The sequence below is a fragment of the Gillisella vitis genome, from assembly GCF_001541345.2.
GTDB lineage: Bacteria > Pseudomonadota > Alphaproteobacteria > Rhizobiales > Rhizobiaceae > Allorhizobium > Allorhizobium vitis.
In genome coordinates this window covers 571,798-629,468 of record NZ_LMVL02000003.1, presented here as the reverse complement: position 1 = coordinate 629,468, position 57,671 = coordinate 571,798, and the positions used below count along the sequence as shown (strand labels likewise).

The 57,671-nt window shown below is 58.1% G+C and carries 52 protein-coding genes and 1 tRNA gene (2 of these 53 only partly in view); 21 read left to right on the top strand and 32 right to left on the bottom strand.

The genetic code is table 11. The annotated features are described in order from the left end of the window. The 8 genes from ASB66_RS13100 to ASB66_RS13065 form a co-directional block, all read left to right on the top strand. Nucleotides 1–1,538 carry the 3' portion of an acid phosphatase gene (locus ASB66_RS13100; protein WP_060715534.1) on the top strand. 388 nt of this gene lie to the left of the window's left edge, so the window shows 1,538 of its 1,926 coding nt (coding positions 389–1,926); its start codon lies off the left edge, out of view; it ends in the stop codon at nucleotides 1,536–1,538. Between the two features lie 210 nt (nucleotides 1,539–1,748). Then, nucleotides 1,749–2,360, top strand: coding sequence for a PilZ domain-containing protein (locus tag ASB66_RS13095; protein WP_060715535.1), 612 nt, complete (start codon nucleotides 1,749–1,751; stop codon nucleotides 2,358–2,360). A 570-nt stretch (nucleotides 2,361–2,930) separates the two neighbouring features. Next, nucleotides 2,931–3,545 carry a transglutaminase-like cysteine peptidase gene (locus ASB66_RS13090; protein WP_060715536.1) on the top strand — a complete coding sequence of 205 codons (615 nt, stop codon included), beginning with the start codon at nucleotides 2,931–2,933 and terminating at the stop codon, nucleotides 3,543–3,545. 288 nt (nucleotides 3,546–3,833) lie between these two features. Beyond that, nucleotides 3,834–4,589: a hypothetical protein gene (locus tag ASB66_RS13085; protein WP_060715537.1), complete on the top strand. Its 756-nt coding sequence runs from the start codon at nucleotides 3,834–3,836 to the stop codon at nucleotides 4,587–4,589. 279 nt (nucleotides 4,590–4,868) lie between these two features. Continuing rightward, entirely contained in the window at nucleotides 4,869–6,293 is a 1,425-nt protein-coding gene (locus ASB66_RS13080; RefSeq protein WP_234613874.1) for a D-alanyl-D-alanine carboxypeptidase, read from the top strand. A gap of 87 nt (nucleotides 6,294–6,380) precedes the next feature. Next, complete coding sequence (locus ASB66_RS13075) at nucleotides 6,381–6,680, top strand: hypothetical protein (protein ID WP_156545163.1); 300 nt, start codon at nucleotides 6,381–6,383, stop codon at nucleotides 6,678–6,680. Between the two features lie 183 nt (nucleotides 6,681–6,863). After that, nucleotides 6,864–7,232 (top strand): hypothetical protein, encoded by a 369-nt coding sequence (locus ASB66_RS13070; protein WP_060715538.1) that lies wholly within the window; start codon nucleotides 6,864–6,866, stop codon nucleotides 7,230–7,232. Between the two features lie 118 nt (nucleotides 7,233–7,350). Further along, entirely contained in the window at nucleotides 7,351–7,896 is a 546-nt protein-coding gene (locus ASB66_RS13065) for a gamma carbonic anhydrase family protein (protein ID WP_060715539.1), read from the top strand. A gap of 93 nt (nucleotides 7,897–7,989) precedes the next feature. On the opposite strand, the gene ASB66_RS13060 is transcribed toward ASB66_RS13065, so the two are convergent. Genes ASB66_RS13060 through ASB66_RS13050 form a run of 3 tightly spaced genes read right to left on the bottom strand, consistent with a single transcriptional unit; the run spans nucleotide 7,990 to nucleotide 10,151 of the window. Beyond that, nucleotides 7,990–8,388, bottom strand: coding sequence for a Fur family transcriptional regulator (locus ASB66_RS13060; protein WP_060715540.1), 399 nt, complete (start codon nucleotides 8,386–8,388; stop codon nucleotides 7,990–7,992). Between the two features lie 7 nt (nucleotides 8,389–8,395). Beyond that, nucleotides 8,396–9,208, bottom strand: a complete 813-nt coding sequence (gene znuB / locus ASB66_RS13055) for a zinc ABC transporter permease subunit ZnuB (protein WP_060715541.1) — start codon at nucleotides 9,206–9,208, stop codon at nucleotides 8,396–8,398. Then, nucleotides 9,198–10,151: an ATP-binding cassette domain-containing protein gene (locus ASB66_RS13050; RefSeq protein WP_188352317.1), complete on the bottom strand. Its 954-nt coding sequence runs from the start codon at nucleotides 10,149–10,151 to the stop codon at nucleotides 9,198–9,200. Before ASB66_RS13050 ends, znuB begins: the two co-directional genes overlap by 11 nt. A gap of 176 nt (nucleotides 10,152–10,327) precedes the next feature. Between ASB66_RS13050 and znuA the strand changes: the two genes are divergently transcribed. Both znuA and zigA read left to right on the top strand, forming a co-directional pair. Further along, the gene (gene znuA, locus ASB66_RS13045) at nucleotides 10,328–11,242 is read left to right on the top strand and encodes a zinc ABC transporter substrate-binding protein ZnuA (RefSeq protein WP_272940004.1); all 915 of its coding nucleotides are present in this window, start codon (nucleotides 10,328–10,330) and stop codon (nucleotides 11,240–11,242) included. Nucleotides 11,243–11,326: 84 nt separating this feature from the next. Beyond that, on the top strand, nucleotides 11,327–12,541 hold the full coding sequence (gene zigA, locus ASB66_RS13040) for a zinc metallochaperone GTPase ZigA (protein ID WP_060715543.1): 1,215 nt from the start codon (nucleotides 11,327–11,329) through the stop codon (nucleotides 12,539–12,541). A 24-nt stretch (nucleotides 12,542–12,565) separates the two neighbouring features. Here zigA and ASB66_RS13035 read toward each other — a convergent pair whose 3' ends face one another. Then, a complete protein-coding gene (locus tag ASB66_RS13035) occupies nucleotides 12,566–13,714 on the bottom strand; it encodes an ROK family transcriptional regulator (protein WP_060715544.1) in 1,149 nt (382 codons plus the stop codon). Between the two features lie 139 nt (nucleotides 13,715–13,853). Between ASB66_RS13035 and ASB66_RS13030 the strand changes: the two genes are divergently transcribed. From ASB66_RS13030 to ASB66_RS13010, 5 genes are all read left to right on the top strand, one after another. After that, nucleotides 13,854–15,083, top strand: coding sequence for an extracellular solute-binding protein (locus ASB66_RS13030; protein WP_114386592.1), 1,230 nt, complete (start codon nucleotides 13,854–13,856; stop codon nucleotides 15,081–15,083). A 40-nt stretch (nucleotides 15,084–15,123) separates the two neighbouring features. Then, entirely contained in the window at nucleotides 15,124–16,164 is a 1,041-nt protein-coding gene (locus ASB66_RS13025) for an ABC transporter ATP-binding protein (RefSeq protein ID WP_060715546.1), read from the top strand. Then, a complete protein-coding gene (locus ASB66_RS13020; protein WP_060715547.1) occupies nucleotides 16,164–17,018 on the top strand; it encodes an ABC transporter permease in 855 nt (284 codons plus the stop codon). Before ASB66_RS13025 ends, ASB66_RS13020 begins: the two co-directional genes overlap by 1 nt. Beyond that, a complete protein-coding gene (locus ASB66_RS13015; protein ID WP_060715548.1) occupies nucleotides 17,018–17,881 on the top strand; it encodes an ABC transporter permease in 864 nt (287 codons plus the stop codon). The genes ASB66_RS13020 and ASB66_RS13015 overlap by 1 nt, the downstream gene beginning before the upstream one ends. A 102-nt stretch (nucleotides 17,882–17,983) precedes the next feature. Beyond that, a complete protein-coding gene (locus tag ASB66_RS13010) occupies nucleotides 17,984–18,799 on the top strand; it encodes a glycerophosphodiester phosphodiesterase family protein (protein ID WP_171431027.1) in 816 nt (271 codons plus the stop codon). 71 nt (nucleotides 18,800–18,870) lie between these two features. Here ASB66_RS13010 and ASB66_RS13005 read toward each other — a convergent pair whose 3' ends face one another. From ASB66_RS13005 to pcsA, 9 genes are all read right to left on the bottom strand, one after another. Then, entirely contained in the window at nucleotides 18,871–20,346 is a 1,476-nt protein-coding gene (locus ASB66_RS13005) for an esterase-like activity of phytase family protein (RefSeq protein ID WP_114386669.1), read from the bottom strand. A gap of 153 nt (nucleotides 20,347–20,499) precedes the next feature. Then, nucleotides 20,500–21,207 (bottom strand): DUF502 domain-containing protein, encoded by a 708-nt coding sequence (locus tag ASB66_RS13000; RefSeq protein WP_060715551.1) that lies wholly within the window; start codon nucleotides 21,205–21,207, stop codon nucleotides 20,500–20,502. 116 nt (nucleotides 21,208–21,323) lie between these two features. Continuing rightward, the gene (glmS, locus tag ASB66_RS12995) at nucleotides 21,324–23,150 is read right to left on the bottom strand and encodes a glutamine--fructose-6-phosphate transaminase (isomerizing) (RefSeq protein ID WP_060715552.1); all 1,827 of its coding nucleotides are present in this window, start codon (nucleotides 23,148–23,150) and stop codon (nucleotides 21,324–21,326) included. Nucleotides 23,151–23,260: 110 nt separating this feature from the next. Further along, complete coding sequence (glmU, locus tag ASB66_RS12990; protein WP_060715553.1) at nucleotides 23,261–24,622, bottom strand: bifunctional UDP-N-acetylglucosamine diphosphorylase/glucosamine-1-phosphate N-acetyltransferase GlmU; 1,362 nt, start codon at nucleotides 24,620–24,622, stop codon at nucleotides 23,261–23,263. 113 nt (nucleotides 24,623–24,735) lie between these two features. Continuing rightward, complete coding sequence (locus tag ASB66_RS12985) at nucleotides 24,736–25,809, bottom strand: BMP family ABC transporter substrate-binding protein (RefSeq protein ID WP_060715554.1); 1,074 nt, start codon at nucleotides 25,807–25,809, stop codon at nucleotides 24,736–24,738. Nucleotides 25,810–25,845: 36 nt separating this feature from the next. After that, nucleotides 25,846–26,763 (bottom strand): ABC transporter permease, encoded by a 918-nt coding sequence (locus ASB66_RS12980; RefSeq protein WP_060715555.1) that lies wholly within the window; start codon nucleotides 26,761–26,763, stop codon nucleotides 25,846–25,848. After that, complete coding sequence (locus tag ASB66_RS12975; RefSeq protein WP_060715556.1) at nucleotides 26,760–27,857, bottom strand: ABC transporter permease; 1,098 nt, start codon at nucleotides 27,855–27,857, stop codon at nucleotides 26,760–26,762. The genes ASB66_RS12980 and ASB66_RS12975 overlap by 4 nt, the downstream gene beginning before the upstream one ends. Beyond that, entirely contained in the window at nucleotides 27,847–29,445 is a 1,599-nt protein-coding gene (locus tag ASB66_RS12970; RefSeq protein ID WP_060715557.1) for an ABC transporter ATP-binding protein, read from the bottom strand. Before ASB66_RS12970 ends, ASB66_RS12975 begins: the two co-directional genes overlap by 11 nt. 169 nt (nucleotides 29,446–29,614) lie before the next feature. Continuing rightward, nucleotides 29,615–30,340 carry a phosphatidylcholine synthase gene (gene pcsA, locus ASB66_RS12965; RefSeq protein WP_060715558.1) on the bottom strand — a complete coding sequence of 242 codons (726 nt, stop codon included), beginning with the start codon at nucleotides 30,338–30,340 and terminating at the stop codon, nucleotides 29,615–29,617. Between the two features lie 196 nt (nucleotides 30,341–30,536). Here pcsA and ASB66_RS12960 point away from each other — a divergent pair, with 196 nt between their 5' ends. Next, nucleotides 30,537–31,745, top strand: coding sequence for a UbiH/UbiF family hydroxylase (locus ASB66_RS12960; protein WP_060715990.1), 1,209 nt, complete (start codon nucleotides 30,537–30,539; stop codon nucleotides 31,743–31,745). Between the two features lie 24 nt (nucleotides 31,746–31,769). On the opposite strand, the gene ASB66_RS12955 is transcribed toward ASB66_RS12960, so the two are convergent. Further along, nucleotides 31,770–32,516 carry a cytochrome c biogenesis CcdA family protein gene (locus ASB66_RS12955; RefSeq protein WP_060715559.1) on the bottom strand — a complete coding sequence of 249 codons (747 nt, stop codon included), beginning with the start codon at nucleotides 32,514–32,516 and terminating at the stop codon, nucleotides 31,770–31,772. Nucleotides 32,517–32,709: 193 nt separating this feature from the next. Here ASB66_RS12955 and ASB66_RS12950 point away from each other — a divergent pair. Beyond that, nucleotides 32,710–32,785 (top strand) — tRNA-Lys (locus tag ASB66_RS12950). 140 nt (nucleotides 32,786–32,925) lie between these two features. Here ASB66_RS12950 and ASB66_RS12945 read toward each other — a convergent pair. Genes ASB66_RS12945 through metG form a run of 4 tightly spaced genes read right to left on the bottom strand, consistent with a single transcriptional unit; the run spans nucleotide 32,926 to nucleotide 37,922 of the window. Then, nucleotides 32,926–34,710 carry a chloride channel protein gene (locus ASB66_RS12945; RefSeq protein ID WP_114386590.1) on the bottom strand — a complete coding sequence of 595 codons (1,785 nt, stop codon included), beginning with the start codon at nucleotides 34,708–34,710 and terminating at the stop codon, nucleotides 32,926–32,928. 34 nt (nucleotides 34,711–34,744) lie between these two features. After that, nucleotides 34,745–35,563 carry an MBL fold metallo-hydrolase gene (locus ASB66_RS12940; protein ID WP_060715561.1) on the bottom strand — a complete coding sequence of 273 codons (819 nt, stop codon included), beginning with the start codon at nucleotides 35,561–35,563 and terminating at the stop codon, nucleotides 34,745–34,747. 7 nt (nucleotides 35,564–35,570) lie between these two features. Then, entirely contained in the window at nucleotides 35,571–36,353 is a 783-nt protein-coding gene (locus ASB66_RS12935) for a TatD family hydrolase (RefSeq protein WP_060715562.1), read from the bottom strand. Between the two features lie 3 nt (nucleotides 36,354–36,356). After that, on the bottom strand, nucleotides 36,357–37,922 hold the full coding sequence (gene metG, locus ASB66_RS12930) for a methionine--tRNA ligase (protein WP_060715563.1): 1,566 nt from the start codon (nucleotides 37,920–37,922) through the stop codon (nucleotides 36,357–36,359). A gap of 211 nt (nucleotides 37,923–38,133) precedes the next feature. On the opposite strand from metG, the gene ASB66_RS12925 reads away from it, so the two are divergent. Further along, nucleotides 38,134–38,907 (top strand): sulfite exporter TauE/SafE family protein, encoded by a 774-nt coding sequence (locus tag ASB66_RS12925; protein WP_060715564.1) that lies wholly within the window; start codon nucleotides 38,134–38,136, stop codon nucleotides 38,905–38,907. 13 nt (nucleotides 38,908–38,920) lie between these two features. On the opposite strand, the gene ASB66_RS12920 is transcribed toward ASB66_RS12925, so the two are convergent. From ASB66_RS12920 to cysG, 10 genes are all read right to left on the bottom strand, one after another. Next, nucleotides 38,921–39,943 carry a DNA polymerase III subunit delta' gene (locus tag ASB66_RS12920; protein ID WP_060715565.1) on the bottom strand — a complete coding sequence of 341 codons (1,023 nt, stop codon included), beginning with the start codon at nucleotides 39,941–39,943 and terminating at the stop codon, nucleotides 38,921–38,923. Between the two features lies 1 nt (nucleotide 39,944). Continuing rightward, nucleotides 39,945–40,610, bottom strand: coding sequence for a dTMP kinase (tmk, locus tag ASB66_RS12915; RefSeq protein WP_060715566.1), 666 nt, complete (start codon nucleotides 40,608–40,610; stop codon nucleotides 39,945–39,947). Nucleotides 40,611–40,831: 221 nt separating this feature from the next. Further along, entirely contained in the window at nucleotides 40,832–42,004 is a 1,173-nt protein-coding gene (locus ASB66_RS12910; protein ID WP_060715991.1) for a D-alanyl-D-alanine carboxypeptidase family protein, read from the bottom strand. Between the two features lie 206 nt (nucleotides 42,005–42,210). Then, the gene (locus ASB66_RS12905) at nucleotides 42,211–43,341 is read right to left on the bottom strand and encodes a septal ring lytic transglycosylase RlpA family protein (protein WP_081088856.1); all 1,131 of its coding nucleotides are present in this window, start codon (nucleotides 43,339–43,341) and stop codon (nucleotides 42,211–42,213) included. Nucleotides 43,342–43,599: 258 nt separating this feature from the next. After that, entirely contained in the window at nucleotides 43,600–44,304 is a 705-nt protein-coding gene (locus ASB66_RS12900; protein WP_060715568.1) for an SDR family oxidoreductase, read from the bottom strand. A gap of 117 nt (nucleotides 44,305–44,421) precedes the next feature. Then, nucleotides 44,422–45,234: a ferredoxin--NADP reductase gene (locus ASB66_RS12895; protein WP_060715569.1), complete on the bottom strand. Its 813-nt coding sequence runs from the start codon at nucleotides 45,232–45,234 to the stop codon at nucleotides 44,422–44,424. A gap of 239 nt (nucleotides 45,235–45,473) precedes the next feature. After that, entirely contained in the window at nucleotides 45,474–45,980 is a 507-nt protein-coding gene (locus tag ASB66_RS12890; RefSeq protein ID WP_060715570.1) for a DUF934 domain-containing protein, read from the bottom strand. An 11-nt stretch (nucleotides 45,981–45,991) separates the two neighbouring features. Beyond that, nucleotides 45,992–47,665 (bottom strand): nitrite/sulfite reductase, encoded by a 1,674-nt coding sequence (locus tag ASB66_RS12885; protein WP_060715571.1) that lies wholly within the window; start codon nucleotides 47,663–47,665, stop codon nucleotides 45,992–45,994. A gap of 14 nt (nucleotides 47,666–47,679) precedes the next feature. Beyond that, nucleotides 47,680–47,994, bottom strand: a complete 315-nt coding sequence (locus tag ASB66_RS12880; protein ID WP_060715572.1) for a DUF2849 domain-containing protein — start codon at nucleotides 47,992–47,994, stop codon at nucleotides 47,680–47,682. A 2-nt stretch (nucleotides 47,995–47,996) separates the two neighbouring features. After that, nucleotides 47,997–49,454, bottom strand: coding sequence for a siroheme synthase CysG (gene cysG, locus ASB66_RS12875; protein ID WP_060715573.1), 1,458 nt, complete (start codon nucleotides 49,452–49,454; stop codon nucleotides 47,997–47,999). Nucleotides 49,455–49,728: 274 nt separating this feature from the next. Between cysG and ASB66_RS12870 the strand changes: the two genes are divergently transcribed. The 3 genes from ASB66_RS12870 (at nucleotide 49,729) to ASB66_RS12860 (ending at nucleotide 52,464) form a co-directional block, all read left to right on the top strand. Further along, the gene (locus ASB66_RS12870; protein ID WP_060715574.1) at nucleotides 49,729–50,316 is read left to right on the top strand and encodes a deaminase; all 588 of its coding nucleotides are present in this window, start codon (nucleotides 49,729–49,731) and stop codon (nucleotides 50,314–50,316) included. A 23-nt stretch (nucleotides 50,317–50,339) separates the two neighbouring features. Next, on the top strand, nucleotides 50,340–51,182 hold the full coding sequence (mazG, locus tag ASB66_RS12865; protein ID WP_060715575.1) for a nucleoside triphosphate pyrophosphohydrolase: 843 nt from the start codon (nucleotides 50,340–50,342) through the stop codon (nucleotides 51,180–51,182). 211 nt (nucleotides 51,183–51,393) lie between these two features. Continuing rightward, a complete protein-coding gene (locus ASB66_RS12860; RefSeq protein ID WP_060715576.1) occupies nucleotides 51,394–52,464 on the top strand; it encodes a hypothetical protein in 1,071 nt (356 codons plus the stop codon). 22 nt (nucleotides 52,465–52,486) lie between these two features. Here ASB66_RS12860 and hflX read toward each other — a convergent pair whose 3' ends face one another. From hflX to ASB66_RS12840, 4 genes are all read right to left on the bottom strand, one after another. Then, nucleotides 52,487–53,836 (bottom strand): GTPase HflX, encoded by a 1,350-nt coding sequence (gene hflX, locus ASB66_RS12855; protein WP_114386588.1) that lies wholly within the window; start codon nucleotides 53,834–53,836, stop codon nucleotides 52,487–52,489. Between the two features lie 142 nt (nucleotides 53,837–53,978). Continuing rightward, nucleotides 53,979–54,221, bottom strand: coding sequence for an RNA chaperone Hfq (gene hfq, locus ASB66_RS12850; protein ID WP_003539403.1), 243 nt, complete (start codon nucleotides 54,219–54,221; stop codon nucleotides 53,979–53,981). Nucleotides 54,222–54,414: 193 nt separating this feature from the next. Then, nucleotides 54,415–55,779 carry a nitrogen assimilation response regulator NtrX gene (gene ntrX / locus ASB66_RS12845; RefSeq protein WP_060715577.1) on the bottom strand — a complete coding sequence of 455 codons (1,365 nt, stop codon included), beginning with the start codon at nucleotides 55,777–55,779 and terminating at the stop codon, nucleotides 54,415–54,417. Then, nucleotides 55,769–57,671, bottom strand: partial view of a sensor histidine kinase NtrY-like gene (locus ASB66_RS12840; protein ID WP_060715578.1) — the 3' portion only. Its footprint extends 377 nt past the window's final position; 1,903 of the gene's 2,280 nt are visible here — the last part of the coding sequence; its start codon lies beyond the right edge, outside the window; the stop codon is at nucleotides 55,769–55,771. The genes ntrX and ASB66_RS12840 overlap by 11 nt, the downstream gene beginning before the upstream one ends.

The window sequence follows — 57,671 nt, the reverse complement described above, 5'->3', positions numbered from 1 at the left end:
ATGAGCAGAATCTCGCCTATTCCATCAAGGTCACCGGCGAACATACGCCCGAACGCGATCTGGCCGCCTATCTCGATGACCGGCGCGGCAAGAATGTCAGCATTACCGATGGTCTTGGTCCCCTGGCCGATGCCTGGCGCCAGGGCGTGCGGCAAACAACGACGATCACCGGCATGCCCGCTGACGCGACCACCGTCAAATATGATGATAAGGGCAATAATCGCGGCGTCGGCTCCAAGGACAATACCGATCTCGGCAAGGCTGTCGACCTGATCGAGGCAGGCAGCGCCGATGGTTCGACCGAACCTGCCAAGCGCTATTACAAATATGCCCGTCCCTACCGTGCCAGCGACAAGGTGCGGGTCGTGCCGCAGTTGGAACTGGCCAAGAGCGACAAACCAGCCTCCGACGGTGGGTTCCCCTCCGGCCATACAGCCGAAGCCTGGCGCGATGCGCTGGTGATGGCCTATCTGGTGCCGCAGCGCTATCAGGAAATGCTGACCCGCGCCGCCATGCTGGGCGAAAACCGCATTCGCGCTGGTATGCACCAGACCTTCGACGTGCTCGGCGGACGGGTGTTGGCCACCGCCATCGTTGCCTATAATCTCAACCGCCCGGATTATACGCCGCTGCGCAGTGAAGCCTATCAGCAAAGCCAGACATGGCTGATGAAGCAAACCGGTGCGAAAGACGGCCAGGCGCTGCTGGCGGCGGCCCATGCCCTGCCGAAATCGACGGATGCCTATGCCGATTACGCCTGGAACAAGCAGTTTTTCGAGCCACGCCTGACCTATGGCTACAAGCAGATCGGCGATCCATCCTTGGCACCCAGCGTGCCCAAGGGCGCCGAAGTGCTGCTGGAAACCCGCCTGCCCTATCTGAGCGCCGACCAGCGCCGTGTCGTTTTGAAAACCACGGAACTCGCCTCCGGCTATCCAATCATCAGTGATCCCGAAGGCTGGGGCCGTCTCGACCTGTTCCGCGCTGCCGATGGCTACGGAGCCTTCGACGGCGATGTTACTCTTGTGATGGACGCTACCAAAGGTGGCTTCAACGCCGACGACACCTGGAAAAACCCGATTAATGGCAAAGGCAAGCTGACCAAGCAGGGCAGCGGCACGCTGACACTGTCTGCCAAGAACAGCTGGACCGGCGGCACGGTGATCGAGGATGGTCGCCTAGTTGCGCAATCACCAACCGCCTTGGGCAAGGGCGACGTTTATCTTGCCGGCGGCACGATGGACATTGCCTCCGCGCCTCTGACCGTGACCGGCACACTGACTCTGCGCAAGGATGCGACCCTTGAAATCGCCTCCACCAAATCCACGAAAGCGCCAAACCTTGCTGTCAACAAGACGCTGTTTATCGACGGCGGAAAACTGGTGGTTAAACCTGACGCTCAATGGAAAGCCGGACAGACCATCAAGCTGATCACCGCCGCCAGGATTGCTGGAACATTCGGTGCTATCGAGGTTGAAGGCCATAAGGTCAAGCCGGTCTACGGTAAGAAAACCATCTCTCTGCGCATCGAAGAGTAATACCCAATAGACGATAGCCTGTCAGGCTCAGATTGAACCAGACAGGCTATCTTTCTCTCTGTTTTTTCTTGTCTTTTCGGGAGAAAATGGCTCCCCTTTTCTATCGCGCTATCTTTAGATTCAGCCGTGAAGATCGGTGAACAGCAAAACACTCTGTTAACGCATAGCGCCTAATATTTTAGGCGACTCAAAGCGTTGAAGAATCGTTGCATGTATTCCTATCATCAGGCTCCCAATAGCGGCTCAGCACGACCCCCGGTTCAGCGGGCGTTTCAGCGCGTCTCCGTGAGTCTTGAGGGTCGGCTGATGGTGCCGAGCGAGGATGAATATGTCTGCCTGACGGTAGATATGTCACCGGGCGACGTCCGGGTGATCTGCGCTGCCCGCCCCGTGCCGGGCGAAAGGATCATTGCCTACATCGACCATATCGGCCGCATCGAAGGCACCGTGATCAAGACCACCGATGATGGCTTTGTCATCAGCATCGTGGCAACGGAGCGCAAACGCGAAAAACTTGCCGCTCAATTGACCTGGATTGCCAACAAGCACGAACTGGGCCTGCCGGAAGACCGCCGCCATGACCGGCTGACACCAAAGCAGCCACGCACCGAACTGGTCTTTGATGACGGACGTAAATATAGTTGCCGGATCATGGACCTGTCCCTTTCAGGTGCGGCGATCGATATCGATATTCGCCCACCGCTTGGCACTGCGGTACGCCTGGGCAGCATGCGTGGCCGCGTCGTGCGCCACTTCTTGGAAGGCGTTGCCATAGAGTTTACCACCCTGCAATCCCGCGAGGCCCTGACAGAGTTTCTGTAGGACCCGTCAGGTTCATATTGAACCGGGTTGCCGCTTGATAGTGGCTATCTTTTCACGACATTGGGTTTCACGCCTCCCTGACCGTCTCAAGCATGTGCGCAGAGGACTCCGCCCTCGGTTTTCGGCTGCTTACATTTTTCGGGCTGATGCTTGCCCCCCATTCCGTTCATCCATCATTCACCAAAACCCATGCATTTCTACAGGATCTTGAGTATTTCCTCCGGGTTTTTGACAGGAAATCCCTTTATGGGGCTACTCAACATCAACGTCTGCCGAAATTCTTGAGACAGTGCTGCGTTCTTTCGGCACAACACGCCACAATCTTCCTGCCGCGTTTTTATGTCATTTTTTGATATTTTTCAGATAGATAGAAGGCCTGCTTGCGATGCTGACATAACCGTGCACGCCAGCTCACCCTGTCAATTCCCATAGAAAACAATAGTAAATTGCCTAAAATTTTATTTTAATTTTATACTTATTTTCCTCGAATTTGTACTTATTCCTACCTTCCAATTTTGCCAGACAGCAAAGTATCACTGTCATTGTACTCCCATAACGGGGAGACACCCAATGACGAACAAGAAGACGACAACAGGTTTCGCCATCATCGCCGCTATCGTGGCATTCGCCAGCGCACAAGCGGCTTTTGCCGGCCAGCCTTCGATGAAAATCAATGGCAGAGCCAGCCAGCCGATAGGCCATTACGAGTTCTGCCAGCGTTATGCCAGCGAATGCCGCCCCTCCGGCAGCGACAGAGGTCCGCAACAGCTGACACCCGCGATCTGGCAGGACATTCTTGAGGTGAACTACACCGTCAACACCACCATCAAGCCGGAAACGGACATGGAGCTTTACGGGGTCGAGGAATGGTGGGAATACCCAACCATTGCCGGCGACTGCGAAGATTACGCCCTGCTCAAGCGTCGTCAGTTGATTGCGAAAGGCGTAGCCGAATCCAACCTGCTGATAACCGTGGTGCTGCAACCCAATGGCGCCGGCCATGCTGTGCTGACCGTCCGCACCGATCGCGGTGATTTCATTCTCGACAACATGCGCAACAAGGTGCTGCTCTGGTCGGATACGGAATATACGTTCCTGAAACGCCAGTCCTCCGACAATCCGGGGCAATGGATGAAGATCCAGGATGGGCGCGCCGCAACCGTTGCCGCTCTTCCAAACAACTGACCGCCAAGGCGAGGACGCGACCGCATCCGCGACGCCTGGCAGATATTGGCCCCGGTCGTCCCCGCATCTCCGTCCGACCAAGGCCAAGAGCCGGTTCCGCTGCCACGGAACCGGCTCACCTTTTTGGATATTGCAGACGGACAAAACCGCGCCATTAACGCGCCATTAACCATGCGCTGGCCATGCTTCTATGCGCGACTCAGATTCCGGTTTCTTTAGGTTGTCGGCCAGTGCCTCACCCATGATGACGCGGAAGGGTTGCGCAGCCAAGAAAAGGCCAGTCGAAGCATGGACCATGCCGTCAAGTCACCCACAACCACGATGGACAAGCCACTGATCTCCACCAGGACGCTGATGGTTTGTTTTGCAGTTCTCGGCCTTCTCCTCGTCTTTTCCCTGGCGCTGTTTCTGGGCAGCGACTGGATTGGCCGCGCACTGACGAGTGATCGGCGCAGCGAGAGCACGACACCACGGGCGATCACCATCGGCCTTGATCATCTGCGCATTGAAGACAACACCATAAGGTTCCAACGCCAGCGCCACGATGGCGCCCTCGCCCGTGTGGATCTGGCCCTGACATGGCCGGAAATGCGCGGCTATAGCCAGGCGGACCGGCTGCGTTTCGACGATATCAGCCAATCGAACCAGTTGCTCTTCCTCCAGATTTCCCAGAGCACCATGTCACGCGACATGTCCGGACGGATTGAGCCGATCTACAAGCAATTGTTCGAAGGAGCGCCTCAGCCAGGCCCCTTTGGCCTGACCGGCCACCGCTTTCGTGCGGGCAGTGGCTATGACGGCGAAATTCTTTACACGGCACCCCGACAAGGTCGCCCGGACTTCGCCATCCGTTGTCTTTCCCCCGATCAAGCCGGGCTGCAACAGGACGGGCCAACCGTCGATACCTGCCAGCGCGATCTCAATGCCGGTCACGATCTCAGCGTGCTTTACCGGTTCTCGCGCCAGAAATTGGCCGACTGGCGGCAAATTGATACCGCTGTCGAAGCATTCGTTGCCTCCCGACTCACCGTGTCGAGCGAGTAGTCCCGAACTTTGCCCAGACCTGACCCGGATTTGGACGAAAATCGGCAAAATTTTAGAAAAATGCAGCAGGGACCGGCAACCTGTTGTTCATCATAAACCACTTGGTAACGCTGTGGTGTTAGCGTCAGGAAATATGTCGCTGGGGGGCGGCCAAAGCAGGAATTCATACGCATAGCACCAGATCGGCCATGTTGCCCTGTGCCTATGCGTGATCAGGGCTGGAATTCAGGAAAGAGTGCAGTGGTGAATATGCGAGTTGCTAGCCTCCTTGGTCGAAACATGATTGTTCGACCTGTCATGCGTGTGTCTCTCACCGTGGCTCTGGTCTGCGCCACCTTGGTGGCTCCGGCTCCTGAGGCTGCTGCTGCATCGCGCTATGCCGACATCGTCGTGGATGTGAATAACGGCAAGGTTTTGCGCGCCACCGACGCTGACAGCCTGCGCTATCCCGCATCGCTCACCAAGATGATGACCCTCTATCTGGTTTTCGAAGCGCTGGAAAAAGGCCGGATCCGGTTGAATTCGTCTGTTCCCGTGTCAGCCCATGCTGCCTCCGAACCGCCATCCAAGCTTGGCCTGAGGCCCGGCGGCAGCTTTACGGTAGAGCAAGGTATTCAAGCCCTCGTCACCCGCTCCGCCAATGATGCGGCAACTGCGTTCGGCGAGTATCTCGGCGGCTCCGAGGCCCGTTTTGCCCAGATGATGACCTCAAAGGCGCGTGCGCTTGGCATGTCCCGCACCACCTATCGCAACGCGAATGGCCTGCCGAATTCCGGTCAGATGACCACGGCCCGCGATCAGGCGCGTCTGGGCATGGCGCTCAGACAGCATTTTCCGCAATATTACGCTTACTTTTCCACCCGCAGCTTCACCTATGGCCGCCAGGTGATCGGCAATCACAATCGCCTCATCGGCTCAGTACGCGGTGTGGACGGGATCAAGACCGGCTTTACCAATGCCTCCGGCTTCAACCTCGTCACCTCCCTGCAGATCGATGGCAAATCCGTGGTTGGCGTGGTGCTGGGCGGTGCCTCAGGCGCCGCGCGCGACAACCAGATGCGCAAACTGATGGCAACCTATCTGCCGGAAGCCTCCCGTCGTGGCGGCGCAAGTCCGCTTATTGCCCGCCAAAGCACTGTGCCGGAGCCGATGGCGCCTGTTGCCCGCGAAACCGCCGTTGCACCGCAACTGCCGCAGTCCGGTGTACCCGTACCCGGCGGACGCTACGACACGGGTAGCCTGAGCGAAACGGCTTATGCCGGTGGCGGAGGCGCCAATGATGCGGTCGCCGCTCTTGCAAAGCAGGCGGAAGCAAGCCAGGCCTTGGAAACGGAAACGGCTCCCATGCCGCAGACCCGCAAAAGTGCGTCGCGTCATTCCAAATCATCTGGGCCCAAGCCACCAACCGATGTCGACCACACAGTCACGTTCTCCACCAAAGCCCCAGCTGCGGCACCTTCTGGCTGGACCGTCCAGATCGGTGTTTCGGATAGCCAGGACGCGGCAATGGACCTGCTGAAAAGCGCCCGTGCCAAGAGCGGTATTTCCCTCAAGGGTGCGCGGCCTTTCGCCATGGCCTATGGCGAAGGAGCATCTCAGGTCTATCGTGCCCGGTTCGTCGGCTTCGATGATCAGAAGTCTGCGGTCAATGCCTGCAATCGCTTGAAAAAGGCAGGCGTCAGCTGCTGGGCCGCAATGCAGTAGTCACTCTGTCTTACCGTGGCCTGCGCAGGTGTTTGCGCAAGGTCCGGTCAGATCACCTCGAAATGTAATGCGTACGAGGATGTCATCATGGCAAGCAATGAAAACCACCTGAACACCGGCCAGGCCGTGGACCAGGCAGCGGATCGCGCAGTTGGCAGTGATCCGGCATTTCGCTTCAACCCGCGCGCTGGCCTCAATCCGCTGCATGAGGCGGCGATCCGGCTGGCCGATGGCATCAACAAGCCGCGGGCCAAGACGCGGGACCTGATGAACCTCCTCCTCTGCCACGGCGCGCGTGCCTGGCGCTATTCTCAGCCGGAAGCGTGTATTCACCTGCATCTGGACCCGCATTCCCGTCGGGTGCCGGTAAAGCTACGGCTGCGGTAAAAACCATAGGCCCCAAACGAGCAAATTTGAGCAGACCACATGTCCGCTGTCTCAGTGAACATGACCAAGAATTAATCCAATCTCACTCGCTGGTGAATTGGATTTGAACGGATTAAGCGCGAGGATCTCCTTCACCGGCTAACGAGTTTTTCTCGCCGGTTTTGTTCCTGGAGGAGTGAACCCATGTATTGCATTGCCAACTCTCGCATTGCCAACTCTCGCATTGCCAAAATTTCTCTTGCCGCCGTTCTCGCAACCGCCGCCATGACTGGAATCAGCCATGCAGCCATGTCTGCTGCTGACAAGGCGCTGGCAACAGATCACAATCCCCGCGTCATGATCAGTACCCCGGATGAGATCGAAAAGCATGACACATTCCAGGATTTTCTCGGGTCTCTGACGCCTAGCAGCCCGGAAGCGCGCGAAGTCCAGGCGGCCATTCGCGAAAACCCGGTTCTGCGCAGGCAATTGCTGTCACGGAAGGTTGAGCTCAAAAATGTGATTTACGCTGACGAAGCATCCGATGGCAGCTTCGTGCTTTATGTCCGCTGACATATCCGTAATGAAAGGGGCCGAGCATACACGCCCGGCCCAACCGCGTTCAAAGCCCTTGCTTTTCTGAGGCTTATCCCGAAAGATCGGTGGCAGATCGATAAAAGGACCTGCCATCATGCCACTTTACACACTCGGGGATCTGAAACCGAACCTGCCTTCCGCCGACCGTTACTGGGTCGCGCCCAATGCGCAGGTCATCGGTAATGTAATCCTCGGTGAGGATGTCGGCATCTGGTTCGGTGCGGTGCTGCGGGGCGATAATGAGCCGATCACCATTGGCGCAGGCTCCAATGTGCAGGAAAACGTCACCATTCACACTGATATGGGCTTTCCGGCAACCATCGGCCAAGGCTGCACGATCGGCCACAATGCCATCATTCACGGCTGCACTCTGGGCAACAACACGCTGGTGGGCATGGGGGCGACGGTTCTGAACGGCGCCAGGATCGGCAATAACTGCCTTATCGGCGCCAATGCGCTGATTACCGAGGGCAAGGAATTTCCCGACAACTCCCTTATTGTCGGCTCACCGGCCCGCGTCATACGCACTCTCGATGACAAGGCCGTGGAAGGCCTGAAACGTTCCGCGCAAAACTACATCGCCAACTGGCAACGCTTCGCTAGAGACTGTCAGGTTCATATTGAACCAGACAGTCTCTAGATTCCTTTGTTTTCGTTTGTCTTATCGGGAAAACCGGTTTCCACTTTTCCCTGACAAACTCTAGTGAACTGAAACCGCTCTGAAGGCGTGAATTCAGACGAGGCATTCTGCACAGACGCCGCGAATTTCGATTGTGGTTTTCTCCGCCTTGAAGCCCTGGTCCTTCGACCAGTCCCCCAGCCGGTGGTCGATGGAGTGGTCGTGAAACTCCTTGACCTGTCCGCATTTGCTACAGATTGCAAATGCCACGGTTCCATGGTCGCAGCAATCATGCTGGAGGTGGGAACAGACAACGAAAGCGTTGAGGCTCTCCAGCCGATGCACAAGGCCGAATTCCAGCAGCTTTTCCAAGGCTCGGTATACCTGTAGCGGGGCGCGAAAACCGCTATCGCGTAGCTTGTCGAGGATCGTATAGGCCGAGAGCGGCCCCTCGGCTTTTTCGAGCGCCTGAAAGACCAGGCTTTGATTGCGGGTCAATTGCGGCATGGACATCGGACGATCATCCTTTCTTCACGGCAGCCGTTGAAAAACGGCGGATCGGCAGCAAGCTCAGAACAAACAGGACAAGGGCGGCCACCACGATGGAGGGGCCAGAGGGCGTATCATAGGTCAGTGAAGCGAACAGGCCGCCAACCACGGCAATCGCGCCAATGACCGACGCCAGCACCGCCATGATTTCCGGCGTCATGGAAAACCGCCGGGCGGTAGCAGCCGGAATGATCAGCAATGCCGTGATCAGCAGAATGCCCACCACTTTCATGGCAATGGCAATCACCACGGCCATCAGCAGCATGAAGATCAATCTGGCCCGCGCTGGTCTCAAACCTTCCGCTTCGGCCACATCCTCGTTGACGGTGGCCGCCAGCAAGGGGCGCCACAACAGGCACAGGCACAGGATGACGCCAAGCCCGCCAATCCAAACGGTGGCGATATCCTGGGGCGTCACGGCCAGAATATCCCCGAACAGATAAGCCATCAGATCGACCCGCACCCAGGTCATGAAGGCCACCAGAACAAGGCCGATCGCCAGCGTCGCGTGGCTGAGAATACCCAACAGCGCATCGGCGGAAAGCCCGCGCCGGTTCTGCAACAGCAACAGCAGCAGCGAGACAATTGCCGCGACCAGAAACACGCTGAGCGTCAGATTGACGGAAAACAGCAGCGACAGCGCCACGCCCAGCAATGAAGAATGTGCCATGGTATCGCCGAAATAGGCCATGCGCCGCCAGATGACGAAACACCCAAGCGGCCCGACCGTCAACGCCAGCCCGACACCCGCCAGCAATGCGCGGACGAAGAAATCATCCATCATGACGGTCACCCCTTCCCGACGTCACCGATGGCCCCTCGCCGTGGTGATGATGATCGTGATGGTTCTCTTCAAGCTCAAGAGCGTCATGGTGATGATGGTGCTCTCCCTCCAGGCCATGATGATGGTTCTCTTCACCCCGGCCATGATGATGGCCGTCGTCCGGGTGGCAGTGGTCGGTCACCGATCCATCCAGATGCTGCACCCGGCCATCCGGCAGATGGGTGTGGTCATGGCGGTGATTGTAGACGGCAAGCGTGCGCGCTGCTGCGGCTCCGAACAGCCGCTGGTATTCCGGGCTTTGGCTGACGACATCCGGCGTCCCACGGCAACAGACATGACCATTCAGGCACACAACAATATCGGTCTCGGCCATCACCATATGCAGATCGTGTGAAATCAACAGCACGCCGCAACCTGTCTTGCGCCTGATATCGGCGATCAATTCGTAAAGGGCGATTTCACCGGCAAAATCCACACCCTGCACCGGCTCATCCAGCACCAGCAGGTCCGGCTTGCGGGCCAGAGCTCGCGCCAGAAGCGCCCGCTGAAACTCGCCACCGGACAGATGCTGGACTTCGGCGCGCAGCAGATGGGCAATGCCGACAGCCTCCAAAGCAGCCTCGATTTCCGCCCTCGAAAGCTTGACTGTCAGGGTCATCAGCCGGTCAACCGTGAGCGGCATGGTCCAGTCGATGCTCAGTTTTTGCGGCACATAACCAACCGTAAACGCCCGCTCACGCACCACCTCACCCTCGTCGGGCTTCAGCACACCAAGCGCCATTTTGGCTGTCGTCGATTTTCCCGATCCGTTTGGGCCGATCAGGGTGACAAGTTCGCCTTTGCGGATCGAAAGCTCGACACCGCGTACCAGCCAGCGCCCGCCGCGCTGAATGCCGGCATTGCGCAGTGTCACCAATGGTTTTTCACCCAGCACCTTCAACACGGATACCGAAACTCCACAGATTGAGTGTTGCAACCGGCTATGACACACGTTATAGCGTTACGCAATCAATGTAATAACATTACATGTACCATACAAGGAACCGTCCTTGCTTTCGCGTAGATAAATTGGAGACCGCCTTGCCTGTGAAGACAATGCCCCTGCTCAGCCTTATCCCCATGCTTCTGCTCGCGCCCGGCGTGGCCGCCGCAGCCCCTGATGTGGTCGCCTCGATCAAGCCGGTCAATTCCATCGTCGCCGCGATCATGAAGGGGGCTGGCACGCCGCATCTTCTGGTCGAAGGCGCAGGCTCCCCGCATGATTATAGCCTGAAGCCTTCCAAGGCCAAAGCGCTTCAACAGGCTGATCTGATATTCTGGGTCGGGCCGGGGCTGGAAACCTTTCTGGACAAGCCGTTGGATGCGCTGGCAGGCAAGTCCAAAGTGGTGGCGCTGGCCGAGGCCAAGGGCGTGGAACTGCTGCCCCTGCGCGAGGGTGGACCCTTCGAAGCCCATGACGATGGCGACGCGCACGAAGCCGGGCATGGGAATGGGCATGACCATGAAGACGAGCATGGCGCCCATGACATGCATATCTGGCTCGACCCAGACAATGCCAAGGCGATGGCCGCAACCATAGCGGAAGCCTTGAGCACCGCAGACAAGGCCAATGCCCCACTTTACGCCGACAATCTGGCCCAGTTCCAGGCGCAGGTCGATGCCATGGACAAGCAGATTGCTACCATACTGGCCCCGGTCAAGGACAAGCCTTTCATCGTCTTCCATGATGCCTATCAATATTTCGAGCACCGCTACCATGTGACGGTTGCCGGCTCCGTCACCGTCAGCCCGGAAAAAGCTCCCGGTGCCGAACGGGTGGCCGCCATTCACGCCAAGGTCAAATCGCTGGATGCGGCATGCATTTTTGCCGAGCCGCAATTTGCGCCAAAGCTGATCAAAGTGGTGTCTGAAGGCAGCAATGCCCGCACCGGCACGCTCGACCCGCTCGGCACAGCAATTGCCGATGGCCCTGACCTCTATCCCGCCCTGATGACGGATCTCGCCGCCGCCATGGCCACCTGCCTGAAGGGCTGACAGACGCGATTACCAAAAGGCGAGCGCCCTTGCTCGCCTTTTTCAGAACAACTAATGTAATGTTATTACATTAAGGAGTCGAAGATGGACAACAAGCTTCCCGTAACTGTGCTGTCCGGCTTTCTCGGTGCCGGTAAAACCACGGTTCTCAATCATATTCTCGGCAACCGGGCCGGGCTGAAGGTCGCGGTCATCGTCAATGACATGAGCGAGGTGAATATCGATGCCGCCCTGGTGCGTGATGGCGGTGCCAATCTATCGCGTACCGACGAGCAACTGGTGGAAATGAGCAATGGCTGCATCTGCTGCACCCTACGCGAAGACCTGCTGACGGAAGTGCGACAACTGGCGGATTCCGGTCGGTTCGACTATCTGCTGATCGAGGCGACCGGCATTGCCGAACCGCTGCCAATTGCCAGCACGTTCGAGTTTCGTGACGAAGACGGCAACAGTCTCTCCGACATCGCCCGGCTGGATACCATGGTCACAGTGGTCGATGCCGCCAACCTGTTGCGCGATTACAGCTCCAGCGATTTCCTCTCCGACCGGGGCGAAACCGCAGGTGAAGACGATAATCGCACGCTCGTTGACCTTCTGGTCGAGCAGATCGAGTTTGCCGATGTTGTGGTGCTCAACAAGGCCGAAACCGCTGGCCCTGCCCGGCTGGATGCGGCCCGCAAGATCATTGTCGGCCTCAACCCGGATGCGCGGATCATTGAGACCGATTTTGGCCAGATCGACCCGAAGGACGTGCTGGGTACCGGGCGGTTCGATCTTGGCCGGGCGGAAACCCATCCGCTGTGGTTCAAGGAATTGCACGGCTTTAAGGACCATGTGCCTGAAACCGAAGAATATGGCATTCGCAGCTTCGTCTACCGCGCCCGTCGCCCGTTCGATCCACTGAAATTCCAGGACTTCATTGATAGCGACTGGCCGGGCGTGATCCGCGCCAAGGGGTTTTTCTGGCTGGCAACCCGGCCCCAGCATGTCGGAGAACTGAGCCAGGCCGGACCGCTGGTTCGTACCGGACGCATGGGCCTGTGGTGGGCCTCCGTGCCCAAGCAGCAATGGCCGCAGGACAAGGGTTTCCTCAACGCCATGAAACCCTATCTCGACCCGATCTGGGGTGATCGACGCCAGGAGCTTGTCTTCATCGGCGCAGACCCCATGGATGAAGCCGAAATCCGCGCCCGACTGGACGCCTGTCTGGTGCCTGCGGATCGCTTCACCCCCGGCGTCTGGCGCGATATGCGCGACCCATTCCCCAACTGGGCAGCACCGCAATTTGCGGAGGCTTGAGCCGTCGAAATGCGACCCTGCTCGTTATAAAAAATATCGCATCTTGAGCGGCAGAAGTGCCGCACCGATAACTGCGGCGTCTCCCTTGACTTCGCTGAGCACCAGTCGGGCCTCCTTTGGCCCGACGCCGTAACGGTGAACCCGCTGCGAGGGCATCGGGCATCTTTCAATCATCATCGCGCCCAGCGCTGGCGGCAATTGACCGCCAAAAACAATGGTCTGCGGATCGATCACGGCGATCAATACCGCCACCAGCCGCTCGACCTGTGGCATGGTGGCCTCCAGCCACGTCTCCACGCCTGGCCAACCTGGGTCGAATGTCCGGTAAAGAGTATCGACGGAATCAATCTCGATGCCGTGGTCTTGAAGACTCCGAAGCAAATATTGCAGGGCTGGACGCCGAGATGCCTCGGTTGGGTCGTAAATCCCTGATAATTCGGCGGCATTGCCATGGAATCCGTAGAACGGCTGGCCGTTGAGGATCAACCCGCCACCGAAGCCATAGTTGAACGACAGATAGGCAAAGGTCTGGCACCATCGCCCCACACCTTGCAAGCTTTCGCCGATAGCGCCCGTGGTCCCATTGTTCTCCTGCCAGACGGGAAGCTGAAACGTCTGTTCAAGGACCGGGCGAAGATCCGTCAGCGACCAGTCCTCCAAGGGTTCCGGCGCATTGAATATCCGGTCATCGGCAACAGAAAAGCCCGACATGGCGAATCCCAGCCCAAGCAGCCGCTCGCGCGGCAGATTATGAGCCTCAAGCATCTCATCCAGCGTCCGTGACAAGGCCGCAAGGGTTGCCTCGCGGCTGAGCGGCAGGAGATTGAGTTTCTTCTGGCTAATCACACCGCAGCTGAAATCAGCAAGGCAGATAATCGCCGAATCAGTGTTGATCGATATGCCCAGCGACGCCACGGATTCCACCGCAAGCTCAATTGTCGGGCTCGGCTGGCCGCGTGCGCCCTTCAGCGGCGCGCCGGTGCGCAGCAAACCCCGCTCGATCAGCCCCTCGATCAACCGATGCACCGATTGCTGGGTCAAGTTGGTATGGGTGGTGATGACCGATCGGGCAATTGGTCCGTAGCGGCGGACGATGTCCAGAATCAGACGTTCGTTCTCGCTGGCAAGCGGGTTTCTGTCAAAGCGAGAGGGCTGTTTGGCTTGGATCGTCATGGTTGAACATCTATCCGGCGTCTCGTGATCAGGCAATCGCAACTCGACCGCGGGACCAAATTTCATGGCCTGTCACAAATATTACACTCAAAGTGTATTATTAAGCATGCAATTGATCCAGCTCTGATGGAGACCCCCAATGCAGATGAAGTTCCTTGCCATCGCGGCCCTGACGCTGACGGCTTCCGTTGCTCCGTGTTTGAGCGCCGAAACCAACATGAAAAACCTGGATTTCGATCTCTCCAAGGTCACCAGGGAGAATTTCTACGACATCGTCGTTCCCGCCGCCAAAGCTGAGGGAACGGTGACCATGTATAATTTCGCCGGTGGCTTTGGAGAGACCTGGAAGAAACTGACTGGCATGTTCGAGGCCAAATATGGCATCAAGGTCATCTATAGCGACGTCAACGGTGACCAGGCTGATCAGCAATTGATCGCCGTCCAGGCATCGGGGCAGGACGCACCGGTCGATGCCTTTTTTGACGGCGGCGGCAGCTATCCGTTGTTGTCGTCCAAGGGTGTGGTCGGAAAGATCCCGCTGACGACGATTCTACCCAACATGGCCACCTATGATCCAATTCTGGCTCAAACATTGTTCGGACGCCAGCATGGCGGGGCTTATCCGCTCGTCCATCTCAACCAGACTGCGATCGGCTATGACAGTGCCTTCGTCAAGCCCACCGACGTTCCCAAGAGTTTCGACGAACTTCTGGCTTGGGCCGAGAGCCACCCGAAGCGCCTGGGCGTCACCTTACCCGCCAAGGGCGGATCAGGAGGTGGTTTCATCTATTCCGTCGCGCTCAATTACCTGACTGGCGATTGCCGCAAGACCCTGACCGACTACAGCCAGACCCGCCAGCAGGCCGAGGACTGGGCGATGTCGTCCGAATGCCTGACGCCTGTCTGGGACTATTACCGTCGCCTGCTGAAGGCTGCGGAACTGACCAATGGCAATGCCGATACGCTGAACCTGATCAACAACCAGCAGCTCTATATGGGCACGGTCTGGGAAGATCAGGTGATGAGCTTTCTCGGCAACAAGCAATTGCCCGAAACCTTCCGCCTGACGCTGCTGGAAAAAGGACAGGTCGGCTCCGGTGACGCGATGTTTGTCCCCGCAAATGCCAAGCATGTCGCCGCCGCCCTGCTGCTGATCGATATGGCCATGAGCAAGGAATTCCAGACCTTCAAGCTGGAAACCAAGGCATCCCGCTCGCCGCGCACCGATATTACCAACGATCTGATCCCGGCTGCCCTTCAGGATCATGTCCTGCCGAAAAGCGTCTATCCCCGCCTGTCGGTGCCTGCCTTCTGGGACATGTCAACCGCCCTTGCCGAAGCGCTCGATGAGAAAGTCCTGAACCAGTAATGCTGGAAAAGCCTGATACACGACGAACAGGGGCAAAGACATGAGCGAGCTCGACATCAACGATATCACCAAGGACTTCGGGTCAGCCCGCGTCCTCCACCCGGTTTCGCTTGCCGTCGAAAAGGGCGAATTCGTCACCATTCTCGGTCCCTCAGGCTGCGGAAAATCGACGCTGCTGCGCATCCTGATGGGGATCAGCGAGGCATCCGGCGGCGAAATCCGGCTGGCGGGTAAGCGGATTGATGGACTGGCCCCCGAAGCGCGCGATATCGCCATGGTGTTCCAATCCTATGCGCTGTTTCCGCATATGTCGGTCGCCAAAAACCTTGGCTTTGGCCTCAAGATGAAGAATGTGCCGAAAGACGAGCGAGCGCGGCGCATCGCCCATGTGCTGGAGATCTGCAATCTCAGCGCCCTGGTGGACCGCATGCCCCGGCAATTGTCTGGCGGCCAGCAGCAGCGCGTGGCGCTGGCCCGCGCCATCGTCATGCAGCCAAGTCTTTTGCTGTTTGACGAACCGCTGTCCAATCTCGATGCCAAGCTGCGTGACAGCCTTCGCCATGAGCTGGTCGAACTGCATCGCCGCATCGGCGCGACAAGCCTTTACGTCACCCACGACCAGGCCGAGGCCATGGCGATGTCCGACCGGATCGTGGTGATGAATGGCGGTCGGGTTATCGAAATCGGCACGCCGCTGGAGCTATATCGCGCTCCGAAACAGGCCTTTACCGCCAGCTTCCTTGGCCAGACCAATCTTCTCTCCGTTAAGGCGTCCGGCATGGATGCGCTGCTGTCCTGGGGCCAAAAAGTGGTGCTGGACCGTCCCGCTGTTGGCGCCATGCAGATTTCGGTCCGCCCGGAAAATATCGGTATCGAGCGTCACGAAAGCGGATCGGCAACGGTCACCTCCGTCTCGTTCATGGGTGCCAGTATCCTCTACACCGCAGATATCGGCGCTGTCAGGATCAAGATCAGCCAGTCAGGTGGCGGCACACCGATAGAGATGGGTAGCCGAGTTTCACTGACATTCCACGACACCGTGCATGTCCTTGAAGACCAGCCGGTGATGGAGGCTGCGTGATGCCATCGCTGTTTCGCCGCCGCTCGATCCACCTCATGCTACTGCTCCTGCCGGGTGTTGGCTACCTGCTGTTCTTCTTCGGCCTACCGCTGCTGTCGGCGCTGGTCGGCAGCTTCCGGCTGGAAGATGGCAGCTTTACGCTGAGCTGGTATCAGCGGATCTTCACCCGGCCCTCCATGCTGCGCGGCTTGTCCACATCGATCTATTACGGCGTCATGCCGGTTTTCGTCTCGCTGGCGCTCTCCGTGCCGCTGGCGCTGTTGCTGCGCAAAAGTTTTCTTGGGCGCAAGCTGTTCGGCGGGCTTTACAAGCTGCCGATGGCCGTTCCGAGCATTATCGTCGGGCTGATGATCATCGTCGTCTTCGAACGTGGCGGCTTTTTCGACCGCCTGTTGTCACCGCTGGGCTTTACCCTGCCGAAACTGGTCCGCGACGATTGGGGTGCTGGCGTCATCATGGCCAGTTCCTGGAAGCAGATCCCGTTCATGACGCTGATCATCACCAGCGCTTTTGCCGCCATTCCCGAGGATATCCGCTTTGCCGCCCGCACGCTTGGAGCCTCCCGGCTTCGGACATTCTTGACTGTGGACGTGCCGCTTGCCATGCCAGGCATTACCGCCGCCATTCTCCTGACCTTCATCGGTTCGATGGGCTCCTATGCCATTCCCGATATCGTCGGTCCGCCGACGGCGCGGCCACTCTCTGTCCTGATGGTTCAGGAGTTCAAGCAGGGACGGTTCGAGCAGGTCTATGCAATGGGCATGGTGCTCAGCCTGTTCGCGGTCATCGTTCTCCTGACCTATTATGCCCTGACCAGCCGGATCGGTGCTGGTAATACGCGAGGGAATGCGTGATGGCTGTTCTTGAGCTCGCCCCGCCTGCCACAACAAGGCGCCGCATGTTTCGTCCCGAAGACCGCCTGCTGGTTTCCATCGGCCTGTTCGCCACACTTGCCCTTGCCATCGCCCTGCCGCTTGCCCTGATGTTTGTCTGGAGCATTGCCGATGGCTGGCAGCCGCCGCATGTGCTGCCGCAGATCTATACGACCAGCCGCTGGGCCAGCGTGCTCAGCGATCAGGGTCTGATCCAGGCCATGGTCACCAGTCTCGCCATCGCTTTCACCGTCACATTCGCAACGGCAGTCATCGCCTTGCCGACGGCCTGGGCCATGGCTCGCTTTCCCTTCCGGCTGAAACGGCTGGTGGAGATCTTCGTTCTCGCGCCGGTCATCATTCCTGGCCTGGTGGTCGCGGTCGGCATCGGCCAGGTGTTCCTGGCGCTGGGCCTCGCCTATTCGGTGGCTGGCGTCATCATCGTCCAGATCGTCGGCACCTTGCCGCTGATGATCCGGCTGATGACTGCAACGCTTGAGACCATTCCCGACGAGCTGATCCATGCGGCCCGTTCGCTCGGTGCCGGAACAGTTGGTATCGTTGCCCATATCATCCTGCCGCTGGCCGTACCCGGCCTGCTGGCGGGCGGGTTGATGTCTTTCATCGGCAGCTTCGAGGAATTCGACAAATCCTTCATCGTCGGCGCGCCTGTGGTCCAGACCCTGCCGATCAAGCTTTACATGTATCTCGACCCCTATTCGATGCAGCTACCGCTGGCTGCTATCGTTTCCTTCATCCTGCTTTTGCCAGCCCTCATCGTCTTCATCATCGCCGGTCGCATCCTGCGCGACGACCTGATGGCAGCAGGCATGGGCAAGATCTAATTCTTTCCATAACCGTAACAGCCGAAAGTCCAACCCATGCCTGTCCAGACGTCCACGCTTAAGCACCAATCCCTGGCCACTCGTCCCTGTTCCATTGCCGAAATGGCGTCGCGCACCAATCCCACCATTCTGACCATCGCCCATCGCGGCCTGTGGAAGAGCACCGCAGAAAATTCACTGGCCTCGATTCGGGCAGCAATTGCCCAAGGGGTGGATATGGTCGAAATCGACACCCAATCCAGCGCCGATGGTCATCTCGTGGTTATTCACGATGCAACCCTGGACAGAACGACGACCGGCAGCGGCACGGTCAGTGAATTGCCGTTCGATGTCATCCGCCAGGCAAAGCTGCGCAGCAGCGCTGGCGGCCCGGAGGCTGAGATAACGGAGGAATGCGTTCCGACACTCGAGGAAATTCTTGAGGAAGCTCGCGGTCGTATTACCGTCAATATCGACACGAAATTCACCCGTGATCTGCCGCAGGTGATGGAAACGGTGCTGCGGATGAACATTGCCGATCAGGTTCTGGTCAAGACCGACATCGATCTCGACGCGGACCATTTCACTATTGTCGATGCCGACTGGTTCGGGAAGATTCCGCATATGCCGATGTTTCCCGTACGTCAGGGCCGGTTTACCGAAGACCTGCGCCGCATCGAGAGCCTCAAGGCGCCGATGATCGAAGTGAAATTCACGGATCTCGCCGACATCGCCCATGCACGGGCCGAACTCGAGCGCCAGAACATCCGCGTCTGGATCAACACGCTCGACGTCTCTCATTGCCTCGATTTCAACGACACCCGAGCCCTTGCCGATCCAGAGGGTGTCTGGACCGTGCTGGCAGATGCAGGCGTCGGCGCTATCCAGACAGACGAGGTCGAAGCATTCAAGGCCTGGCTGCACGCCAGACAGGCGTAAGCATAAACAGAAACGCCGTGCATCCCATTCGGATGCACGGCGTTTTATTGGTGAGTAACCTTAGTCGATGGTTACTTCGCAGTCATGCCCGGCAAGGTCACGCGGAACACCTGGAACATGGTATCGACCTCAGCGCCGCCTTCAGCTTTGTACGCCGCACCAACCTGATAGCCATCCTGGGTCAGGAAGTCGTTGTCATTGGCAACGAACAGGAAATAATCATCCGGAGCGGAAGGATCGAGGGCCGATGCGACCGACATCGCCTCCCATTTTTCAGAGAGATTATTCTTGTCGTTAGGCGCGCCATTGTGCAGGCCAAAGCGGGCGAGGTCCTTGTTGTCGTTGATGTCGATGAACGGCGTCACCGCCGCCACCTTGACGGACGCATCCACCACGCCCTTCGGGGCAACCGGCTTAACATCGTCGAATTCGCCATTGGCAATGTCCGTGGCCGCTGACAGATCGACAAGATCGATCTTGCGATAGACTGAGGTATCGCTCTTCATGCCCTGCCCGCTATTGCTGTCACGCGCTAGCATCAGGAAGCTCTTATCCGACAAAGCCAAAATTTCGCTCTGGGCTGCAACGGCAACCTTGCCCTTGTTATCGAAGGTCGGTAGCGGCACGACATATTCATGCACCAGCTTCAGATGATCCATATCGGCTGCATCATAGACGAGAGCGCGGGTATTCATCCGGGTGGAGCTGCTATCGCCGCCATCCTGGCGGGTCGCCGATTGCAGCAGCGCGATCAGGAACTTACCGTCAGGCGTCAACGACATGCCTTCCAGTCCCTGGTTGTTTTGGCGACCTGTGTCGGGGTCCTTCGGGTCTGGCTTCTTGCCACCTTCGCCAACATTGTTGGATGAGAAATTCAACTCACTCTTGCGCATTGGCAACAGCGCCTTCGGTGGCTGGGTGGCGGAGATGAGCTTTCCCAGTGCCGAAAAATGATAGATGTAAGGGCCATATTCGTCGCTGATCATCATCGAACCGTCCTTCAACAGAACGACGGCTTCCGGATCGAGCGAGATCTTGCCGGTGGTCGCTTGTGGCAAGGCTGGCAATGTTTTAGTCGCGGCGCGAATGCCGGACTCTGGGTCCAGTCCGGTCAAGCTCTTGCCCTCACCATCCGTCAGCAGAATGGTATCGGCAAGCTTTGCGTCAAAGCCCTTCTGCTGCTTGTCAGCGGGCGGAGTAGTTCCAGCCGGTGCTGGCGCCAAGGTGAAATCAATCTTGTTGATGCGGGTATTGTAGTCGGTCGTGCCTTCGACATTGTAGCCACGATCCGGCAGGAGCCAAAGCGAACCGGAATAGCTCTCGCCCTGCTTTTTCCATTGGGTCAGATCGACTGCCATGCCGGAACCGGATCCGAAGGTTTCCTTGAATTTGTCGCGTTCACTGGCCGGAATGCGGCCGATAGCGACCAGGCCCTTATTGGCGATTGTCACCCCATTGGCGCTGACCGTTCCTTCCGCCAGAACGACACCAACTGAGGATACCAGAACGGTTGCAGCCAGAAGCAATGCCTTGCGTGAAAATATCATCATCCCGATCCTTTGCATCAACCGGGGCAGCGTTCAGCCTTGATGGGATACGGAATGTCCTCCGTATCACTGCTCCCCCATCAGGGCCATTAGAAGCTTCCCGTGACAGGATCGTGACAAGGTCATACAGGAAATGGGTATTACTCCGAAAGCCTAAAGCCCTGCTTTTCCCGTTGCGACATCCACAACAGGCGGCATGGCAATCGTGCCGGAAGCCGGTTTCCACTCCGGCATCACCAATCCACCGGAAATCAGCAGTTTGGCACCTTCTTCCGGCGTCATATCCAGCAGTTTCAGGCGGCTGCGCGGCACGAACATCAGGAAACCCGCCGTTGGCACCGGGGTGGGCGGCATGAAGACAGCGATCATCTCCTCGCCCTCTTCGTTCAGCCGAGCCGCGATTTCGCCAGTCACTTCTGTTGCAACAAACACCATGGCCCAGGTGCCCGGTGCGGGGAACTCGATCAGCCCGACCTTTTTGAAGGAACTGGACTGTTCCTTCAGCACCGTTTCAAAAATCTGCTTCAGGCTTTTGTAAAGCGTGCGCACCAGCGGCATGCGGTTCAGGATCGACTCCCCGAAATTGACGATAGAGCGCCCGACGAGATTGCGCCCGAGAAAGCCGATCATCGTGATACCAACCACCGCGATCACAAGGCCGGTGCCGGGAATGGCGATATTGAAGTAATATTCCGGATTGTAGCGCTGCGGAATATAGGGCGTCACCCAGCTGTCGGCCCAATCGATGAAGGTGAAGGTCAGCCAGACGGTGATCGCCAAAGGCGCACAGATGATCATGCCGGTCAGGAAATTGGTCCTTAGCCGGCTGGCAAAAGAAATTCGTTCTGGTTTATCCGACATATGATCCGATTTTTCATGAAATGGCCTGCTTCGCCGAACAAATACACACCGAAGCAGTATAGCCAAACTGTGCGGCACCTTGCCCGCCAAGACAAGGTGCACCGCAAAAAAATCGATCACTCAACCGTGACGGATTTCGCCAGATTGCGCGGCTGATCGACATCCGTCCCCATGAACACCGCCGTATGATAGGCGAGCAACTGGATCGGCAGTGAAAACACCATGGGCGCAATGATTTCCGCCACATCGGGCAGAACGATGGTCGCCATGGTTTCCAGCTTAGAGGATGCCGCGCCCTTTTCGTCGGTGATGAAAATAATTCTGCCGCCCCGCGCCGCCACTTCCTGCATGTTCGAGACGGTCTTTTCAAAAAACCGGTCATGCGGAGCGATGACGATAACCGGCATGTTTTCATCGATCAGCGCAATCGGGCCATGCTTCAACTCACCAGCGGCATAGCCCTCGGCATGGATATAGGAAATCTCCTTGAGCTTCAGCGCCCCTTCCAAGGCCAGCGGATAGCTGGTGCCGCGACCGAGATAGAGCACGTCCTTGAATTTCGACAGGTCCCGCGACAGAGTTTCCATCTGCGGCTGGATCAGGTTGACCACCCTGCTCATGATGCGCGGCAATTCGGACAGATGCCGCACCATGTCCTTTTCTTCTTGGTTGCCGATCAGCCCCCGCGCCTTACCGGCGGCAATCGCCAGCGATGCCATGACGGCGAGCTGGCAAGTGAAGGCCTTGGTGGAGGCAACGCCGATCTCCGGCCCGGCCAAAATCGGAAAAACCGCATCGGCCTCGCGGGCAATGGTCGATTCCTGCACATTGACCACGGCGCCGATTTTCAACCCCGCTTCCTTGCAATAGCGCAGCGAGGCCAGCGTATCGGCGGTTTCGCCCGATTGCGAAATGAACAGGGCCGCCTGATCCGGCGATAGCGGCATTTCCCGATAGCGAAATTCGGATGCGACATCGATTTCCACAGGCAGGCGTGCATAGCGCTCGAACCAGTATTTGCCGATCAGGCCAGCCAGATAGGCCGTCCCGCAGGCTGAAATCGCCAGCCCCCGCAGGCGGGCAAAATCCAGGCCGATCACCTCGCTCTTCACCGTATGGGCAGCCAGATCGACATAATGCGCCAACGCATGGGAGATCACCTCCGGCTGTTCATAGATTTCCTTCTCCATGAAATGGCGATGATTGCCCTTATCGACCAGATAGGCGCTGCCCTGGGAGATCTGCTTGATGCGCTTGACCGGCTTGCCAGCGAAATCCATGATCTGGGCTGTGCGATGACCGATCACAGCGAAATCGCCGTCGACCAGATAGGTGATCTGGTTGGTGAAAGGCGACAGTGCAATGGCGTCGGAGCCCAGGAACATTTCGCCTTTACCATGGCCGATGGCCAGCGGCGGGCCGAAACGAGCGGCGAAAAGCTGGGTCGGCTCATCGGCAAACATCACCACCAGTGCATAGGCGCCGGTAATCCGGTTCAGCATCCCCAGCATCGCGGCTTTATGATCCAGACCCTGACGGCGGGAACGAGCAAGAAGCTGGGCGACAACTTCGGTGTCGGTCTGGCTGGTGAACGTAGCGCCGTTAGCGACAAGCTCATCGCGCAATTCGGAAAAATTCTCGATAATGCCGTTGTGAACGACCGCGACGCCTTCTACGAAATGCGGATGGGCATTGGCTTCATTCGGCACGCCATGCGTGGCCCAGCGGGTATGGGCAATGCCGATCGTGCCTGGAAGCGGCTGCTGCGCCAATTTGGTTTCCAGATTGAACAGCTTGCCCTCGGCGCGGCGGCGATCCATCACACCATGATCGAGCGTCGCGACACCTGCCGAATCATACCCCCGGTATTCGAGCCGCTTCAGGGCGTCTACCAAGCGTTCCGAAACCGGCCGGTCACCGACAATTCCGACAATACCGCACATGCAATTCTCCTTCTCGCGCTCACGCGAGGCCAGTCCTACCAATTCCGGAGGATTTCTCAATTCCAGGGATGGTCAATTTGGATATCGTGACGTTACGAAAATATCCGTGATCAGGAACCGGATTTTTTCATGGCCTTGATCGCCATATTCCGCTCCCGAATGACTTTTGCCCGCTCCGGTTTGATTTCCTGACGCGCCCGGCCAAGCGCCAGCGCATTGGCAGGCACATCATCCGTAATCACGCTGCCTGAAGCGATCAGCGCCCCATCGCCAATCGTCACCGGGGCGACAAGGGCGCTGTTGGAGCCGATAAAGGCATTCGCACCAATCCGGGTCTCATGCTTGTTCACCCCATCGTAATTGCAGGTGATGGTGCCTGCCCCGATGTTGGTTTCCGCGCCAATAAAGGCGTCGCCGATATAGGTGAGATGATTGATCTTGGCGCCAGCGCCAATCTCAGCCTTTTTCACCTCGCAGAAATTGCCGACCTTGGCACCCTCGCCCAGATTGGCACCGGGCCGCAGGCGCGCAAACGGACCGACGGTCGCGCCGGACGCAACATGCGCACCTTCCAAATGCGAAAAGGCATGGATCACCGCACCGCTTTCCACCGTCACGCCGGGGCCGAACACAACATTTGGCTCGATCAGCACATCCTGCCCCAACACCGTATCATAGGCCAGAAACACGGTTTCCGGGGCAATCATCGAGACACCGGACAGCATAATCTCGTGACGCCGACGCTCCTGCCAGAGTTTTTCAATCACCGCCAGTTCGGCGCGATTGTTGCACCCGGCAAGCTCGGCTTCCGGCGCATCGACGGCGACCGCCTTGCCGCCCAAAGACCTGACGATTTCGACCAGATCGGTCAGATAATATTCACCTTTGGCATTGGCATTGCCGATCCGCCCCAGAAGGTCCAGCGCCTTCGCACCATTGATGGCCATCAGGCCACTATTGCACCAGGTCACCTTGCGCTCTTCGTCGCTGGCGTCCTTTTCTTCGCGGATGGCGACCAATTCACTATCCTCGACCAGAAGACGGCCATAACCGGTCGGCTTTTCGGTATGAAAGCCGATCACCGCAATGTCATTGCCATCAGCCAAAGCCGCACGCGCTGCCAGCAGCGGACCTGATGTAATCAGCGGTGCATCGCCATAGGCCACCAGAATATCGTCATAGCCTCGGCCAAGCGCCTCGCGCGCGGTCAAAACGGCATGACCAGTGCCAAGCCGCTCAGTCTGCACGAAGGGAGTGACCGACAGGCCTTTGATGCTGGCGGCTTGTGTAACCTTATCGGCATCGCGCCCGACGACCAGCGCCACATCGGTAATATCGCTGGCGGCAATCGTCTGCATCACATGGGCAATCATCGGCAGACCCGCCACCGGATGCAGCACCTTGGACATCGCGGATTTCATTCGGGTGCTATCGCCTGCGGCGAGAATGACGGCAAGACAGGTGCGGCTCATCAGGTATCTCCGAACATCGGTCGCTTTGGCGTCAGCTATCACGCCGCAACCTCAATCAGCAATGAAAAAGGGCGTCCGAAGACGCCCTCTCAATCATATGGTAACGTCGAAACTCACTTCGGCAGCTTGTCGTCCACGCCTTCGACGTAGAAGTTCATGCCGAGCAGCGTCTTGTCATCAGCCTTTTCACCAGCCTTCAGCCAAGCCGTGCCGTCCTGCTTGTTGATAGGACCTGTGAAGGGATGCAATTCGCCAGACTTGATCTTGGCTTCGGTGTCTTCTGCCAGTTTCTTCACATCGTCAGGCATATTGGTGTAGGGCGCCATGGTCAGGATGCCGTCCTTCAAGCCATCAAAGCTCTGTTCCGAGGTCCATTTACCGTCCAGCAGGGCCTGCGTGCGCTTGATGTAATAAGCACCCCAAGTGTCCTTGATGGCGGTCAGCTGCGAGGTTGGGCCGGCAGCGATCATGTCGGAAGCCTGGCCGAACGCCTTGATGCCGCGCTCCTGAGCGATCTGCATCGGAGCGGTGGTGTCGGTGTGCTGGGTCAAGATATCGACGCCCTGGTCCAGCAGCGCCTTGGCGGCATCGGCTTCCTTGCCGGGGTCGAACCAGGTATTGACCCAGATAACCTTCATCTTGAAATTCGGATTGACGGATTTGGCACCCTGCTCAAAGGCGTTGATGCCCATGACAACTTCAGGGATCGGGAAGGAGGCGATGTAACCGGCCTCACCCTTCGTTGACATCTTGCCGGCAATCACGCCGGAAATGTAGCGACCCTCGTAAAAGCGCGAATTGTAGGTCGAAACATTTTCAGCCGATTTGAAGCCGGTTGCATGCTCGAATTTCACCTTCGGGAATTTCTTGGCGACCTTGACGGTGGCATCCATGAAACCGAAGGAGGTGGTGAAGATCAGTTTGCAGTCTTCGCGGGCCAGACGCTCGATAGCGCGTTCGGCATCCGGGCCTTCCGGCACGTTTTCAAGGAAAGGCGTGTCGATCTTGTCACCGAAATGCTTCTGCAATTCCTGACGGCCCAACTCGTGAGCCTGGGTCCAACCGCCATCGGTCTTGCTGCCAACGTAAACAAAGCAGATCTTGGTCTTGTCGGCGGCGCTGGCGCTACCGGCAACGGAAAGCATCGTGGCGACGGAGGCCGCAAATGCGAGTGCGAGTTTTTTCATAATATCCCCTGATTGCATGAGAGTGAAGACGATGGGTCAGCGATCTGGAACGAAAGGCTTTCCCAGAGAAGCGGGCGTATTGATCAACGTCGTGCGCCGATTATGCGAAATCGCGATCAAAACGACAATGGTTGCAGCATAAGGAAGTGCTGATAAAAACTGCGATGGCAATCCGATGCCGAAAGCCTGCGCATGCAGCTGGCCAATGGTGACCGCGCCGAACAGATAGCCGCCCGCCAGAACGCGCCCCGGCCGCCAGGAGGCAAACACCACCAGCGCCAGCGCAATCCAGCCGCGCCCGGCCGACATGTTTTCTACCCATTGCGGCGTGTAAACTAGCGACAATTGCGCCCCGGCCAGACCGGAACAGGCCCCGCCAAACATGACAGCCAAATAGCGGGTGCGGATGACTTTGAGCCCCAATGTATGCGCAGAGGCCGGACTATCGCCCACCGCCCGCAACATCAGCCCTGCCCGGCTTTTGAACAGGAACCAGTGGACGCCGATAACGAGGACAATCGCCAGATAGAAGATCAGATCCTGCCGAAACAGCAAAGAGCCGATGACGGGAATATCCGACAGCAGCGGAAATTCGATGGCCTGAAGCTTTACGCCGGGCTTGCCGACAAAGCTCTCGCCCAACTGACCAGAGACGCCAAGCCCCAGAATGGTCAGCGCCAGCCCAGTCGCCACCTGGTTGGTGACCAGCGTCAGCGTCAGAAATCCAAACAGCAGGGAAAAACCTGCCCCTGCGACAATGCCCGCCACCACGCCCAGCAGCGGCGATCCGGTGGAATAGGCAGTCGCAAAAGCAGCGACCGCCCCCATGACCATCATGCCTTCAACGCCGAGATTGAGCACACCGGCGCGCTCAGTGACAAGCTCGCCAAGGGCAGCGATAACCAGTGGGGTCGAGGCAGTGATAACCGTCAGAAGAATGGCTTCGAGGATCATTTCGCACCCTCAGCCACGGAGGAGCGGGTTTTGGAGAACACCAGCCGGATTTTATAATAAATCAACGTGTCACAGGAGAGCACAAAAAACAGCAACAGCCCCTGAAACACCCGCGCCACCTTGTCCGAAACGCCGATCGCCAGCTGCGCGCCCTCGCCGCCCAGATAGGTCAGCGCCAGAACCAAACCGGCAATAATGATCCCAAGCGGATTAAGCCTGCCCAGAAAGGCGACAATGATCGCCGTAAAACCGTAGCCCGGTGAAATCGACGGCTGCAAGTGATTGATCGACCCAGACACCTCCGAAATCCCGGCAAGACCGGCCAGCGCGCCAGAAAACAGCATGGAAAACCAAACCATGCCCCTGGAGGAAAACCCGGCAAACCGCCCTGCCCGTTCCGACTGGCCAAGCACCACGATTTCAAACCCCTTCAGCGTGTAACGCATCATCAACCAGACGCCAACAGCGGCAATCAGCGCAAACACAAAGCCCCAATGCGCACGGCCTGAGTCTTCCCAGATGGCAGGCAGAATTCCCTCCGTGACGAATTCTCGCGTCTGGGGAAAATTGAAGCCTTGCGGGTCGCGCCACGGGCCGCGCACCAGATAATCCAGAATGAACTGGGCGATATAGACCAGCATCAGGCTGGTGAGGATTTCATTGGTGTTGAAGCGGGTTTTCAGCAGTGCCGGGATGGCCGCGTAAAGCGCCCCGCCAACCATGCCCATCACCATCATCAACGGCAAAAGCAGCAGCGATTGCCATTCGTAAAAGATCACCGGAATGATCGAGCCGCAAATCGCCCCAACCGTGAACTGGCCTTCCGCGCCAATATTCCAATTGTTCGAGCGATAACAGACCGACAGTCCGACAGCGATCAGGATCAGCGGCGCCGCCTTGATCGCCAGTTCATGCAGGGACCAGACCTCGGTCAGTGGCGCGATAAAGAAGCTGTAAAGTGCAAAGAAGGGGTCTTTGCCCAGGGCTGCAAACATCAACCCGCCGAAAAACAGGGTCAAAGCCAGCGCCAGCACCGGCGAAACCAGGGTAAACAGTCCCGAAGCGCGAGCGCGCTTTTCCAGTTCAATGCGCATCGGCGCTCTCCAGACCATGCAAGCCGCCCATCAGCAACCCGATCTTCTCGCGGTTCATCACGCCGCTTGGGTAGACTTTCGACAGCCTGCCCTCCGAAATCGCCGCAATCGACGTCGAGACTTCGAAAATCTCGTCCAGATCCTGGCTGATGATCACCACCGCCGAGCCTTGCGCCGCAAGATCGATCAGAGCCTGACGAATACGGCTGGCCGCACCCGCATCCACACCCCAGGTCGGCTGATTGACGACCAGCACCGCTGGTTTGCGGTCCAGTTCACGCCCGACAATGAATTTTTGCAGGTTTCCGCCAGAAAGCGATCCGGCGACCGGGTCCTCGCCACTCTTGCGCACATCCATCGCCTCGCAAATCTGCCGGGTGGACGCCTTGATGGCGCTGTGGCGGATCAGTCCGAACAGGCCGGAGACATAACGCCCACGATCCGAACCATGCCGCGCCAACAGCAGATTGTCCGACAGCGAAAGCCCGGTAACAGCCGCATGACCATGGCGCTCTTCCGGCACAAACCCCGCGCCGATCAACCGGCGCCGGTTGATGCCGAAACGCCCGACCGGCTGGCCGCAGAGCTGGATGGCCTGATGCTCACGCACGGTATATTCGCCGGACAGCACATCGAACAATTCGCTCTGGCCATTACCGGCCACGCCTGCCAGTCCGAGGATTTCACCGGCACGCACAGTCAGCGACACATCTTTCAGCGCCATGGAAAACGGCGTGCGCGCGTCGACGCTGAGATGGCTGATGGTGAGCAGTTCCGCACCAACTGGAGCCGCGATATCCGGCGTCACACCCGTAACGTCTGCACCTACCATCATTCGTGCCAGCGTGGCCGGGGTTTCCTGACGCGGATCGCAGGTGCCTGTCACCTTACCGTGGCGCAGAACCGTGGCACGGTCGCAAATGCGCTGAACCTCTTCCAGCCGGTGGCTGATATAGAGCACCGAGCGCCCTTCGGCCCGCAGCTTTTCCAGCGTTTCAAACAGCTTGTCGGCCTCCTGCGGGGTCAGCACCGAGGTCGGTTCATCGAGAATGATCAGTTTTGGATTTTGCAACAATGCCCGGACGATTTCGATCCGCTGACGCTCGCCAACCGACAAATCCGCGACATGGGCCGAAGGATCGAGCGGCAAACCGTAAGACAACGATAACGTCCGCGCCTGTTCGGCGATTTCGCCAATCGACACCGAGCGATCCAGGGACAAGGCGATATTCTCAGCCACGGTCAGCGCTTCAAACAGCGAAAAATGCTGGAAGACCATGCCGATGCCAAGGCGGCGGGCCTCCGCTGGAGAAGCGACCTCGACGGCACCTTGATGGTCCCAGTGGATCTCGCCAGCGCTTGGCGTCAGCACACCAAACAGCATTTTGACCAATGTGGATTTGCCAGCGCCATTCTCACCCAGCAGAGCGTGGATTTCGCCGGGAAGAATGTCGAGATCAATGCCATCGCAGGCAGCAAATGTGCCGAATCGCTTCGTCAGGCTGCGAACCGAAAGCAGCGGAGATGGCGCTACTTCTTTGCTATGCGACACTCGACCCCCTTGCTCCGCCTCGGTCGGGACCAACATCCACAACAAGGAGACGAAACGGATACCTAAACCATTTCAACACCTTCACGTCATGACCCTGCGTGAAGTATAGATTGCTGAACGTATTGATACCGGTTTTATTGCCGCTTACAACTACCGGAAAGGTTATTTTTTGGGTCTTGCCCGTTTTTAAGGCAGGGCATTGTTTTCAACTACGGCCAAGCGACGGAAAAGCCTGGAGAATTCCACCAATCACATAGAGGTAAATGCCGCTGATAATGAAGGGGATGACCAGGAAAGACGGCGTTTGGAAGTGCATCAGCAGCGCCGCGCCACCCAGTCCGCACCACAGGAAGAACACTGCCAGATTAAGCGGTCGCAGCCGCTTGACCCGGACGGGATGCAGGAAACTGATTGGCAGGAAGGTCAGCGCTACGGAAATGCCAACCACAATCATCGCGGTCATTGCCGAGGCATCGATGACGAATAGGGTAAAAACGATCATATTCCAGACGACTGGAAAGCCGGAAAAGAAATATTCGTCGGTCTTCATGCCCATATCGGCATAGTAGATGGCGCTGGACACAACGATCATTCCGGCAGCGACGAAGGACCACGGCTGGCCTATCATACCACTCTGGTAAAGCGCAAAAGCCGGTAGCAGGACATAGGTCACATAATCGATAATGTTATCGAGCGTATCGCCTGACCAATTGGGCAGGACCTCCTTTACCTTGACCTTACGGGCAATCGGCCCATCGATGCCATCGACGGCCAGCGCCAGGCCAAGCCACCAGAACATGTCGACAAAGCGATGCTCGGCGGCGGCCACGACCCCAAGGAAGGCCAGGAACGAGCCGGAGGCTGTCAGAATATGCACGGAGAACGCGCGCATCTCCGCATAGGGTACGCGCTTATAGTTGAAGATCTTCATAATTCGCCGGTCAAAACCCCTTTGATTGGTTGGGGGATATTCTCCGAATCTGCCTCAAATGCAACCTTTCATCCGGGCTTTATCCGTTTTCCAGCGCCCCGCCGCGACACAATGCCATTCGGTTACAACACGTAAGCCCATGGATTTTCAGCGTCAGACACCCTATTTTGCACAGGAATGCATGAAGGAGCAGACGATGGAAACGGTCGATGTCACGGTAATTGGCGCGGGTCTGGCTGGGTCGGTCGCGGCACTGGCGCTTGCACGGCGCGGGCGCAAGGTGACATTGATTGCCGGGGACACTCGTCCGAAGGATCGCCGCACGACGGCGCTCATGGATCAATCGATCCGCTTTCTCGACCGTCTCGGCCTGTGGGAAGACCTCAAACCCCAAGGCGAAGCGCTGTCGACCATGCAGATCATCGATGGCACCCAGCGGCTGCTGCGTGCGCCGCCTGTTGCCTTTCGCAGTTCCGAAATCGGTCTGGCCGCCTTCGGTTATAATTTTCAAAACAGCGATCTTCTCGATGTGTTCGATGCTGCCTTGGCAAGAGAACCCAATCTTACCGTTTTGCATCAACAGGCTGCCTCCATCGATTTCTCCCAACACAATGCTCGCGTAACACTTGCCGATAACACCACTATCGAATGCGATCTGGTGGTCGGTGCCGATGGCCGGCACTCGATGACGCGCGGCGCGGCGGATGTGGCCGTGCGGACCTGGTCCTATCCACAAACAGCCGTGGTGCTGAATTTCACCCACGCCCTGCCCCACAACAATGTCTCGACCGAATTTCATACGGAAACCGGACCTTTCACCCAGGTGCCGCTTAAGGGTAATCGTTCCAGCCTGGTTTGGGTGGTCGAGCCTGCGGAAGCCGCGCGGCTGACATCATTGCCGCTCGAAGACCTTAGCGCTCTGGTCGAAGCACGCATGCAGTCGCTGCTGGGCCAAGTCACGGTCGAGGCACCGGCCCAGGCCTGGCCGCTTTCGGGCATGAGCGCCAACCGCTACGGCAAGAGTCGCGCCGTTTTCATCGGCGAGGCTGCGCATGCCTTCCCGCCCATTGGTGCGCAAGGCCTCAATCTCAGCCTGCGCGACATCATGGCCTTGGAGGATCTTGTCGGGCATGAGCCGCAAAAGCCACTCGGCGCGACGCTGGGCGATAGATTCGACCGCCGCCGTAAGGTGGATGTTTGGAGCCGCACCGCCAGCGTCGATCTTCTGAACCGGTCGCTGCTATCGTCCTTCCTGCCGGTGCAAATGGTGCGCGCCGCCGGAATTCACCTTCTTTCAAACCTGTCACCCTTGCGCCATTTTGCCATGCGCGAGGGCGTTGCACCGGGCCGTGGCTTCGGCGCATTTCCGCAGATGATCCGCGACAAGATCAAGTCGCGATTCTGAGATCAGGCTTGATGGACCGAAAACTTATCCGATCCGTGACAGGATCGGAAAACTCTGCTGAAACCAGATCGCCAGATCGGACACAAAACCAAATATGAAGGCAAGCCCGGTTGCGACCAGCAGCAGCCCCATGAGCTTTTCCACCAGACCGAGATGCCGGCGAAACCGGGTGAGAAACCGCATGAAAGCCCCTGAAAAGCCAGCAGCGACCCAGAAGGGAATAGCTAGCCCTAGCGAATAGACCGCCAGTAGCACAGCCCCCTGTCCGACCGTATCGCGGGCTGCGGCGACCGCGAGAATAGCGCCCAGCACAGGGCCGATGCAGGGCGTCCAGCCAAAGGCAAAGGCCAGCCCCATCACATAGGCCCCTGTCAGGGTCGCGGGCTTGCCGCCACCCGCAAAGCGCATTTCGCGGGCCAGCAGGCCGATGCGAAACAACCCCAAAAAATTCAGCCCCATGACGATGATGATCAAGCCGCCGATCTTCGACAAAAGATCGAGATGCTGGCGCAACATCATGCCGATGGAGGAAGCGCCAGCCCCAAGCGCTACAAAGACGGTGGCAAAACCCAGCGTGAAACACAGGGCCGAAAAAATCACCGCCGAGCGCGCCCGCCGGTCGACCGCCACTGCCTCGCCGCGAAACTGCTCGACGCTGACACCCGCCATATAGCAGAGGTAAGGCGGCACCAGCGGCAAAACACAGGGCGAGAGAAAGGACAGGGTCCCGGCCACAAGCGCTGTCAGAAATGGAATTTCAGCAATCGTCACAATGTCCTCACCGCCCGGTATCTATTTTAATCGGTGTGGTAGCCCCGATGACAATGACGTGCCAATCACCTTTTTGCCAAAGCCATAAAAACCTCTGGTGAAAATGTGAAAAAAGCTGTTTTTTTGGGTTGACCGAAAACACCGCCCTGCATATGGTCCGCGCACTTCCAGAGGGGCAGTTGCTCCGCTTCGGGAGCGCGTAGCTCAGCCGGTAGAGCAACTGACTTTTAATCAGTAGGTCCAGGGTTCGAATCCCTGCGCGCTCACCACTTTCCCAGAAGATATCAGCATATCATTTTACCGCACGGTGCGCTCAAAACTCGCCTGCCACCTCGCTTACAGTACGTGAGTACCGGAAGCGCAGAAATTGCTATTTGCAGACGGCCAGCGGCGATTATTGGATAGACTGTTAGAACTCGCCCGCCACCTCCCGGCGTCTAAGGTCCAGTTCTTCACTATAGCGGCGAAGCGTGTGGCTTTCGGTCAGCAAGCCGATTGGACGGTTCTGCACACGGTCGTTCATGACGGCCAGCGCTTCGCTCTGAGTAGAATCAAAGATGGCGGCGGCCTGCTTGACGTTCATGGTCGGCAAAAGCACATCCTTGGTATAGCGCAGATAGGTTTCCAGGCTGCGGCTCTCATCCTCGCGGTCCATTGGATCGGCATAGATTTCCGGCAAAAGCACGATTCCGGCATAGCGGCCGTCGTCATTGACCATGATCACTCGCTGGGTCGAGCCCAAGGGAAATTGCTTGCAGAATTCCTCAAGCCCCATGGAGAGCTTGGCAGTACGGACATCGGCGCGCATCATCTTTGCCACCGTCAAGTCGCGTATCCAGCCAACATCCTGGGCGCTGCGAATGGTCTCGCCGCGCAAGTGAAAACGCCAGGTGGCGAAGGAATAGCCGAACGACACCCGCACCACCAGTGAGGTGGTGATAACAGAGGCAAGGACCAGCGCGGTGATCGGAAAGTCGCCGGTCAATTCCAGAGCCAGGAAGGTCATGGTCAGCGGTCCACCAATGACGGCGGCAGCAAAAGCGCTCATGCCAACCACGGCATAGATCACCGGCGTCAGCGTCACCGCCGGAAACAGCATGGCCCCGAAGGCAAAGATCTTGCCGAGCAGCGCACCCATGAACAGTGAGGCGAAAAACAGGCCGCCACGAAAGCCGGAGCCGATGGAGACGGCGCTGGCAATGGATTTCAGCACGAACAACAGCACCAGTGCATAAAGGCTGCTTTGGGTATTGAGGTTGATATGCAGCGCGCCGTGGCCACCGGCCAGAACCTGCGGGGAAACAAGTGCCAGAAGGCCGATAATGATCCCGCCAATCATCGGCCTGAAGGGCTGGGAGATGAAGCTCTTGCGCGCGGTTTCCTCAATGAAGGATACCGCCTGCATGAGCACGATGCCAACGCCTGCGCAGACGATGCCGAGCACGACGGCGGGCAGGTAATCGATTGGGGTAATATTGCCGACCGCACCGATATCGATGGACAGGCCCTGCCCGCCGATCTGGCTGGTAACGATTTTTGCCACCAGCGCCGAGACGATCACCGGGGCGAGCGTCACGACCGTATAGGAGCCGATGATCAGTTCGACCGCGTAGAAAGCACCGGTCAGCGGCGCATCGAAGGCCGCAGCAATGGCGCCTGCTGCCCCGCAGCCGACCAGCAGCCGCAAGTCACCGCGCCGCAGCTTCAGCTTGACGCCAAGCTTGGAGGCAAAGCCGGAGGCGATCTGGGTGTAACCGGCCTCGAGCCCCACTGAGGCCCCGAAACCGTTGGAAATGATATTCTGCACGCAAACGATGATGCTGTCGGTCAGTGACAACCGTCCGCCATGCAGCGCATTGGCCTCGATGGGGTCGACCATCGGCTTTTTACGGGTTTTGGACAGGATGAACACAATGACGCCGAGGATGACCCCGCCGATAATAGGACCACCCAGGACGATGGGTCCGGTAATGCCACTGCCACTCAGCGTGCCTTCCACTCCGAAAATCAGAAAATGCAGACTGGCGCTGAGGAAACTGACCAGCGACACCAGAAGACCGGCGAGTATGCCGATAACGGCGGCCAGAACCACCAACCCCAACTCGCCCCGCCGCAGCAGTGCCTGAAGCCGGGATGCTTTCAGATTGTTGAGAAAGCTGGCCGTGCTGGGAGATTGAAAGGGCTTGTTCAACATCGTCTATCCTGGCCCGCGCCATGTTTTCGAGAAATCAGGCCGACAGCGTGACCTCAAATTGCATCTGGTCATAGGCCGGCTCCACATGATCAGGCGTTTCGCGCAGGACCGTATCGTAATCGAGCGGAATATGCATATGGGTCAATATCGCCCGCTTCGGGGCAAGCCTGTCGATCCAGGCCAGCGATTGCGACAGCGACAAATGGCTCGGATGCTCTCTATATTGCAGGGCATCGATAACCAGCACATCCAGCCCCGCCAGACGCGGCACGGTTTTCTCGGGAAAATCGCTGACATCGCTGCAATAGGCGACATCGCCGATGCGAAAGCCGAGTGATATAATGTCTCCATGCTGCTGTTCCAGCGGCATGAGCGCAATGCGTCCGCCTGCGCCATCGATCTCGACCGGACGGTCCATATCCTCAATGAGGTGCGGACGGACGATGGGTGGATAATTGCTGCCATCAGGGGTTTTCAGGCAGTAGCCGAACCCCGTCTCTATCCGGCGCATGGTCTCCGGCTCGGCATAGATCGGAATACGTCCGCGCTGCATCAAGGAATAGCCGCGCAGGTCGTCGATGCCATGCAAGTGGTCGGCATGGGCGTGGCTATAGACGACGGCGTCCAGCGACTGGACACCCGCACGGATCATCTGCTCGCGAAAATCCGGGCCGGTATCGACCAGAACCACGGTCTTGCCGCCATCCGGGCCGATCTGCTCGATCAGGAAAGATGCGCGTGTGCGCCGGTTTTTCGGGTTCGAAGGATCGCAGTCTCCCCAATCACCATTGATCCGCGGCACACCCGGCGAAGATGAGCATCCCAGAATGGTGAAGCGGCGGAGATAGGTCATCGGTCACTCAAAGCCTTGGCATTTTCGAAAACAGTCTCAATGCATTATCCGTGGTGATCGCCGCGATGTCCGCGTAGCTGACACCCTTAACCTCGGCCAACACCTCCGCCGTATTGACGACATAGGAGGGCTCGTTGCGTTTTCCACGCCAACGCTTTGGCGCAAGGTAAGGCGCGTCGGTTTCCACCAGCAGCCGATCCATCGGCAGATCCTTGGCGATATCGCGCAACTCCTGCGATTTCGGGAAGGTCAGGATGCCGGAAAAGGAAATATAGCCGCCCAGCTCGACGCCGGTTTTCGCCAAAGCCTCGCCAGCCGAAAAGCAATGCAGAATGAAGGGAAACGCACCCTTGGCCGTCTCATCGCGCAGGATCTGCGCCATGTCGTCATCGGCGCTGCGGCTATGGATCACCAGCGGCAATTGTGTGCGGCGCGACGCCTCGATATGACGCAGGAAGCCAGTCTTTTGGTCTTCCGGTGTCTGGGTATCGTAGAAATAATCCAGGCCGCATTCGCCAATGGCAACGACTTTCTCATGCGCCTCGGCCAGTCGCACCAGATCGTCCGCACCAACCTCCAGCTCTTCATTGGCATTGTTGGGATGGGTGCCGACCGAGCAGAATACCGAAGGGTAGCGCTCAGTCAGCGCCAAAAGCGCCGGAAGCTTGGCGACGCGGGTGGAGATCGTCACCATCTGCTTGACGCCCGCATCATGGGCGCGCTTCACCAGCTCGTCGCGCTCTTCCTCGAAATCGGCGAAATCCAGGTGGCAATGGGTATCGATCAACATCACTCAGGCCCCGTCTGCTGCTTTGTCTGCATCTGATGCGACGTAGCGCGGGAAGACCGGTGAGACGGCAGGAAGTTCCGTGCCGGGCGTCAGACGACCAGCTTTACCCAGTTTGGCGAATACCCGATCATCCGGCGCGATTGCCACGAGATCAAGCAACCTCGCTGCACTGTCGGGCATGATCGGCTGAAACAGGATAGCGATCTGCCGCACCAGCTCCGCCGTCACATACAGCACGGTTTCCATACGCGGCACATCCGTCTTGCGCAGCACCCAGGGGGCCTGGGCGGCAAAATAGCGGTCGGCTTCGTTGACGATGTTCATGATTGCACCCACAGCCTTGTGGATCTGCTGGCGAGACATTTCCTCGCGGCAAATGGCAATCGCCTCGTCGGCAACAGCAAGAATCGCCTCGTCGGCCTCGGTCAGCGGGCCGGGCTGAGGCACCTTGCCGTCGAGGTTCTTGGCGATCATCGACAGCGAACGGCTGGCAAGATTGCCGATGCCGTTGGCGAGATCGGCATTGATGCGAGTGGCGATTCCCTCTTCCGAGTAAGAACCGTCCTGACCGAACGACACTTCTCGAAGGAAGAAGAACCGCACCTGATCCAGGCCGAAGTGATTGACCAGATTGACCGGGTCCACCACATTGCCGACAGATTTCGACATCTTCTCACCCTTATTGAGAAGAAAGCCATGCGCATAGACACGCTTGGGCAGCGGCAGGCCAGCCGACATCAGGAAAGCCGGCCAATAGACGGCGTGGAAGCGAATGATATCCTTGCCGATGATATGAGCGTCTGCTGGCCAGTATTTGGCACGCGGGCCGTTTTCATCGGTCAGATAGCCGGTGGCGGTGACGTAATTGGTCAGCGCATCAACCCAGACATACATGACATGCTTGTCATCGCCGGGAACCTTGATGCCCCAATCGAAGGTAGTGCGGGAAATCGACAGGTCCTTGAGACCGGACTTGACGAAAGAAACCACTTCATTGCGGCGCTCATTGGGGCCGATAAAATCCGGCTGATCCTCGTAGAGTTTCAGGAGTTTTTCTTCGTAAGCCGCGAGTTTGAAGAAATAGCTTTCCTCCTCCACCCATTCCACCGGCGTGCCTTGCGGCCCATAGCGAACGCCATCGGTACGAAGCTCGGTTTCGTCTTCGGCGTAATAGGCCTCGTCACGCACCGAGTACCAGCCCGCATAACTATCCTTGTAGATGTCGCCGTTCTTTTCCATCCGCTTCCAGATTTCCTGGCTAGCTTTATGGTGACGCGGCTCAGTGGTGCGGATGAAATCGTCGTTGGAGGCATTGAGCAGCTGGCCCATGGCGCGGAATTCGTCAGAATTGCGCTTCGCCAGCTCCTCTGGCGCAATGCCTTCGTTGCGGGCGGTCTGCTGCATTTTCTGGCCATGTTCGTCGGTGCCGGTCAGGAAGAACACGTCCTTGCCATCCAGCCGCTGGAAGCGCGCCATCGCATCCGTGGCAATCAGCTCATAGGCATGGCCGATATGCGGCTTGCCGTTCGGATAGGAAATGGCGGTGGTGATGTAGAACGTATCTTTCATGGGTCGGCCCTTGCAGTCCGCTTTATCGATCAGGAATGTCCGCCGCTCTTAGCGCATGTCGCCGCGTTGCGAAACAACAAGTTTCTCGGCCAGGCGCTTTGCGCATGCGGCGGCTGCCTTGACCGACGTGTATTCCTTTCGCTAGATCGGTTCCATCGGCCCTGTCCGAATCCGAGGAGGCGACGTTCTGACCGGTTTTTCATTCGATCCAATGGTTTCGCTTTCAGGCTTTTTCGTCGGAGCTCTGGTTGGTATTACCGGCGTTGGCGGCGCCTCGCTGATGACGCCGTTGATGGTGCTGCTGTTTGGCATTCATCCGGCAACCGCCGTGGGAACTGACCTTCTCTATGCGGCAATCACCAAGATGGCGGGAGCTGCTGTACATCATCGCCACGGACATATCCGCTGGCGGCTGGTCGGCCTGCTGGCATTGGGCAGCATTCCGGCCACGTCGGTGACCCTCTGGCTGATGAGCGGCGTTGACAGGAAAAGCGCCCATTCCACCGATCTCCTGACCACCAGCCTCGGTATCATGCTGATGATCACTGCGCTCATCCTGCTGTTTCGCGATCTGCTGATGCGCTATGAAATCAACTGGCTTCAAGCCCATCGCAGCCCAAGCCCACGCGCCATTGCAATTGGCACCGTCGTTCTTGGACTGGTGCTGGGTACCGTCGTCACGCTGACTTCGGTTGGCGCTGGGGCCATCGGCGTGACCGTGCTGCTGTTTCTCTATCCTCGCTCCACCATCAACGACATCGTCGGCTCCGATATTGCGCACGCCATTCCACTGACGCTGATCGGCGGTATCGGCTATTGGGTGATCGGCGATGTCAACTGGGTGCTGCTGGGCTCGCTGCTGATCGGCTCCATTCCCGGCATCATTATGGGGAGCTATGCGGCACCACGCCTGCCGGAAAAGGCGGTGAGAATGATCCTGGCGGTTATTCTGGTCATCGTCGCTGCAAAGCTGATCGCGCTATAGAACCAGGTCAGGCTTATACAGCCGCGACTTCGCCAAGAATTTCAAGCAGCGTCTGCTTACGGTCGAGGTTATAGGCCCCGGCCACGCCAAGCTTTTCGACGATGGCGCTGGAAAGCCGCGACAGCCGCTCGGCCCGAGCAAGATCACCAGCCATGGCGACCTGACGCGCATTGTCCATCAGGAATTCGGACAGATGCTCGATGAAGAAATGATAGATCACATCGCTGTCCTTGGCTGAAAGCGCATCCGCCAGCTTGTGCATCTGCTTTCGCGCCACCGGGCCTTCACTGACAAGGATCGCATTGAAGGCAGCGATGATTTCCATGCCGCCATAGTTGATCAGTTTCAACGCCTGCGACACGCTGCCCTTCGACAGATCGGAAAGCGCAGCCATCTGCTCCCCAGGTGGAGAAACACCAAGATGCGCCAGCGCGCTGGCCAAATCGTCCACGCCAAGCGTTTGTAATTTCAGCGGCATGCAGCGTGAGCGGATGGTGGGCAACAGCTTGCCCGGCGCATGGGACAGAACCAGGAACAATGACCGTTTCGGCGGCTCTTCCAGCACTTTCAAAATCGCATTGGCCGCATTGCGGTTCATGTCGTCGGCGGGATCGAGGATGACGATCCGCCAATTCCCACCACCGGAGGTCTGGGAAAAGAAATGCCCGGCCTTGCGGATTTCCTCGACGGTAATCGAGGATTTTACCCTGCCGGTCTTTTCATCCACCGGTCGGGCAATATGCAGGAGATTATGCGAGGCCCCGGACGCAATCTGCCGCCCGACCAGCGAGTTGGGGTCCGGGTCGGCAAGGACAAATGGCGCGCTGGCAGGGTCGGGATACGACAGGACATGATGGGCAAAGCGGAAGGCCAGCGTTGCCTTGCCGATCCCCTCCGGCCCTTCGATCAGGATCGCATGATGCAGCTTGCCGGTTTGGTAAGAACTGGCCAGAAACTGTTCCGCCGCGCCATGGCCAAACAGCCTGTCATTGGCAAAAGGCGCAATGGCGCCATCGAGAAGACCGGGCTTTTCCATCCTAGTGCCCTCCTTGGTTTTGAGGCAGGAGTGGCTTCACGGCAGCAAAAATCTCCTCGGCGATCTGCTCGATCCCGACGCGCGCATCCACCACTCTGCAACGCGCAGGCTCGGCCCGGGCAATGGCCAGAAAAGCCTCGCGGCGGCGTTCGTGAATGGCGATTTCCTCTTTCTCGAAACGATCCGGCGCATCTTCTCCCAAAGCTCCAGCGCGGTTTTTCGCCCGCGCCAATCCGATATTTGCTGGCAGATCGAGGATGATCGTCAGGTCCGGTACCACGCCATCGACGGCAATGGCTTGCAGCCGCTCGATGAAGGCCGAAGAGAGATTGCCGGTCGCGCCCTGATAGACCCGCGAGGAATCCATGAAACGGTCGCAAAGCACCACATCGCCCCGCAGCAGCGCCGGGCGCAGCCGGGCTTCGACATGGTCATTGCGGGCGGCGGCAAACAGGATGGCTTCCATTTCCACCCCGAACGGCTCGGCGGCACCCGACAGCAGCACATGCCGCAAGGCCTCGGCGCAGGGTGAGCCACCCGGTTCACGGCTGGTGACAACGGCAAAGCCGAGCGCCTCCAGCGTGTTCGCCAGAAACCTGATCTGGGTGGACTTGCCCGCCCCCTCGCCACCTTCGAATGTTACGAATAATCCGCTGCCAACCGACACTGATCCGCTTTCTTTCGTGTTTAGAGTGTTTCTGGACGGAAAACCGGTTCCCACGTTTCGGTCCGATGCTCTAGAGTCTGTCAGGTTCAGATTGAACCAGACAGACTCTAGCTACTCTTGTTTTCGTTTGTCTTTTCGGGAAAACCGGTTTCCACTTTTCCCTGACAAACTATAGAACCGCTGTGTAACGCAAGCTTGCGCCCTGGGAAACCTCTGTCGGCTCAAACCCAGGAAAACAGCAGTTCCACCAGTGCGTCACGGGTGCGTTTGACCAGCGAGCCCAGCGTTGACGGCGACGCGGCCTGAAGCGGCATGTCGCGCAATAGCTTGTCGCCGAGCATGACCTTCAAATGCCCGACCTGCTGGCCTTGGGTAACGCCGGGGCGCAGCGGCCAGGGATAGATGACCTTGGCTTCCAGCTTATCGCTCGCGCCAACCGGCAGATAGACATCGACCGGCTGCGGCGACACCAGCGGCACCTGCGCCGGTTCCCCGCCATAGACGCTAGCCTCGCCGATCACTTGCCCCGCCTCAAACAGACGGCGCTTCTCAAAGGCGGAAAAGCCCCAGGCGAGCGCCTTTGCCGCATCCTCCTGCCGGGTCTTGTCACTTTCGCTGCCCGCCAGGCCCAGATAGAGCCGCACGCCGTTCTGCTGGGCGGAGGCGACGATGGAATAACCTTCTCCCTCGGCAAATCCTACCGCCAGCCCATCCACGCCGGGCGACTGGCCAAGAAGCGGATTGCGATTGCGCTGGAAGATCTTGTTCCACTCGAAATCCGGCTGGGCGTAGAGCGCATAGAAATCCGGGTAATTGGATTTGAGCGCCTGCGCCAGCGTGATCATGTCGCGCAGGCTGACTTTATTGCCGGGGTCGGGAAGGCCCGTTGCATTGGCAAAATGGCTGTCCTTCAGGCCAAGTGCCGCTGCCCGCTCATTCATCAGCTTGACAAACCCCTGCTCCGATCCGGCCATGCCTTCGGCCAGGATAAGGCAGGCATCATTGGCCATCTGCACCATGACGCCCTTCAGCAGTGCCTCCACCGGCACACGAGAACGCACGGCGGCAAACATCGTTGCCGTGCGTGACGGCGCGCCACCGGTGCGCCAGGCAAATTCGGAAACGGGAAACTCCTGGGACAGCGTCAGGCGACCGGATTTCAGCGCATCGAGCACCACCTCCGCAACCATCATCTTGGACAAGGACGCAGAGGTGAACGGTTGATCACTGTTTTTTTCAAACAGCACGCTGCCGGTTTCAGCCTCGATCAGCAGGACCTGCTTGGCCTCGGTGGCGTAGACGGCGGGCGTTGCCGCGTCCGCTGCCGCTCCTTGCGCAAAGGCGCCGGTCTGAAGACTGACGCCGTAGAAAAGTGCTGCAAGCAGCACAAGCATCTTCCTATCGTATGATCCAGCATACGCCCAAAAGCGCTTTGTGACTGGCAAGCCGATATGCATCGCCATCCTTCACCAACAATAAGACGCCGGACAGCGAGAATCGCGACCGGCATCTATAATGGATAGGTTTTATGGAAGAAGGCGTCTACCCTTGAAAGCGGCTAGAGCATGGCTTGAACAAGCCTCACCAGCGCCAGTTGGGATCAACCTTCGTTGGGATTGGAATAGGCATTGGCTGTGACCGGAGCCGGGCCGACATGCCAGCCGGGCGGCAGGCCGCCATTGGAAGGGGCCGCTGCTGGCTTTTGGCGGGTCGCGGTGGCCCGAACCGGCTGCGGTGTAGCCATAGGCGCCATCTCCCTGCGCGAAACGCCGGTGTTGGCAGCAGCGCGTGGCTGCGGCATCGGCTCAGCGGAGGCCAAGGCAGGAGCCTGCCATTGGCGGGTCTGTTCTACACGTGCAGGTTCAACGCGGCTCGGTTCTAGCCGCGATACCGCGACCGGCTGACGCTGGACCGGACGCGGTGCATTGGCACTGGCGGAAACCGTATAGGACGGGCTGCCGTAAGCTGAGGCTGAGGCTGAGGCCGACGCAATAACCGGTTTGGCAGTTTTCGGCTGCGGTGCTGAGGCGCTGGCCGGACCTGCGAAACGGCCCATGAAATTCTGCTGCGGCGCATTGGACGCCACCATCACGCCACTGGCGATCTGGCCTCCACCGAAGGGATCGACGCCGGGAACGCGCTGGCCCTTGCGGACATAAGACGCCATCAGATAAGGCATGTCATGGCCGGTCATGTCGGCGGGGCCGACATATTTAACCTTCACATTGGCCGTGCCATGACCCTTGACGTCAAGGAGTTCAGCCGCCTTGTCCGAGAGATCGATCAGACGATTGGCGTGGAACGGGCCACGGTCGTTGACGCGGACAATGACCGAACTGCCGGTATCGAGATTGGTAACGCGAGCATAGCTGGGCAGCGGCATGGTCGGATGAGCGGCGGAAATGCCATATTGGTCATAGACTTCACCATTGGCGGTGTAGCGACCATGGAAAGCCGAGCCATACCAGGAGGCAAGCCCGGAGGCTTCGTAATTGGGGTTTTCGCGCGGCTTGTAAACCTTGCCTGCCACCACGTAGGGATTCCCGACCAGACGGCGACCGCCGCCTTTTGGCACAGGACCGTTTTCCACCACACGCGGGCTGGCCTTTACGCCATAGGCGGACTCGGCAAAATATTCCTTGCTGCGTTTCTTGGTCGTGCTGACCTTGCTCACATCATGGTTGGCGCCGCAGGACGTCACCGCCACGCCCGCCAGAACAACCCATGCCATCCGCAAACATCCGGAAACTGAACGCCGCTGCAAAACCATTTTCACCTTCATCGCACCGACACACCAATCAGGACCGCGACGCGGCCATTGCAAAGAATAAATGTCAAACCTTAGTCCCCCGAAGTGACACAGGACTGTGCCACAATAGAAATGGGGATAAAATGGCGAAAATGCGATTATGGTTAAGGCGTTAGGGGGAATAGTTCGCGTTATGGTTAATGAAGGGTTAAGCGGAGGCGGACTTCCCCCTCCAAACGGTCATACCGACCGGGTCAATCCACCATCCACTTTAAGATTTTGACCAGTGATATACCCTGCGCCTTCGGATGCCAGGAAGGCGACGATCGCGGCAATCTCGACACTTGTGCCATATCGCTTCATCGGAACAGCTTCCCGGCGCTGCTCGGCCTCAGGCAGACTGTCGATCCAGCCCGGCAGAACATTGTTCATGCGAATATTGTCCGCGGCATAGGTATCGGCGAAAATCTTCGTATAGGCCGCAAGGCCAGCGCGAAACACCGCCGAGGTTGGAAACATCGACGAGGGCTCAAATGCCCAGGCGGTGGAAATATTGATGATAGCGCCCGATTTTTGCGCCTGCATGATTGGCGTGACAAGACGGACCGGGCGAACGACGTTCATCAGATAAACATCCATGCCCATATGCCATTGCTCGTCGGTGATCTCGATAATCTGGGCGCGCGGGCCGTGACCAGCGCTGTTGACCAATACATCGATCCGACCCCATGTTTCCATGGTGGTATCGATTAGACGCGCCAGGTGCTCATTGGATTGATTGGACCCGGTTACGCCAAGGCCGCCAAGCTCCGTTGCCAGTGCCTCGCCCTTGCCGGAAGAGGACAGGATGGCGACCTTGTAGCCATCAGCAGCAAGACGTCTGGCACATTCGGCTCCCATGCCGCTTCCACCAGCCGTAACAACAGCAACTTTCTCTGCGGACATCATATCTCTCCCAAGGACGAACCGGAAAATTATCCAGCAGCGCATCCCGAAATAGTCCGTTCGTGCGGCAGCAACACTGTCGCACGAAACTCGGAATCGACAATACAGCGTTGAAAATCAGCCGACGAATGCCCGCTCGATGACGAATTCGGCTGGCTTGTTGTTCGCACCTTCTGTCAGCCCTGCCTTTTCCAGCAGCGCCTTGGTGTCCTTCAGCATCGCTGTCGAGCCGCAGATCATTCCACGGTCAATGGCCGGGTCCAGCGCCGGGACGCCGAGGTCGGTAAACAGCTTGCCGTTTTCAATCAGGTCGGTGATCCGGCCCATGAAGGGATAGTCTTCGCGGGTGGCGGTGGCGTAATGTTTCAGCTTGTCGCCAACGATTTCGCTCAACATCTCATCGGCCTTGATTTCGGAAATCAGGTCGAACCCATATTTCAACTCGGCGACATCGCGGCAGGTGTGGGTGAGGATGACTTCCTCGAATTTCTCATAGGTTTCCGGGTCGCGGATCAAGCTGGCGAAGGGTGCAATGCCGGTGCCAGTCGAAAACATATAGAGCCGTTTGCCGGGCGTCAGCGCGTCCAGCACCAGGGTGCCGGTCGGCTTCTTGCGCATCAGCACCCGGTCGCCCGGCTGAATCCGCTGCAAATGCTGGGTCAGCGGGCCGTTCGGCACCTTGATCGAGAAGAATTCCAGCTCCTCATCCCAGGACGGGCTGGCGATGGAATAGGCGCGGTAGAGCGGCTTGCCCTCCACCATCAGGCCGATCATCGCGAACTCGCCCGAACGGAAGCGAAAACCGGCAGGCCGGGTCATCCGGAAGCGGAACAGGTGGTCGGTATAATGCGTCACGCTCAGCACCGTTTCGGCATAGACGCCTTCCGGGACGATCAATTCGGCATTATCGGTCTTTGCAGGAGCATTCATCAGCGTTCGGGTCCTTCAAATCTCACGTCGAACCGCCGCGCATCAGGGCGTATTCGGTCATGCATTATCCGCCTTGGCGGGCCAATTACTGTAAAATCCCACGCATGACCAGAGGCCACACGCGGATGCGATCATAAACCGCAGCGGCGCACGCTTTCCGGGTAACAGAAAGCGTGCAACCGACAGTGAGACGAGGCGCGCATCAAGGCCATTACATCATTCCTTAGAAGTAGAAGACCTCAAGAAGCAGACCGACGGCGCCAGCTATAACCGCCAACCTCATCCGCTGGCCGGGCGGTTGGCTGATAGTGATTGGCAATCCCCGGCAGACGCCCCTCTTGCAGGCGTTTCAGCGCCACCGCATTGGTCACGGCAAAGCTGTCAAAGCCAGTGCGCAGCATCAGCGGCACCTGATCGATCAGCACATCACCCACAGCCCGCAATTCGCCCTGATAACCAAGCCTGTCACGCAACAGCGAAGCATGGCTGAAGCCTCGGCCATCGTTATAGGCTGGAAACTTCACGGCAATGATGGCGATGCGGTCGAGATAGGGCTTCAGCTTCGTCACGTCATCGGCTGGCGCGATCACCACACCGAGATCGACGGCATTGCTGTCTTCAGCAGCAGCGATAAAGGCATCGAGCGGCAGAAGCGCCTTCTGGCCCTCAGCCGCTTTCACCTCTTCAGTCTCCTCCAGCCAGATGTCCTGCACGGCGAAACCGGTTTCGGTCCAGATACGGGTCATAATCGCGCTCCTCAGGCGGCTTCGGCGGATGCGCCGCCATACAGGGCTTCCTTGAAGGGCTTTGGCCCGACGCGGCGATAAGCCTCAAGGAAGGTTTCCTTCGGATCGAGTCGCAGCGCCAGATAGGTATCGACCACGGTCTCCACCGCATCCGTCACTTTTTCCGGCTCAAAGCCGCGACCGATGATTTCGCCGATGGACGAATTTTCATCACCCGATCCGCCAAGCGTGATCTGATAAAGCTCCGCACCCTTCTTTTCCACCCCCAGCAGACCGATATGGCCGACATGGTGATGGCCGCAGGCATTGATGCAGCCGGAAATCTTGATTTTCAGCTCACCAATCTCAGCCTGACGCGCCTGAGAGCCAAAGCGCGTGGAAATCGCCTGCGCCACCGGAATGGCGCGGGCATTGGCCAGCGCACAATAGTCCAGCCCGGGACAGGCAATAATGTCGGTGATCAGGCCCGCATTGGCCGTGGCAAGGTTTGCGCCCGACAGCGCCTGATACAGCGCCGGCAGATCGGCCATCGCCACATGCGGCAGGATCAGGTTCTGCTCATGGCTGACGCGGATTTCGTCAAAGCCAAAGCGCTCGGCCAAATCCGCCACCAGATCCATCTGGGCATCGCTGGCATCACCGGGAATGCCACCAATCGGCTTCAGAGAAATCGTCACCATGCCGTAATCGGGATGCTTATGCGGCTGCACATTTTGCGCAAGCCAGGTGGCAAAACCGTCATCCGCCTTCTTGGCTTTGGCCAGAACTTCCCAGCCTTCCGGGCGCTCAACCAAGTCAGGCAGGGCAAAATAGCTCTCGATGGCGCGAATATCGGCATCGGGCAGCTTCAGCACACTGTCCTTCAGGTTTGCGAATTCCGCATCGATCTGACGGGTCAGTTCTTCCGTGCCGGTTTCGTGCACGAGGATCTTGATCCGCGCCTTGTATTTGTTGTCGCGGCGACCATGCAGATTATAAACCCGCACAATGGCGGTGATATAGGACAGCATGTCTTCTTCGGGCAGGAAGTCCTTGATCTTCTTGGCAATCATCGGCGTTCTGCCCTGACCGCCACCGACATAGACGGCAAAGCCAAGATTTCCGCTTTCGTCTTTCTTCACATGCAAGCCAATATCATGCACCTGGATGGCAGCGCGGTCGCGCTCAGCCCCTGTCACGGCAATCTTGAACTTGCGCGGCAGGAAGGAAAATTCCGGGTGTACCGAAGACCATTGCCGCAGGATTTCAGCGTAAGGACGTGGATCGGCAACCTCGTCCTGCGCCGCACCGGCAAAATGGTCGGCGGTGACATTGCGGATACAGTTGCCGGAGGTCTGGATGGCGTGCATCTCGACGCTGGCCAGTTCTTGCAGAATATCGGGCGTATCCGACAGTTTTGGCCAATTATACTGGATATTCTGCCGTGTGGTGAAATGACCATAGCCACGGTCATATTTGCGCGCCACATGGGCCAGCATCCGCATTTGCTTGGCGTTCAACGTGCCATAGGGAATGGCGACGCGCAGCATATAGGCGTGCAATTGCAGATAAACGCCATTCATCAGCCGAAGCGGCTTGAACGCATCTTCCGCCAACTCGCCGGACAAGCGGCGACCTACCTGATCGCGAAACTGGTCCACGCGGGCCGCAACAAAGGCGTGGTCGAATTCATCGTAACGATACATGTCTTTCCTCAGCCTTAAACGGCAACAAAATCGGGATCAGCATGACCATGCCCGTCCGCATAGGGAATGGTCGGGCCTGCGGCGCGGATACGCTCACGCAGACGCAGAGGCCAGAGCTTTCCCTCCCGCTCTTCCACATCGACCACGGCGACGTCAACAACGAGATTATTGGTAAAGTCCCGTTTGCCGTTAGCTTCCAGCGCCGCGACAGCCTCGGCATGACGGGCAACCAGCGAGGCTTGCAGGTCTTCCACCCATTGGCCAGAGGCATCGAGCCAGACGGCGATGCCATCGCTCAAACGGTTGGCGGTCAAGACTTTCTCTGCCATTGTCAAACCCTCGTCATCTGCTGTTGATCGGCCTTGGCCAGGGCAAGACGCGCCTGCGCCAACGGCATCGATCGCTCGAAATTCGCACCCGCCACCGCATCGCCGATAATGACCATCACGGGTCCGGTCAATTCCGTCATGCCTTCCAGACCCGGCAATTCCCGCAGCGTGCCATGCAGCAGCCTGCGGTCACCCCGCCCGGCATTTTCCACCACGGCAACCGTCGTGTCCTGCGCCAGACCACCGGCAATCAGCCGTTCAGCCACCGAGGCCGCCACCGTGCGGCCCATATAGACGGCGACGGTTGCGCCTGATAGCGCCAGCCGCGCCCAATCGGGCAGAACATCGCCGGTCAGGTCATGACCGGTGGTAAAGACCAGCGAGGACGAGACGCCACGCAAGGTCAAGGGCAATTCGAAATCGGCTGCCGCTGCCAGCGCCGAGGTGACACCAGGCACGATCTCATAAGCGATACCGGCATCGCGCAGCGCCGCCATTTCCTCACCAGCCCGACCGAAAATCAAGGGGTCGCCGGATTTCAGCCGCACGACACGTTTTCCAGCATGCCCGAGCGACACAAGGAGATCATTGATCTCGCTCTGCGACTTGGAGTGACACCCCTTGCGCTTGCCGACCGGAATGCGGTCCGCATCGCGCCGGCCCATATCGACCACGGCCTGCGGCACCAGCGCATCGTAAACAATGGCGTCAGCTTCCATCATCAGCCGATGGGCGCGCAATGTCAGCAGGTCTTCCGCCCCCGGCCCTGCCCCGACCAGAAAGATCCGACCTTCCGGCACGGTATTGGCCGCCGACTTCAGCAGCTTTGTCGCCCGGCGACGCGCGGACTTCACATCGCCGCCTTCCATGGCATCCGCCACGTCGCCTTGAAAGAAAGAGCGCCAGAACAAACGGCGCGCCACGCCGCGCGGCACAAGCCTGTCAACAGCATGACGATAGCTATTGGCCAACCGCCCCAGCTTGCCCACCGACCTCGGCAATTGCCGGTCAATTCCGGCGCGGATCATCTGGGCCAGCACTGGCCCGACGCCTTCCGTGCCAATCGCCACCGCAATCGGGGCGCGATTGACAAGAGCTGGCGTGTAAAAATCACAATAATCCGGCTGATCGACGGCATTGGCGGGAATTTTTTGCAGCCGAGCCGCATCAACAATCATCCGATCCGCCGCGCCATCACCGGTGGCGGCAAAAACCATGGCCATTCCCGCCAGAAGATCCGGAGAAAACGGCGCGGGATTGGTCTCGATGGTTTTTCGCTTCAGAAAGGCTGAATAAGCAGGCTCCGGGTCCTGGGTAAAGGCGATGATCGTTGCTGATGTATTAGCAATCAGCCGAGCCTTAGCAAAGGCCTCGTCGCCATCGCCGAACACAGCCAATTTCGCGCCGGAAACGCGAAAAAACGCCGGAAAAACCGCCAGCTTGTCAGACTCGATGCTCAAAGACCCATTCCTTGTTATCTCGCCATTATCCGGGAAAACAGCGCTCTTATGAAGAAACACGAATCTGCCTTCCCGACAGCATCGATATTTCTATCCTAACGCATTTGAAGATAAGAGCAAAACCAACCCGCCCCGGCAATTTTCAATCAATACGCAGAGTAAGGCTTTCCCTTGGCCCTTGCTTGCCGCTAAATGCGCTGCGAGTTTGTCCGGCAAACGTGTCCACCGATTTTGCCGAAACGACAAAGACGAATTTCAAGGAGCGCCGCCCATCATGACCGATCAAAATCTCACCGCCAGATTGCTTGACGTGATCGAGCAGGACATCATTCCGCTGACGGAAAAGGGCGTGGCCGACGGCAACAAGATTTTCGGCGCGGCAATCTTGCGCAAATCGGACCTGTCGCTGGTGCTGGCGGAAACCAATAACGAGTTGGAAAATCCGCTCTGGCATGGCGAAGTCCATACGCTGAAGCGCTTTTACGAAATGGGCGAGCGCCCACCGACATCAGAGTTGATTTTTCTCTCCACCCACGAACCCTGCACCATGTGCATGTCGGCGATCACCTGGGCCGGTTTTGACAATTTCTATTATTTCTTCAGCCATGAGGATAGCCGCGATGCTTTCGCCATTCCCCATGACCTGAAAATTCTGAAGGAAGTGTTCGGGCTGGAGCCCGGCGGCTATCGCAAGCAGAACGCCTTCTGGCACAGTTTCGCCATCAACGACATGATTGAAGTGGAAGACGATGCAATTCGTGGGGAGTTGCTGACACAGGCCCAGAAGATCAGAGGCCTCTATGGCAATCTGTCCGGCCAATACCAATCAGCCAAGAGCGGCAACGACATTCCGCTCAACTGATCTTTCTTGAATAAGGAAAAACCATGCAGCCTTCACAGGATATCGCCCGGCTGATCGAAATCATGGCGGCGCTTCGCGATCCGCAAACCGGCTGCCCCTGGGACATTGTCCAGACCTTCGAAACGATCAAGCCTTATACGCTGGAAGAGGCGTATGAAGTGGCCGACGCCATCGAGCGCAATGATCCCGACGATCTCTGCGAAGAATTGGGCGATCTTCTGCTGCAAGTGGTGTTTCATGCGCGGATTGCCGAAGAGGCCGGACTGTTTTCGTTCGGCGACGTGGTCGAGGCAGTAACCTCCAAGATGATCCGGCGTCACCCGCATGTGTTTGCCCGCTCGGATGCCGATACGCCCGAGGCCGTCAAGCTGCAATGGGATGCGATTAAAAAGCAGGAAAAACAGGAAAGAGCCGAACGCCGTGCAGCGCGCGGTGTGGCCGAGGTGTTTAAAGACGGTCATCTCGGCTCGGTGCAGCGAACGTTTCCAGCCTTGACGGAGGCCGTCAAACTTCAGGAACAGGCTGCAAAGGTTGGGTTCGATTGGGCTGAGGCAGAACCCATTCTCGACAAGATCGAGGAGGAGATCGCTGAACTGCGCGAAGCGCTCCAGGCCGGGCAGCCAGACAAGATAAAGGACGAGTTGGGGGATTTGATTTTCGCTCTGGTCAATATCGGTCGACACACCGGCAGCGATCCCGAGCAAGCCCTGCGGGGAACGAATGTGAAATTCAGAAGGCGTTTCGGCCATATCGAAAAATCCTTGGCCGCCGAAAAATCATCGCTGAATGAGGCCAGCCTTGAGCAGATGGAAACGCTTTGGCAGGCGGCAAAGCAGCTGGAACGCGGCGGCATAACTGATGGCTAGCCAAAATCCAATCGTGGGCCACACGCCCCGATTTTGACTTTAAAACACCCACTGGATTTCCTTAAAAGCGCAATCGTATCGGTGGATGCGATTGCGCACATGATCGCGGAACTCCATTCTCGCACAAGTTATCATTTATAATTATTTTTAATAAATATTATATCGACAACGCTTGCCTCGGAGCTGGCCAGTCGCTTGTGGAGCTCGCATCATGAACGTACACGTCAAGACCAAGCCACCCGGACAGGCACCGCAGCCCGCAGACATTGCCCACTTCATGCAGATTCTCTCCTGTATCCCGGATGTGCAGACGGCATGCTGGATGGGAACGGAGTTCCTTGCTCAACTGGCGCCGCAGGACCTCCAGGAGGCAACGGTGGCGTTGTCGCATGTTCACCCGTTCTTCTTGCCCGATATCGATAACGATGCCGCTGAAAACCTCAAACTTTGCCTTGGTCGGTTTGCCGAAACGGTCCTTCAGGCGCGATTGACCGCTCATCGGGCCAAAAATCTCAACCTGCTTGTGGCTGGCACGCCGGGATCGGCAGACAGTGTCGGACATGCTCTGCGCAAGACGCTCGGGCTGCGCTCAGCCAATCTCGTCACCATGGCCTATTCGGATTATTCAGCCTCCCTGTTTGGAGCCAATCTCAGCTCAAAAGAGTTGGACGAACTGGCCTTGCAGCGCAACGGGCTGGACGGTGTCGGATATGTGGCAGAGCATCCGGTGCTTTGTACGCCCTATGTTGCCCGACAAATGGCGCTCTATGGCATCAGGCCGATCGTTACCACCCGCAACTTTTTCGTTTCCCTGATCTGCACGGATGACGCGCTGATGCAAGCAAGAGGCTTGCAGAACAGCATGGGTGAAGGCTTTTTCGATGATGGACTGCCCGCCTGCTACCAGGATCTACCCTTGGAAAAACGCCTGGATCTGCTGGTGGACGCGCAAGCCGTCTGGTACGCGCAATTTGTCGCCAGTTGGCAGAAATGCGAGGCGAGTGGACAGGTGAAGCCGCTCTGGGTTTCCTATGAAAAGGATATTCTCGGAGATGTGCACCCTTTGGCCGGGAAAATTGCCGATTTTATTGGTGGTCATCACGCTGACGCGACGGCCATTGCCCAGGCACTGACCGATGAGAAAGCTACCAACACCATAATGGCCGACAAAAGTCTCCCATATCGTGCAAAAATCATACCCGTACCCATCCGCGACCGCGCCATGACGATCTTTGATCGCTATGCGGGGGACGCTGATCTGAAAAGCCTGTTTGGAGAATAGGTCCAGAGTTAAGCTGGGCTATTCAGTCCCAATCCTCGCTGCGAACCGGCTGTATCAGACCAAGCTTGCGCTCCAACGCGCTGGCTTGCTGCTCTGACAGCCGCAAATCGAGTGAAACCGAGCCATTATCTCGGTCCTCTCGGCTGTCCACCATGGTGTTCTCATAGACCCAGGAGATCAGGGAGAGTTTGTCTGGTGGCAAAATTACCGTGGTTTCCGTCACCACACCGGAAAGCCGCTGAGCGATCTCGGCCATCAGGGCGTCAACCCCCTCACCCGTAACCGCCGAAACAGCCATCACGTTTTTCCGGCCAATTGCTTTTTCAGCAATAGCCTGATGGGCTTCCGGCTCCAACCGGTCGATCTTGTTCCAAACCTCAATAATGCGTTCGTCACGCTCTTTTTCATCAATGCCGAGGTCGGAGAGAATCCGCATAACATCACCCGCCTGCGCACCATTATCCGGGTCGGCCATGTCGCGCACATGCAGGATCAGGTCCGCTTCCAGCACTTCTTCAAGCGTAGCGCGAAAGGCTGCGACCAGATGGGTCGGCAGGTCCGAGATGAAGCCAACCGTATCCGAAAGGATAACGGTGCGGCCTTGTGGCAATTTCATGCGGCGCAGCGTCGGGTCCAGCGTGGCAAACAGCATATCCTCGGCCAGCACGCCTGCCCCGGTGATCCGGTTAAACAGCGTCGATTTTCCGGCATTGGTATAGCCGACAAGGGCAACGATCGGATGCGGCACCTTGCGACGCTTGGCGCGGTGCAGTTGCCGGGTGCGAACCACTTGCTCCAGTTCTCGTTCCAGCCGCACAATACGATCCTGCAACATCCGCCGGTCGGCCTCGATCTGGGTTTCGCCAGGACCACCCATGAAACCTGCACCGCCGCGCTGACGCTCCAAGTGGGTCCAGCTGCGCACCAAGCGGCCCTTCTGGTAATTCAGATGGGCGAGATCGACCTGCAATGTGCCCTCCTTAGTGGAGGCGCGGCGGCCGAAGATTTCCAGGATCAGACCCGTGCGATCGATGACCTTGGCATTCCATTGCTTTTCCAGATTGCGCTGCTGCACCGGCGTCAATGGATGATCGACAATGACCAGACCGGCATCATGGCTATCGAGCAGCGCCTTGATTTCCTCGATCTTGCCGCTACCGATCAGGGTGGCCGGACGCGGCTGGTTGACGGTAACGATCAGGCCTTGCACGATTGTCAGATCGATGGCGCGGGCAAGGCCCATGGCCTCTTCCAGCCGGCTCTCGTGGCTGCGGGTCGTGGTCGGACCAAGCTCAGCCGAGGCCTTTTCACTGGAACGGGCCTGCTTCAACACTGGAACAAGAACCACGGCGCGCATGTCGTCGCGGTGCATTTCCTGTTCGGGAATAATGCTATCGGATGTGGTGTCTCGGTTGGCTATAGCCGTTGTCCTGTTGTTAAACGCCAAAAATGGATTGTTCCGCCTGTCCAACGGAAATCAACCCATTCTGTTCCGGCAGGAAGTCTTATCGAATTTATGATGCGGCTTCTTCGCTTTCAAACATCTGCATGGGCTGGCCCGGCATGATGGTCGAAATGGCGTGCTTGTAGACGAGCTGGGAATGCCCATCGCGACGCAACAGCACGCAGAAATTATCGAACGAGGTGACGACGCCGGTCAGCTTCACGCCGTTGATCAGGAAAATAGTGAGGGAAATCTTCTGCTTGCGAACCGTATTGAGAAATAGGTCCTGCAAATTCTGAGAACGTTCCGCCATGGCGCCGCTTCTTTCTATCTTGCCGGTCGGGGATGCCGGTTGCAATTTTCTAATTTTTTTGGACAGGCTTCCCCAAATGCCCATCAGTCATGTTTGGTATCAAATCGGAAGTCGTTCCGCAATCGGGAAAACCTCAAGCGAATTCATTGTCAAATTGCAATGGTTTCCCCGTCTCGCCCCTGCCCAGGCCAGCTCAAACACCCAGCGACTTCAACTTCCGATGTAGCGCCGATCGCTCCATGCCGACAAATTCCGCCGTCCGGGAGATATTGCCGCCAAAGCGATTGATCTGAGCGATCAGATAATCGCGTTCGAACATTTCGCGGGCTTCGCGCAGCGGCAAAGTCATGATCTGGTAATCGCTGCGACCGGAGACTTTCGGCAGCATTTCGCCAAGATCCGTTGGCAGCATTTCCGCATTGATCGGTACATCGGCCCCATCGTTCTGGGTCAGGATCAGCAGCCGCTCGATATTGTTGCGCAATTGGCGAATATTGCCCGGCCAGTCATGAGCCTGCAACACCGCCATCGCGTCCTCACCGATCTTGCGCTGGCGAATACCGGCCTGTTCGGCGATATGGCGCATCAGCATATCCACGAGGAATGGAATATCTTCGCGACGCTCAGCCAGCGGCGGCACCCGCACCGGCACCACCGCCAGGCGATGAAACAGATCCTCGCGGAACCTTCCTTCGGCAATCAGGCTTTCAAGATTATAGGCGCTGGAGGAAATGATCCGCACATCGACCTTGACCCGTTTGTTGCCACCGACACGCTCGAATTGCTGATCGACCAGCACCCGCAGGATCTTGTTTTGGGTCTCGCGCGGCATTTCGCCGACTTCATCCAGATAGAGGATACCGCGATGTGCCTCTTCCAGCGCGCCAATGCGCCGCGACTGGCCGGGGCCGCCTTCGGTGCCGAACAGCGCCACTTCCATGCGGTCAGGGGTGATGGCCGCGGCATTCAGCGTCACGAACGGCCCGGCGGCGCGGGCCGAGCGTTTATGGATCATCCGCGCCACCAACTCCTTGCCGCTACCGGACGGGCCGACGATCATGATCCGGCTATTGGTCGGTGCGATCTTCTCGATGGTCTGGCGCAGTTGCGACACCGCCACCGAACTGCCAATCAACTCGTTGGCATCGCCGGTGCGCCGTTTCAATTCAGTCACTTCACGTTTCAGCTTGGAATTTTCCAGCGCCCGCTCGGCAATCATGATCAACCGGTCGGCCTTGAACGGCTTTTCGATGAAGTCGAACGCGCCGCGCTTGATGGCCGACACCGCCGTTTCGACATTGCCATGCCCCGAAATCATCACCACCGGCAGGTCGGGATGCCGGGCCTTGATTTCGTCCAGCAAGGCCAGCCCGTCCAACCGGCTGCCATGCATCCAGATATCGAGAAAAATCAGCCGGGGCGCCCGGTCGGAAATCGCCGCAAGCGCGCTGTCAGCGTCATGCGCCGTGCGGGTTTCGTGCCCTTCGTCGCTCAAGATACCGGAGACGATCTCGCGAATGTCTTCCTCGTCGTCAACCACCAGGATGTCAGAGGCCATAAGCTGCTTCCTTATCATGTTCTTCAGTGGCGGCAGAGGCTGCCCCGGCTTGGCGCGGCAGCACAACGCGGATCATCGCGCCACGCCCACCGTCGAATTCTGCCGGCGCATCATGCAATTCAAGCTGACCGCCATGTTCTTCAATGATTTTCTTAACGATGGCGAGGCCGAGGCCCGTGCCCTTCTCCCGCATCGTCATATAGGGCTCCAGAATGCGGTGGCGATTATCGACCGGCAGTCCCTTGCCGTTATCGATGATATCCACCACGAAACCGTCACGTCCCTCGTCCGTTGTCGCCCTGATCCACACCCGGCCCGGCAGTTTTTCAGCATCGGAGGGAACAGCCTCAATTGCTTCCACCGCATTCTTGATCAGATTGCCGAAGGCCTGGGCCAGCATACGGGCATCGAACGAACCCTCGAGCGGAAACCCACCGACGTCGCGAATGAATTCACAATCGCTATGGCCCATTTCCCGCAGGAAGATCGCGTCCTTCAAGACGTCGCGCAGGTCAGCCGGCTGCTTGGTCGGCTTCGGCATCCGGGCAAAGGACGAGAACTCATCCACCATCCGACCGATATCCTCGACCTGACGGACAATCGTATCTGTGCACTGGTCAAAGACCTGCCGGTCCTCGCTGGCGATCTGCTTGCCAAAACGGCGCTTCAATCGCTCTGCCGAGAGCTGGATCGGGGTCAGCGGGTTCTTGATCTCATGGGCGATACGGCGCGCCACATCGGCCCAGGCCGTGGAGCGCTGGGCAATCACCAGATCCGTGATGTCATCCAGCGTAATCACGTAGGATTCGGTGGCGTTGCGGGTTTCTTCTCGCGTCACCTGCACCGACAAGGTCCGCTCCTTGCCGCTGCGCACCAGATTGATCTGCTTGCGGAAATCACCGCGATGGCGAAGCCCCGCTTCGGCAAACACCGTGTTGATCTCAGGGGCAACCGTTTCCAGCTTCTCGCCCAGCAACTGATCGGCACCACGCGCCAGAAACAGTTCCGCCGAAGGATTGACGATGGTGATCCGGCCATCATCCTCGACGCCGATCACCGCCGCTGTCACGCCCGACAGCACCGCTTCAATGAAGCGGCGGCGGTCATCGACCTCGTCCTTGGCCTCCAGAATTTCATCGCGCTGGGTGCGGATCTGGGAAATCATCTTGTTGAAGGTGCGCGACAGGCTGCCCACATCGCCATCGGCAACTCTGACCGGCACCACGACGTTCATATTGCCTGACGCGACATTGTCGGCAGCGCCGATCAACAGCCGGATCGGCCGAACGATGCGGTCGGCAACAGCAATCGCGGTCCAGATGGCAGCCAGCAGCACGATCAATGCGAATCCGAGATAGAGGACGGCAAAGGCGATTTGCAGCGTGGTGCGTCCCGCCTCCATCGATTTGTATTCGGCGGTATTGTCCTCCATCTCCCGCATGGCCCGCATGACCTTCGGATCAACGGCACGGATGGTGTAGAGATAGGCACCACTCAGCGAATCCATCTTGATGATCCCGCCGACCAGATTGGTGACACCTGGTGGGATCAGCGTTGGCTGGCCAGCAGCGGCCTTGTCCAACGCATCCTGCGGAATGGCGGGCAGCGGCTTTTCAGTCGAGATATCGGCCTGAATGATGGGCGTGCCGTCCTTGCGGACCAGAAAGGCTCCCAGCAGCCCGCGTCCCTTGGCCTGACGGGTCATCAACTCGATAAAACCGGTGCGGTCGAGGAAGAATAACGGCCGGTTTCGCTCCAGATCCGTCGCCATGGAAATCGTCTGGCCCTGCAAATAGCTGGCATTTTCCAGCATATAGGCCTGGGCCACATTCATCGATGAATTGATGATGCTCTGGGTGCGGATGGAAAACCACCGATCCAGGCCGACATTG

Bases quoted from the DNA above. Each gene is read 5' to 3' on its own strand.
- ASB66_RS13095 (WP_060715535.1), top strand. From the start codon at position 1,749: ATGTATTCCTATCATCAGGCTCCCAATAGCGGCTCAGCACGACCCCCG.
- ASB66_RS13090 (WP_060715536.1), top strand. From the start codon at position 2,931: ATGACGAACAAGAAGACGACAACAGGTTTCGCCATCATCGCCGCTATC.
- ASB66_RS13085 (WP_060715537.1), top strand. From the start codon at position 3,834: ATGGACCATGCCGTCAAGTCACCCACAACCACGATGGACAAGCCACTG.
- ASB66_RS13080 (WP_234613874.1), top strand. From the start codon at position 4,869: ATGATTGTTCGACCTGTCATGCGTGTGTCTCTCACCGTGGCTCTGGTC.
- ASB66_RS13075 (WP_156545163.1), top strand. From the start codon at position 6,381: ATGGCAAGCAATGAAAACCACCTGAACACCGGCCAGGCCGTGGACCAG.
- ASB66_RS13070 (WP_060715538.1), top strand. From the start codon at position 6,864: ATGTATTGCATTGCCAACTCTCGCATTGCCAACTCTCGCATTGCCAAA.
- ASB66_RS13065 (WP_060715539.1), top strand. From the start codon at position 7,351: ATGCCACTTTACACACTCGGGGATCTGAAACCGAACCTGCCTTCCGCC.
- ASB66_RS13060 (WP_060715540.1), bottom strand. From the start codon at position 8,388: ATGTCCATGCCGCAATTGACCCGCAATCAAAGCCTGGTCTTTCAGGCG.
- znuB (WP_060715541.1), bottom strand. From the start codon at position 9,208: ATGATGGATGATTTCTTCGTCCGCGCATTGCTGGCGGGTGTCGGGCTG.
- znuA (WP_272940004.1), top strand. From the start codon at position 10,328: ATGCTTCTGCTCGCGCCCGGCGTGGCCGCCGCAGCCCCTGATGTGGTC.
- zigA (WP_060715543.1), top strand. From the start codon at position 11,327: ATGGACAACAAGCTTCCCGTAACTGTGCTGTCCGGCTTTCTCGGTGCC.
- ASB66_RS13035 (WP_060715544.1), bottom strand. From the start codon at position 13,714: ATGACGATCCAAGCCAAACAGCCCTCTCGCTTTGACAGAAACCCGCTT.
- ASB66_RS13030 (WP_114386592.1), top strand. From the start codon at position 13,854: ATGCAGATGAAGTTCCTTGCCATCGCGGCCCTGACGCTGACGGCTTCC.
- ASB66_RS13025 (WP_060715546.1), top strand. From the start codon at position 15,124: ATGAGCGAGCTCGACATCAACGATATCACCAAGGACTTCGGGTCAGCC.
- ASB66_RS13020 (WP_060715547.1), top strand. From the start codon at position 16,164: ATGCCATCGCTGTTTCGCCGCCGCTCGATCCACCTCATGCTACTGCTC.
- ASB66_RS13015 (WP_060715548.1), top strand. From the start codon at position 17,018: ATGGCTGTTCTTGAGCTCGCCCCGCCTGCCACAACAAGGCGCCGCATG.
- ASB66_RS13010 (WP_171431027.1), top strand. From the start codon at position 17,984: ATGGCGTCGCGCACCAATCCCACCATTCTGACCATCGCCCATCGCGGC.
- ASB66_RS13005 (WP_114386669.1), bottom strand. From the start codon at position 20,346: ATGATATTTTCACGCAAGGCATTGCTTCTGGCTGCAACCGTTCTGGTA.
- ASB66_RS13000 (WP_060715551.1), bottom strand. From the start codon at position 21,207: ATGTCGGATAAACCAGAACGAATTTCTTTTGCCAGCCGGCTAAGGACC.
- glmS (WP_060715552.1), bottom strand. From the start codon at position 23,150: ATGTGCGGTATTGTCGGAATTGTCGGTGACCGGCCGGTTTCGGAACGC.
- glmU (WP_060715553.1), bottom strand. From the start codon at position 24,622: ATGAGCCGCACCTGTCTTGCCGTCATTCTCGCCGCAGGCGATAGCACC.
- ASB66_RS12985 (WP_060715554.1), bottom strand. From the start codon at position 25,809: ATGAAAAAACTCGCACTCGCATTTGCGGCCTCCGTCGCCACGATGCTT.
- ASB66_RS12980 (WP_060715555.1), bottom strand. From the start codon at position 26,763: ATGATCCTCGAAGCCATTCTTCTGACGGTTATCACTGCCTCGACCCCA.
- ASB66_RS12975 (WP_060715556.1), bottom strand. From the start codon at position 27,857: ATGCGCATTGAACTGGAAAAGCGCGCTCGCGCTTCGGGACTGTTTACC.
- ASB66_RS12970 (WP_060715557.1), bottom strand. From the start codon at position 29,445: ATGTTGGTCCCGACCGAGGCGGAGCAAGGGGGTCGAGTGTCGCATAGC.
- pcsA (WP_060715558.1), bottom strand. From the start codon at position 30,340: ATGAAGATCTTCAACTATAAGCGCGTACCCTATGCGGAGATGCGCGCG.
- ASB66_RS12960 (WP_060715990.1), top strand. From the start codon at position 30,537: ATGGAAACGGTCGATGTCACGGTAATTGGCGCGGGTCTGGCTGGGTCG.
- ASB66_RS12945 (WP_114386590.1), bottom strand. From the start codon at position 34,710: ATGTTGAACAAGCCCTTTCAATCTCCCAGCACGGCCAGCTTTCTCAAC.
- ASB66_RS12940 (WP_060715561.1), bottom strand. From the start codon at position 35,563: ATGACCTATCTCCGCCGCTTCACCATTCTGGGATGCTCATCTTCGCCG.
- ASB66_RS12935 (WP_060715562.1), bottom strand. From the start codon at position 36,353: ATGTTGATCGATACCCATTGCCACCTGGATTTCGCCGATTTCGAGGAA.
- metG (WP_060715563.1), bottom strand. From the start codon at position 37,922: ATGAAAGATACGTTCTACATCACCACCGCCATTTCCTATCCGAACGGC.
- ASB66_RS12925 (WP_060715564.1), top strand. From the start codon at position 38,134: ATGGTTTCGCTTTCAGGCTTTTTCGTCGGAGCTCTGGTTGGTATTACC.
- ASB66_RS12920 (WP_060715565.1), bottom strand. From the start codon at position 39,943: ATGGAAAAGCCCGGTCTTCTCGATGGCGCCATTGCGCCTTTTGCCAAT.
- ASB66_RS12910 (WP_060715991.1), bottom strand. From the start codon at position 42,004: ATGCTTGTGCTGCTTGCAGCACTTTTCTACGGCGTCAGTCTTCAGACC.
- ASB66_RS12905 (WP_081088856.1), bottom strand. From the start codon at position 43,341: ATGGCATGGGTTGTTCTGGCGGGCGTGGCGGTGACGTCCTGCGGCGCC.
- ASB66_RS12900 (WP_060715568.1), bottom strand. From the start codon at position 44,304: ATGTCCGCAGAGAAAGTTGCTGTTGTTACGGCTGGTGGAAGCGGCATG.
- ASB66_RS12895 (WP_060715569.1), bottom strand. From the start codon at position 45,234: ATGAATGCTCCTGCAAAGACCGATAATGCCGAATTGATCGTCCCGGAA.
- ASB66_RS12890 (WP_060715570.1), bottom strand. From the start codon at position 45,980: ATGACCCGTATCTGGACCGAAACCGGTTTCGCCGTGCAGGACATCTGG.
- ASB66_RS12885 (WP_060715571.1), bottom strand. From the start codon at position 47,665: ATGTATCGTTACGATGAATTCGACCACGCCTTTGTTGCGGCCCGCGTG.
- ASB66_RS12880 (WP_060715572.1), bottom strand. From the start codon at position 47,994: ATGGCAGAGAAAGTCTTGACCGCCAACCGTTTGAGCGATGGCATCGCC.
- ASB66_RS12870 (WP_060715574.1), top strand. From the start codon at position 49,729: ATGACCGATCAAAATCTCACCGCCAGATTGCTTGACGTGATCGAGCAG.
- mazG (WP_060715575.1), top strand. From the start codon at position 50,340: ATGCAGCCTTCACAGGATATCGCCCGGCTGATCGAAATCATGGCGGCG.
- ASB66_RS12860 (WP_060715576.1), top strand. From the start codon at position 51,394: ATGAACGTACACGTCAAGACCAAGCCACCCGGACAGGCACCGCAGCCC.
- hflX (WP_114386588.1), bottom strand. From the start codon at position 53,836: ATGCACCGCGACGACATGCGCGCCGTGGTTCTTGTTCCAGTGTTGAAG.
- hfq (WP_003539403.1), bottom strand. From the start codon at position 54,221: ATGGCGGAACGTTCTCAGAATTTGCAGGACCTATTTCTCAATACGGTT.
- ntrX (WP_060715577.1), bottom strand. From the start codon at position 55,779: ATGGCCTCTGACATCCTGGTGGTTGACGACGAGGAAGACATTCGCGAG.